45 protein-coding genes, 1 pseudogene and 1 riboswitch are annotated in these 41,942 nt (G+C 38.0%); of the genes and pseudogenes, 42 read left to right on the forward strand and 4 right to left on the reverse strand.

Annotation, left to right across the window (positions count from 1 at the left end; translation table 11 throughout):
- The first annotated feature begins 293 nt into the window (after nt 1–293).
- Complete coding sequence (locus ACR65M_RS15930; RefSeq protein WP_440273784.1) at nt 294–599, forward strand: hypothetical protein; 306 nt, start codon at nt 294–296, stop codon at nt 597–599.
- A 121-nt stretch (nt 600–720) separates the two neighbouring features.
- Here ACR65M_RS15930 and ACR65M_RS15935 read toward each other — a convergent pair whose 3' ends face one another.
- Complete coding sequence (locus tag ACR65M_RS15935) at nt 721–930, reverse strand: YjcZ family sporulation protein (RefSeq protein WP_440273785.1); 210 nt, start codon at nt 928–930, stop codon at nt 721–723.
- 205 nt (nt 931–1,135) lie between these two features.
- Here ACR65M_RS15935 and ACR65M_RS15940 point away from each other — a divergent pair, with 205 nt between their 5' ends.
- The 4 genes from ACR65M_RS15940 to yiaA all read left to right on the forward strand — a co-directional run bounded on the left by ACR65M_RS15940 (nt 1,136) and on the right by yiaA (nt 2,734).
- The gene (locus ACR65M_RS15940) at nt 1,136–1,399 is read left to right on the forward strand and encodes a hypothetical protein (RefSeq protein ID WP_440273786.1); all 264 of its coding nucleotides are present in this window, start codon (nt 1,136–1,138) and stop codon (nt 1,397–1,399) included.
- Between the two features lie 16 nt (nt 1,400–1,415).
- A complete protein-coding gene (locus ACR65M_RS15945; RefSeq protein ID WP_440273787.1) occupies nt 1,416–1,727 on the forward strand; it encodes a hypothetical protein in 312 nt (103 codons plus the stop codon).
- 99 nt (nt 1,728–1,826) lie between these two features.
- Nucleotides 1,827–2,135, forward strand: coding sequence for a hypothetical protein (locus ACR65M_RS15950; protein WP_440273788.1), 309 nt, complete (start codon nt 1,827–1,829; stop codon nt 2,133–2,135).
- 134 nt (nt 2,136–2,269) lie between these two features.
- On the forward strand, nt 2,270–2,734 hold the full coding sequence (gene yiaA, locus ACR65M_RS15955; protein ID WP_341330307.1) for an inner membrane protein YiaA: 465 nt from the start codon (nt 2,270–2,272) through the stop codon (nt 2,732–2,734).
- A 25-nt stretch (nt 2,735–2,759) separates the two neighbouring features.
- Here yiaA and ACR65M_RS15960 read toward each other — a convergent pair whose 3' ends face one another.
- Nucleotides 2,760–3,734 (reverse strand): hypothetical protein, encoded by a 975-nt coding sequence (locus tag ACR65M_RS15960; RefSeq protein ID WP_341330308.1) that lies wholly within the window; start codon nt 3,732–3,734, stop codon nt 2,760–2,762.
- A gap of 111 nt (nt 3,735–3,845) precedes the next feature.
- Nucleotides 3,846–5,171, reverse strand: coding sequence for an alkaline phosphatase (locus ACR65M_RS15965; RefSeq protein WP_440273789.1), 1,326 nt, complete (start codon nt 5,169–5,171; stop codon nt 3,846–3,848).
- 333 nt (nt 5,172–5,504) lie between these two features.
- Here ACR65M_RS15965 and ACR65M_RS15970 point away from each other — a divergent pair, with 333 nt between their 5' ends.
- The 8 genes from ACR65M_RS15970 (at nt 5,505) to ACR65M_RS16005 (ending at nt 11,556) form a co-directional block, all read left to right on the forward strand.
- Nucleotides 5,505–5,672: a hypothetical protein gene (locus ACR65M_RS15970; protein ID WP_341330310.1), complete on the forward strand. Its 168-nt coding sequence runs from the start codon at nt 5,505–5,507 to the stop codon at nt 5,670–5,672.
- A gap of 695 nt (nt 5,673–6,367) precedes the next feature.
- On the forward strand, nt 6,368–7,186 hold the full coding sequence (locus ACR65M_RS15975; protein ID WP_440273790.1) for an SDR family oxidoreductase: 819 nt from the start codon (nt 6,368–6,370) through the stop codon (nt 7,184–7,186).
- Between the two features lie 156 nt (nt 7,187–7,342).
- On the forward strand, nt 7,343–7,522 hold the full coding sequence (locus tag ACR65M_RS15980; RefSeq protein WP_133372279.1) for a hypothetical protein: 180 nt from the start codon (nt 7,343–7,345) through the stop codon (nt 7,520–7,522).
- A 97-nt stretch (nt 7,523–7,619) separates the two neighbouring features.
- Complete coding sequence (locus ACR65M_RS15985; protein WP_341330312.1) at nt 7,620–7,907, forward strand: hypothetical protein; 288 nt, start codon at nt 7,620–7,622, stop codon at nt 7,905–7,907.
- 21 nt (nt 7,908–7,928) lie between these two features.
- Nucleotides 7,929–8,603: a toxoflavin lyase-like VOC family protein gene (locus ACR65M_RS15990; RefSeq protein ID WP_440273791.1), complete on the forward strand. Its 675-nt coding sequence runs from the start codon at nt 7,929–7,931 to the stop codon at nt 8,601–8,603.
- Nucleotides 8,604–8,647: 44 nt separating this feature from the next.
- Nucleotides 8,648–9,169: a GNAT family N-acetyltransferase gene (locus tag ACR65M_RS15995; protein ID WP_341330314.1), complete on the forward strand. Its 522-nt coding sequence runs from the start codon at nt 8,648–8,650 to the stop codon at nt 9,167–9,169.
- Between the two features lie 215 nt (nt 9,170–9,384).
- Nucleotides 9,385–9,948: a TetR/AcrR family transcriptional regulator gene (locus ACR65M_RS16000; RefSeq protein ID WP_341330315.1), complete on the forward strand. Its 564-nt coding sequence runs from the start codon at nt 9,385–9,387 to the stop codon at nt 9,946–9,948.
- A gap of 144 nt (nt 9,949–10,092) precedes the next feature.
- A complete protein-coding gene (locus ACR65M_RS16005; protein ID WP_440273792.1) occupies nt 10,093–11,556 on the forward strand; it encodes a DHA2 family efflux MFS transporter permease subunit in 1,464 nt (487 codons plus the stop codon).
- Nucleotides 11,557–11,631: 75 nt separating this feature from the next.
- Here ACR65M_RS16005 and ACR65M_RS16010 read toward each other — a convergent pair whose 3' ends face one another.
- Nucleotides 11,632–12,465 (reverse strand): polysaccharide deacetylase family protein, encoded by an 834-nt coding sequence (locus ACR65M_RS16010; protein ID WP_440273793.1) that lies wholly within the window; start codon nt 12,463–12,465, stop codon nt 11,632–11,634.
- A 182-nt stretch (nt 12,466–12,647) separates the two neighbouring features.
- On the opposite strand from ACR65M_RS16010, the gene ACR65M_RS16015 reads away from it, so the two are divergent.
- From ACR65M_RS16015 to ACR65M_RS16155, 29 genes and pseudogenes are all read left to right on the forward strand, one after another.
- Nucleotides 12,648–13,745 (forward strand): FAD-dependent monooxygenase, encoded by a 1,098-nt coding sequence (locus ACR65M_RS16015; protein WP_440273794.1) that lies wholly within the window; start codon nt 12,648–12,650, stop codon nt 13,743–13,745.
- Nucleotides 13,746–14,030: 285 nt separating this feature from the next.
- Nucleotides 14,031–14,594: a GNAT family N-acetyltransferase gene (locus ACR65M_RS16020; RefSeq protein WP_341330319.1), complete on the forward strand. Its 564-nt coding sequence runs from the start codon at nt 14,031–14,033 to the stop codon at nt 14,592–14,594.
- A gap of 171 nt (nt 14,595–14,765) precedes the next feature.
- A pseudogene (locus ACR65M_RS16025) lies at nt 14,766–15,813 on the forward strand (flavin-containing monooxygenase).
- 17 nt (nt 15,814–15,830) lie between these two features.
- Nucleotides 15,831–16,139 carry an ArsR/SmtB family transcription factor gene (locus tag ACR65M_RS16030; RefSeq protein ID WP_341330320.1) on the forward strand — a complete coding sequence of 103 codons (309 nt, stop codon included), beginning with the start codon at nt 15,831–15,833 and terminating at the stop codon, nt 16,137–16,139.
- Between the two features lie 12 nt (nt 16,140–16,151).
- On the forward strand, nt 16,152–17,099 hold the full coding sequence (locus ACR65M_RS16035) for a cation diffusion facilitator family transporter (protein ID WP_440273795.1): 948 nt from the start codon (nt 16,152–16,154) through the stop codon (nt 17,097–17,099).
- 106 nt (nt 17,100–17,205) lie between these two features.
- Entirely contained in the window at nt 17,206–17,907 is a 702-nt protein-coding gene (locus ACR65M_RS16040; protein WP_440273796.1) for a winged helix-turn-helix domain-containing protein, read from the forward strand.
- Complete coding sequence (locus tag ACR65M_RS16045) at nt 17,904–19,307, forward strand: sensor histidine kinase (RefSeq protein WP_440273797.1); 1,404 nt, start codon at nt 17,904–17,906, stop codon at nt 19,305–19,307. The genes ACR65M_RS16040 and ACR65M_RS16045 overlap by 4 nt, the downstream gene beginning before the upstream one ends.
- A 120-nt stretch (nt 19,308–19,427) precedes the next feature.
- Nucleotides 19,428–20,849 (forward strand): S1C family serine protease, encoded by a 1,422-nt coding sequence (locus tag ACR65M_RS16050; RefSeq protein WP_440273798.1) that lies wholly within the window; start codon nt 19,428–19,430, stop codon nt 20,847–20,849.
- Between the two features lie 322 nt (nt 20,850–21,171).
- A complete protein-coding gene (locus ACR65M_RS16055) occupies nt 21,172–21,627 on the forward strand; it encodes a DinB family protein (protein WP_440273799.1) in 456 nt (151 codons plus the stop codon).
- Between the two features lie 185 nt (nt 21,628–21,812).
- On the forward strand, nt 21,813–22,382 hold the full coding sequence (locus ACR65M_RS16060; protein ID WP_440273800.1) for a DNA-binding protein: 570 nt from the start codon (nt 21,813–21,815) through the stop codon (nt 22,380–22,382).
- Between the two features lie 23 nt (nt 22,383–22,405).
- A riboswitch (cyclic di-GMP riboswitch) is annotated at nt 22,406–22,491 on the forward strand.
- A 611-nt stretch (nt 22,492–23,102) separates the two neighbouring features.
- A complete protein-coding gene (locus tag ACR65M_RS16065; RefSeq protein WP_341330327.1) occupies nt 23,103–24,686 on the forward strand; it encodes a peptide chain release factor 3 in 1,584 nt (527 codons plus the stop codon).
- A 63-nt stretch (nt 24,687–24,749) separates the two neighbouring features.
- Nucleotides 24,750–25,805, forward strand: coding sequence for a FecCD family ABC transporter permease (locus ACR65M_RS16070; protein ID WP_440273801.1), 1,056 nt, complete (start codon nt 24,750–24,752; stop codon nt 25,803–25,805).
- Nucleotides 25,781–26,599 carry an ABC transporter ATP-binding protein gene (locus tag ACR65M_RS16075; protein ID WP_341330329.1) on the forward strand — a complete coding sequence of 273 codons (819 nt, stop codon included), beginning with the start codon at nt 25,781–25,783 and terminating at the stop codon, nt 26,597–26,599. The genes ACR65M_RS16070 and ACR65M_RS16075 overlap by 25 nt, the downstream gene beginning before the upstream one ends.
- Nucleotides 26,600–27,550: an ABC transporter substrate-binding protein gene (locus tag ACR65M_RS16080; RefSeq protein ID WP_440273802.1), complete on the forward strand. Its 951-nt coding sequence runs from the start codon at nt 26,600–26,602 to the stop codon at nt 27,548–27,550.
- A gap of 73 nt (nt 27,551–27,623) precedes the next feature.
- Nucleotides 27,624–27,851: a DUF2198 family protein gene (locus ACR65M_RS16085; RefSeq protein WP_121446357.1), complete on the forward strand. Its 228-nt coding sequence runs from the start codon at nt 27,624–27,626 to the stop codon at nt 27,849–27,851.
- Between the two features lie 356 nt (nt 27,852–28,207).
- A complete protein-coding gene (uvrB, locus tag ACR65M_RS16090) occupies nt 28,208–30,187 on the forward strand; it encodes an excinuclease ABC subunit UvrB (protein WP_440273803.1) in 1,980 nt (659 codons plus the stop codon).
- Between the two features lie 7 nt (nt 30,188–30,194).
- Nucleotides 30,195–33,068 carry an excinuclease ABC subunit UvrA gene (gene uvrA, locus ACR65M_RS16095; protein WP_341330333.1) on the forward strand — a complete coding sequence of 958 codons (2,874 nt, stop codon included), beginning with the start codon at nt 30,195–30,197 and terminating at the stop codon, nt 33,066–33,068.
- A 121-nt stretch (nt 33,069–33,189) separates the two neighbouring features.
- Nucleotides 33,190–33,690, forward strand: a complete 501-nt coding sequence (locus ACR65M_RS16100; RefSeq protein WP_440273804.1) for a hypothetical protein — start codon at nt 33,190–33,192, stop codon at nt 33,688–33,690.
- 117 nt (nt 33,691–33,807) lie between these two features.
- Nucleotides 33,808–34,191 carry a hypothetical protein gene (locus tag ACR65M_RS16105; protein ID WP_440273805.1) on the forward strand — a complete coding sequence of 128 codons (384 nt, stop codon included), beginning with the start codon at nt 33,808–33,810 and terminating at the stop codon, nt 34,189–34,191.
- Nucleotides 34,192–34,365: 174 nt separating this feature from the next.
- A complete protein-coding gene (locus tag ACR65M_RS16110) occupies nt 34,366–34,680 on the forward strand; it encodes a magnetosome magnetite crystal formation protein family (RefSeq protein ID WP_121446353.1) in 315 nt (104 codons plus the stop codon).
- A gap of 14 nt (nt 34,681–34,694) precedes the next feature.
- Entirely contained in the window at nt 34,695–35,795 is a 1,101-nt protein-coding gene (locus ACR65M_RS16115) for a DUF4097 family beta strand repeat-containing protein (protein ID WP_341330336.1), read from the forward strand.
- 232 nt (nt 35,796–36,027) lie between these two features.
- On the forward strand, nt 36,028–36,228 hold the full coding sequence (locus ACR65M_RS16120) for a PspC domain-containing protein (protein WP_099352489.1): 201 nt from the start codon (nt 36,028–36,030) through the stop codon (nt 36,226–36,228).
- Entirely contained in the window at nt 36,228–36,593 is a 366-nt protein-coding gene (locus ACR65M_RS16125; protein ID WP_440273806.1) for a phage holin family protein, read from the forward strand. Before ACR65M_RS16120 ends, ACR65M_RS16125 begins: the two co-directional genes overlap by 1 nt.
- A gap of 82 nt (nt 36,594–36,675) precedes the next feature.
- Nucleotides 36,676–37,200 (forward strand): GNAT family N-acetyltransferase, encoded by a 525-nt coding sequence (locus tag ACR65M_RS16130; RefSeq protein ID WP_440273807.1) that lies wholly within the window; start codon nt 36,676–36,678, stop codon nt 37,198–37,200.
- 558 nt (nt 37,201–37,758) lie between these two features.
- Complete coding sequence (gene hprK, locus ACR65M_RS16135; protein ID WP_341330342.1) at nt 37,759–38,694, forward strand: HPr(Ser) kinase/phosphatase; 936 nt, start codon at nt 37,759–37,761, stop codon at nt 38,692–38,694.
- A gap of 29 nt (nt 38,695–38,723) precedes the next feature.
- Entirely contained in the window at nt 38,724–39,539 is an 816-nt protein-coding gene (gene lgt / locus ACR65M_RS16140) for a prolipoprotein diacylglyceryl transferase (RefSeq protein WP_341330343.1), read from the forward strand.
- Between the two features lie 25 nt (nt 39,540–39,564).
- Entirely contained in the window at nt 39,565–40,509 is a 945-nt protein-coding gene (locus ACR65M_RS16145; protein ID WP_121446346.1) for a nucleoside recognition domain-containing protein, read from the forward strand.
- Complete coding sequence (ppaX, locus tag ACR65M_RS16150) at nt 40,499–41,134, forward strand: pyrophosphatase PpaX (RefSeq protein WP_341330345.1); 636 nt, start codon at nt 40,499–40,501, stop codon at nt 41,132–41,134. The genes ACR65M_RS16145 and ppaX overlap by 11 nt, the downstream gene beginning before the upstream one ends.
- A 200-nt stretch (nt 41,135–41,334) precedes the next feature.
- Complete coding sequence (locus ACR65M_RS16155; protein WP_440273808.1) at nt 41,335–41,859, forward strand: acyltransferase; 525 nt, start codon at nt 41,335–41,337, stop codon at nt 41,857–41,859.
- Nucleotides 41,860–41,942: the final 83 nt, after the last annotated feature.

Genomic DNA, 41,942 nt, shown 5'->3' on the forward strand with positions numbered 1-41,942 from the left:
CGTACCAAACGAAGTGCGGTAGCGTTGAGTTATAAAAAGTCTCAAATTTTATTGTCCACTTTCTTGACAGAAGACCATTATCCTGCCATCTTTGTCCGATAAGTACAAAATTCTGTCCGATATCCAAGATTAGTAGAAAAAAACGAGTACATCATTCAAAATGGCTTGGCATTTTACAAGAGTTCTTGAAGGGAAATAAGATGTTATCCAGAATATAGGAAGGAGAATTTAAATCAGAGCTTAGCGTTAACCAGCTGATTGTGTTAACTACTTGCAAATAAGGAGAGCAGTTTATGGAAAGTTTATTAAGAAAATCAGGTTTTTATGGACTTATATTTGGCTTGGCGATATCTATACTATTTGTCAATTATAAAGATGTTTCACCGATAGATGGTGGTCATATAACAACATATAAACCAGTATTTGATTATATCATTACAATTTTACGGATTGGTATTATTGGCATGTTTTTAGGTCTATTTATTGGTTGGAAAAGCTATGAAAGTAAGCATAAAGCACAACTAAAGTCATATTACCTTACAGTCTTTTTTGCTGTTTTTGTTATCTCCATAATAATAATGATGGTATTTAATTGGTAAACATGTAGTTATCGCATTATTTTACAATTAGTTTATCAATTCTTCTTCTCCAAAAAACAAGAACATATCAGGCAGACATGTTCTTGTTTTTTGTGTGATGTTTTTAAAGGCTAGCTTTTATTTAGCACTTTGGAAAATAGCAAGCACCGATAATGATTAATAAGATAAACAACACAACGATCAATACGAAGGTATTATCGTTACAAGGTTCAGGACAAGCATATCCATAACTAGGGGTAAAATCATAGCTTGGGGCTGTATATGTCGGTTGTGGTGCTACGTAAGGGGTATGAAAAGATGCCGCATTTACGTTAGATAAATTTAGCTCCATGTTCTTACTTCCTTTCTCTTGTGTAGATTCCCTACAGTATACTCACCTAGTCTCAAAATGCCACGTTTCTCTAAGAAAATGGGTCATTGTCACGGGCTGATAAAAGTATTACGGAGAACCTTTTATGTAATATTTTGGTATTGTTGTGTGGTAAAATTGTTTACATAAGTAGCCAGTACATTTCGTGGTTTTGGGGGTTAGTTTGGTGAAGGAAGATAAAAAGTTTTCGTACATAAGTATGTTTTTTGGGGGAGTTGGGACTGTATTAATTTTATTAGCGGCAATTAAGCTACTTGATTCGGATAAATTATATGAGGGGTATCTTGTAATTTTCGGTTTTATATTCACAATCGGTTATATTAACAATTTAGAGTCTAAAGCGGGTGTAAGTAAAAAAGCAACCTGGGTTAGAGCAATCCTTTCCATGGTGGTCTTATTACTAGTTTCATATTTTGTATTTTTCTTATGAATGGAGGGATTGTTAAGTGAGAAAGGGTAAAAAAAGATTTAGTTTGGGTGGGTTACTCGTGATCTTTTTAATCCTATCCTTATTATTTAACCCAACAAAACAAGACTATATAGAATATACAAATTTTAATGAGATCCCAGCAGAATCTTTCAATGAACCAGTTGATATCGAAATAGAAAGGAAAAATTTCTTTATCTTTTCAACTTATGCCCCAAAATTGAGGGTCTTCGAAAGTTACGGCATTGTTCATTTAGGATTTATGAACAGTTTTTTTCAAATCTCTGATGGACAGTACGATTACCCATGGTGGTTAAAACTTTTCAACTAGGCTGTTCACGTAGATGAATATACAAATGATTTTATAAGACGGAATATTTTGAAACTAAACGAAGGGTAGATCCGTATAGACACAAAAGGGGGAGCTGATTTGGCCGAAGTTATTTTGTGTTTGATATTAATGATTCCTTTATATGCAGTGTTAATTTGGACCTACTTCAATCCAGAGGAAAGTATGTTATTCGGGCAAAGGTGGATGTATAAGGGAGAACCTGAGTTTTCGGAACATGCCATTCGTTATACGAAATTTATGGCACGCGTAGGTATTTTACTTATAACAATGGTATTCGTCCTCTTTATTATTGATCATATCATAATCCGACTTATCATCATTCTTGGATTCATTTCTTATGTGATCATCGGGGGCTATCGGTTACTCCAAAAATATTTGGAATCTTAAAATGTCGAAAATTTAGGATGTAAAAAAACGAAAAAATTATCATTTTTTGTAAGCGATTTTTGTATAATGGATTTAGGCACTACAGGGCATCTGCAGTGCTTCCTTTTTTATAAGAAAGATGGAGGGAACATTTGATGGAAAATGAGATTTTGGTAGATAAAGACAAACAAGAAAAACCAAAAGTGAAGGTAGAGCGGAAAGAAGGGGAACCAACTGCAGCCTTTAAAGGGGCTTCGTGGGCAGCGTTATTAGTTGGTGTTGCTGCTTATCTTATTGGTTTATTTAACGCCACAATGGAACTGAATGAGAAAGGGTATTACTTTGCAATCTTAATTTTTGGTCTGTATTCATCTGTTTCTTTGCAGAAAGCTGTAAGAGACAAAGAAGAGGGAATTCCAGTAACAAGTATCTATTATGGAATTAGTTGGGTTGCACTCATTGTATCCGTATCACTAATGGCTATTGGGCTTTACAACGCAGGAAGTATCGTTTTAAGCGAAAAAGGATTTTACGGAATGGCATTTGTTCTAAGTATTTTTGCAGCTATAACCGTTCAAAAGAACATTCGTGATACACAAAAGGCAAGAGAAAGAGATTAAGAGATGAAAAGAGGACCTTCCATCTTTAAAATGGATGGTCCTTTCCTTTTTGTTTTTTTCGTTTCCATAACAAAAACGGGGTCCAACTTAATAAGATAATGAGTAGGATGGATACAAGCGTAAGGGTTACAGTATCCGTCATCAAGATTGCTGTGTAATCTCTAAAATCCATCTTTTTAGCAAAGACCTGATAAGGGTTATCGACATTATAGACGATTGGCATTTCCTCGGTATATTTTTTATAACTATGCCATGTGACGCCCTTTACGATAAAAATACTTTCGTGATCCTTCGGTTTATACATCAAGGAGATGTAGTACTCATTTTCGTTGTAGATTGATGTTCCCCTATCAAAACCACGATCCGTAACAATAGCCATTGTTTCAACATGATTCTTTCCAAAATATTTCTCATACCCGTTTTCAAGTGCTAATTTTGTTTCTGTTGAAAGAAAGAGAAGGAGAGCTAGTATCAAACTACCAAATATAAGTAAAGAAATCACAAAACCTGCAATCTTATTAATATACAAGCGTCTTGAAATAGTTGAAAATAATTTCCTTATTATTTTAATTTTGCCTAACCAATATAAAATATAGCCGATGGGATACAGGCTAAAGACGGTTAACAAAATATAAAACCAGCGTATTTCCTCTTTTAACAGTGTCTCTGTATAAAATTTTCCGTCAACCTCATAACCGGAAATTGTATCCCCAACATCAATTTCTTCAAATAATTCCTTAGAGATTGTAATCATGGAATCATTATGTTTTGTAGGGATACTACTATCGGGCAAGACACCGATTTGGACGGAGAACCTAGGCCCTTCCAATAGTCCATTCACTACATACTTACGCCAAACCCTCTCCTCAACTTGATTTTGCTCCGCTTTTTCAAGGAACTTCCGATGCTCCTGAACGTTATCATAGATCGTATAAAGGATAACTATAAATGCAACCAATGCCAGCAACTTCAACCCATTTTTGTCCCATAAATCTTTCATGAATGACACCCTTAATTTTCCTTTTTGACTAGTATAACATCGTTTAGGGTGTTTTTATTTTCTTTGACAAAAAAAGAGCTGTATCTTAACAGCTCTTTTACATAGTATAGATTAGTTTCCAGGCTTGAATTTGATTTTCATTGCTTCGGCCATTAACACGGGTAGGTTTGTGTTTTCATGTAATCCGCTAAATAAATGAGACCCTGGTCCGAATGCATATAAAGGAACGTCAGTACCAGTGTGCCCTGAGCTTGACCAGCCAACAATTGCACGTTCAGAAACAACTTGATTGATTGCAATCGATGGAGAGTTAGCAGCCTTGATTCTTTCCACTTCGGCAGCAGTTAAATCCAAATTTGTATATTGCTTAACCACTTCCTTTACATTACTGCGGTCAGCGTTCAGTTTGCTTTCCATGAAATCACCAGTTGCTGTAACGTTACGTAAAACATCGAGATTTGCATCTCCTTTTCCATAACCACCGACTGACATCCCGCCAGTATCATGGTCACCAGCAACAATCACTAATGTGTTGCCATCCTTCTTAGCAAATTCTACCGCTTCCTTAACAGCAAGTTCAAATGCTTCACTGTCCTTCATTGCCCATGCAGCATCATTATCATGACCAGCCCAATCAATTTGGCTTCCTTCAACCATTAAGAAGAACCCATCCTTATCCTTTTTAAGAACGTCTATCGCAGTTTCTGTCATTTCTGCAAGGCTAGGCTCGTTGGTTTCATCACGATCTAATTCAGGTGCCATGCCGTCTTCAGCAAATAGCCCGATAAGTTTGTTTGATTTCTGGACTTTTTTAAGCTCATCGTGATTTGTAACATATTGATATCCATTTTTGACGGCCTCATTCAGTAAGGTTTCAGGGAAGTATTTTTTACCTCCGCCAAGAATAACATCGACATCATTTTCTAGCAATTGTGGTGCAATATCTGCTTCATTTGAACGTGAAGCTACATGAGAAGCAAATACAGCGGGTGTTGCATGTGTAATTGTTGAAGTTGCAACTAAGCCTGATGATTTTCCTTTCTCTTCAGCAACTTCAAGAATTGTTTTTAAATCTTTCCCATCTGGAGATGTACTAATCATCCCATTATTTGTTTTGATTCCAGTTGCCATAGCTGTACCTGCTGCGGCTGAGTCGGTCACCTCTGAGTTAGAGGAATAGGTGCGATGCATCCCAACAAGCATTGAATCAAGCACAGTTTCCTCACCTTTATACCATCTGTAGTTCGTTGCATATGAAGCAGAGTAGCCGTCTGGAACCATAAAAATAACATTTTTAGCTTTACCATTATTCGTATCTGGCTTACTTGATTTCGCATCAGCAGTAGGAACTGAAAAGTTTCCAACAAGGGCTCCAAGTGCGAGTGAAGACACAACAGCAAACGGGATCAGTTTCTTTTTAATAGATTTGTTTTTCATTACTATTCCTCCTAAAATGTTGTTAGGATTAGTATAGAATTCGAGTTTGAATATCGCTTTACTAGAAAGTAAATAAAAGGTTAATAGGAAAAAATGGTACAAACCTCATGCTTCATATATATCTATAAAAAGATAAATAGATATTTTAGCATAATCTTTTTAGCTATTACGGTTAGTTAATTGGTTCCTTTTGATGGGAAGTTTCAGTATAACTTTTGAGATGGGAAGTGAAGGTAATTCGAATGTACTAGACACGCCTACATCTTTTATTTACACTTCTGATACAATATTTACTTTTTTAGCTAAAACGTTTAAGGATTAGGGGGACTCATCATGAGATGTGGAGCAAAATGCTTTCTGGTTGAAATAGAGGTAGACGGAAAAGTAAAAGTTGAGTCAGTCAACGCAAGAACATCGGCGGAAGCGAGAAAACATATCCGAAAACAATTGGGGCAAGACACTGAAATTCTGACAGTTAAAGAAGAGAAGAAGAAAGTATAATGATAAAAGGGTATGTTTGGGATGGGGGAAACTAACGTAAAAAAGATGATTTAATGTGTATGAATTGTTTGAACGATTCCATGTGCGTTGTCTATGACAGCGCATTTTTTATTGTTTTTTTAGGTTATTTTCGTAAACTTTGTTGCTCTTTGATCCGATTATGCAAGGGGTATATTATTGTCCATTCAGTGATTTCAGTGGATGGTACGAGATCCTCGAAAATGCTTGCATTTTTTTCGTGCGGTGTAGCTTCAAGGAAGCAATTCAACGTCCTGCGGGAATAGCGAGCCAGGTGAGACACCGCAGTGAACATAGCGACTTGTCCAGTTCCAGCGGCTAGAAATTCGAGAAATTTCAACTCCTCCTTCAGAGGCAAAAAACTCCTCTTTGTCGGAGTCTCCGACGCACAGGACGTGCTAGTGCCGACTCCGCCACAGGACGTGGCGCTTTAGTCGGCCAATTTTCTCGTTTCTGTGCAAGCCGCCTCCACATTTCATTGAGGAGGCTTGCGGATCGCCCGCGGAAAGCGAGTACCAGGAGTGGAAATCACCCTACATATAAAAGCAAAAATCTTTTAGAAAAAAGCCTTTTTTAAAAAGAATAGCTAAAAAAACGGATGTAAATTCTGGAAGCACATGCTACTTTATAAGTAATGTAGAGTAATACAAATCTAAATAAAAGGGAGATCGCGATTGATGAGCCAATTCATTCGAGACCAATATCCACTTAAAGGGAAAAATGTACTAATTACTGGAGTTAGCCGTCGCCAAGGGATTGGGTATGCTATAGCCCGCCAAGTGGCTGCATGGGGAGCATCTGTTATGATTCATCATTTCCAGCCGCACGATCAAGATCAATCATGGGGTGCGGATGATTTGAGTGAAGTACTGAAAGGTATTAACGCAGAGCTAATAGAAGGTGCATTTCTATATGACATAAGCGGGAATTTTTTAGAGCCTGAAGAACCAAAAAGGGTGATGGATGAAATCCGTAATAAATGTGGACATATAGATGCTCTTGTTTGCAATCATGCAATGAGTGGTAGCGATGGTTTACTTGGTGAACTGACTGTAGAAATGTTAGATAAACACTGGGCTGTAAATGCACGCTCGTCCATTCTACTCGCACAATATTTTGCAGCTCAACATGATCCTAAATCAGGCAGAGGAAAAATTATTTTCATGACCTCGGGACAAAGATTAGGTCCCATGCCAGGAGAAGTTGCCTACGTTGCTTCGAAGGGAGCGCTTGCTGATGTAACGCTGACACTATCAGATCAATTGGCTGATCAAAACATTACTGTGAATACCGTGAACCCGGGACCAGTTGATACGGGGTATATGACCGAGGAATTATGGGAACATCTTAAACCCATGTTCCCATTTGGAAGGATTGGGCAGCCGGAAGATCCAGCGCGTCTTATTGCGTGGTTATTAACGGATGAAGCTTCGTGGATGACCGGACAAATTATTAATACAGAAGGAGGCTTTGGACGTTGGCGTCATCCTTCCTGATGGAGGAGTTTAAAGCTGTACGTACCAGTCTTAGAAACGATAAATGCTTTACCGGAATCACACTCAGATTAGGGAGTTTTAGGAATATTGTCATGAACTGAAGAATAAACGTTATAATACAAGCCTTCCTAATCTTTTCGTTAAGGTGCTGATTTTTTGAATAGGAATAAGAATATTAGTGTAGCAATTCTTTTGCTGATTTTGATACTCGTTATTCTGATTGTCCATGTGATCCTTCATGTAAATGTGTATGTTGTCTACAGCGCAAGTCTTGGTACGATTTTTATGATTGGCCTTATCATATTTCTCATTGTTTTACTCATATTAAAAACATAACCGTCTAAAGAGGTGTTAATCAAAGAAGGATTAACACCTCTTTTTGTTGAACTAAAGTAATATTACAGTTGTCATTTCTTACAAATTGGAGGTTCCTATGGCGTTTCTATTTTGGCCGTTTATGATTGTATCACTTATCCTTTCCGTTTTATCAATCTATAAAAGAAAACCTTTATTACTCGTAATATCAGCTGTGCTTATAGTACCACTGTCACTATATCTTGCAGCTACACCACGTTTTGAAATATGGGGACTTATATTTCCATTGTTTTATGTCGGGGCTGCCGTGTCCCTAGCCAGAAAAGTAAAATGGTTATCCATTTTGCTGGTATCTCCAAATTTTATTCTTATTGGGTGGATAGGATTTTCGGTAATGAATCAGTAATTTGTAGAGGAGTGTCTCAACATGGAAGTACAGGTAATAAAATTACAAACAGATAGTATGAATGCAATGAAGAAGTTCTATGCTGACCTTTTCGGATTTCCATTAATAAATGAAAATAAAAGTAGCTTTCGAATTAAAGTAGGTTCTAGCGAGTTAGAATTTACTACGGAAAATGTAAAAGGGAATCCGTTCTATCACTTTGCCTTTAATATTCCTTCTAACCAGTTTAGTAAAGCTAAGTCATGGGTCAAAGAGAGGGTGGAACTAAATGTGGAGGATGGGGATGATGAAGTCTATTTTTCTTTCTTTTCCGCACATGCTTTCTATTTTTACGATCCAGCTGGGAATATTGTAGAGTTCATTTCAAGGCAGGGCTCAAAAGAAGAAGCAAAGCCATTCTCGATAGACAATGTGATAAATATTAGTGAAATAGGACTTACAGTAAATGATGCAATTAGTGCTGGCACTCGGTTAATAGAAATTGGTATAAATGAGCGTGACAATAATCCACTTAGTCAAACATCACTAAATTTCATGGGAGATAAATCAAAAGGAGTATTCATCATATTAAATCAACCTGGGAGAAGATGGATCTTTTCCGATAAAATCTCTGCAATATTTCCAATTGAAATTTTAACAACAGATGGCAGAAAAATTATAGTTAATTCTGAAAATCTGATAGAAGTGTATGAATAATAACCACTATTTTGTTTTTTAATTATTTTGGAAGGTGAATGTATATGCAACAAGTAACATTAATTCGGCCATCACTAGACTATCAATTTGAATATCTATCTTTCTACAATGAATGGAAAGAAAGTAATGAAGATATGGTACCTTGGGTGATTAGTAAAGACCCATCAAATTTTCAAGATATGCTTCAATCTCTATTTGATGCTGAAAAAGGAGAAAATCTCCCGGAAAATTGGGTACCTGACTCGACCTTTTGGTTAGTTGGTGAAAATAAAAAAGTAATTGGTGCAGTAAATATCCGCCATCGATTAACTGAAACGTTATTCAACAGTGGTGGTCATATTGGATATGGAATCCGTCCCTCTGAGCGACGTAAGGGGTACGCATCGAAACTTTTAGCGTTATCTTTAGAAAAAGCGAAAGAACTTGGGATTCAAAAAGCCTTAGTTGTTTGTGATGAGGATAATATAGGTTCATTAAAAACAATAGTAAATAACGGTGGGGTACCTGATACGGACTTTATCGAAGAAGATGGAAATGTAATTAAAAGGTTTTGGATAGAAATTTAGATACTTTTGCTTAAGGTTAGAACTAGATAGTTTCCTTCGCACCAGCATTAATTCTCTCCGGATTAATGCTGTTTTTTTGCTATTTTTAAGATAATTTATTATACATAATTGATGGTTAACACTATATTCATAGCAAAAAACACTTGACTATAAGGAAAATTTTTTGGTAAAGTTACAAACAGACCGGTTGGTATGGTGGAGGTGTACTACGGAGAATGGATACAAAATCGCTGATAATCGAAATCGCGACAAAGCTCTTCCAGCAAAAGGGTTATATAGGTGTTGGACTAAATGAAATTTTAAAAGCATGCAATATTTCAAAAGGTTCGCTTTATCACCACTTTCCAAATGGAAAAGAGGAATTGCTTATTGCTTGCCTCCAAGAACTGAATGCAACCATTACTCAGGACATTGAGGCGATATTTGAACGGTGCCCGAACACAATAGATGCTACCAACGCTATGATTGATCAATTAATCGTTCATTTTGAAACTGAAGGAACGATTGCTGGATACACGTTTAGCAGTATTGTCAGCGAGATGGCTTCGCTAAGTGAGCCCGTCCGCAATGCTTGTTCTCTTTTATATAATAAAATGCAACAGATTTATTCGAACAAATTAGTAGCAGATGGATTTTCGAGAGAAGCGGCGGATTCTATCGCCCTCGCGATGGTGGCGATTGTTGAGGGTGGAATGATGCTTTGTTTAACACAAAAATCAAGCCATCCACTAGTAACCATTTCTCAAGTACTTCCAAATTTATTACATGGTAAGTGCTAAGTACCCAAAAAAAGAATAATATGGTTTTTGAAAAACGGCTAATTCCACTTTTTCATGAGCACAGCTCAGGTAGAAGAGGGATTGGCTTTTATTTTGCCAAAAACAGACCAAACTCAGGTCAAATCAAAGAATAAGGAGATTTTTATGAATACACTATTACAAGTCAAAAGCCCTAAGATGATGGCATTTATTTTAATGTTTGGTACCTTTATCGGATTGTTTGGTGAAACAGCATTAAACATGGCCTTAACAAATATTATGGGTGAATTTTTAGTTAAACCTGCAATTGCCCAATGGCTGACCACAGGATATTTATTAGTTTTAGCGATACTAGTACCAATTTCTGCCCTGTTGATGAAATGGTTCTCTACGAGACAATTAGTAATTGGGGGATTAGTTATTTCACTTTTAGGAGCGGTATTAGCTGCCCTATCTCCAAATTTTGCAATATTATTAGTTGGCCGTATCGTGCAAGCAATCGGAACGGGTGTTTTAATACCAGTGATGACGAGTGTTCTTTTAATTATTTTTCCTGTTCATAGACGTGGAGTGGTAATGGGGATTATGGGGCTTGTTATTACATTAGGACCTGCCTTAGGACCCACACTTTCAGGAGTCATTATTAGTACGTTAGGTTGGCCATATATTTTCTGGATTAGCACTCTTTTATATATGTTATTGACACTTTTTGCAGTAGTTAAGATTGAAAATGTATCAGAAATTACGAAACCTAAAATTGATTTTTCATCAGTTGCTTTATCATCAATCGGTTTTGGCGGATTAATTTACGCATTGGCATCGATGGCCGAAGCTCCTATCTCAGCTCCAATCGTTTGGGCACCTTTCCTTATTGGGATCATCGCGCTTCTATTATTTGGCGTTCGCCAAATGAAAATGGATCAACCTATGGTTAACTTACGTGTATTTAAGTACCCTATGTTTACTTTGGGAACAGCGACGATGTTCCTCGGTATCCTAATGATTTTATCAGCGGGTATTCTCTTACCAATGTACCTAAAGGATGCATTATTGTATAGTGCAGCAGTGGCTGGGTTATTATTACTTCCTGGTAATGCCGTCAATGTAGTGATGTCGCCGATTGTTGGAACTTTATTTGACAAATTCGGACCACGTGTGTTCGTTATTATGGGTTCAGTTGTGATTCTAATTGCAAATTTCATGTTTGCCTCTGTCATATCAGCATCAACTCCTGGTTGGCAAATAATCGTTGCATTTATGCTTTTCTTCTTTGGGATCACAATGGTAATGATGCCATCACAAACAAACGCACTTAACCAGTTGCCACGTGAATTATATGCGGATGGTTCAGCTGCAATGAACACATTGAATCAAGTAGCTGGAGCAGCAGGTACAGCGATAGCGATTACGTTATTTACAGCTGGTCAAGGAAGTTATGTAGCAGAAGTTCCTGCTGCATCAAATCCGGAAGTTTTAGCTGCAGGTGTAAAATATGCATTCTACTTTGTTACTGGAATTTCAGTTAGTACATTCATTTTATCTTTATTTGTAAAAAAGGGGTCCGCTGTTGGGGAAAAATCTTCGTCAACTGTAAAGGCGACAGAACCTGTGTCATTAAGAAATGTATGAACTTTTTGTGATTGGCGAAGCAAACCAAAAGAAAAAAAGCGCTAGTTTCCACTAAGCGCTTTTCTCTAGGTTTATTTATTTTTTCACCAAATCATTCATTTTCAGCTCAAACTCAGCATGGTCTCCAAGTGCATGTGGAACTTGAATACTTATGATAACAGCATCATCAAGGAAGTATGAAAAAACACCATAAGGGTTTTCTTCAGGATTTGGATGATCCGCTTTCGTAATGGCATCAATAAGCGTTTGTAAATTAATAGTATTTAAGTATTCAACAATAGCAGCCTGTTTTTCCTGATTTGGCTCTTTTGGATTTTCCCAATCAATGTAAGGTGCATTTCGCAATTTTTCAATAAAACTTGCATCAATTACATACTTATCCGATAGCCTTACTTTTTCTCCTTTTTTCCAGTCAATAGTGGTGGTGAAAAGGAGGCTTGTAGGATACATCCCACCATGATAATCACCAGTATATTGAATACTAAAAGTATCAGCATTTGGTAATAGGATTTCGTAATTCATTACAAGGGAAGAGTCACTACCATGATATTGCTCTATAAAAAGCGTTGCGTCTTCTTTAATAAGAGTATTGATTTCCTGCTCAATATTCTTATCCTGCATTTCATTTAGTTGAGGATAATGAATTGTAAGTTCCCCATCCTCATAAGTCGCTGTATCTATTTCAAAAGGTTCAGTATTTGTTTCTTCTTCTACATGCTTTGATGGCGTATCTTCTTCATCTACTTCTGTTTCTTCTGCTGGTGCATCATCGTTCTCATCGGTTTCTCCTTGTTTTGGTGATGTATTATCTTCTTCATTCACCTGTTGCGATAGTCCTGTCTGCTCGCCACTGCAGCCTGCTAAAAATAGGGCACAAGCAATCACAATCAGTAAAAGGATTTTATTCATTCAACTCTCCCCTTGAAAAATATTCCAAATCATTACTCTCTATTTTATTACAATCATTTATGGAAATGAATATCAGTTGACCAAATAAAACCTGATTGTTATCATTTAATTATCGTTTAGTGAACTTTGTTTCTTATTAGGAAACCTTTTTGCATCATACGATTATAATAGAAGGTGATAACATGAATTTGCAGACAGATGTTTGTATTGTGGGCGGGGGTCCTGCGGGTGCTCTACTTGGCTATTTAATGGCGAAGAAGGGTATATCAACAATCGTAGTTGAGCGTACTTCTGGAAATGAACGTGAATTTAGAGGTGAGCACATCAACGCAGAAACCGAAGCAATATTAAAAGAACATCAACTTTTCGATAAAATAGAAGCACTTGGATTATTAAAGATGAAAAAGGTTCAATATATTAATGGCAGTCATATTGTAAAAACAATCACACCAACCACTGAGGATCACGTTGGTATTCATATACCGCAGCCCCATTTTTTAACGGCTGTTTCTAACGAAGCAGCACAGTTTCCAAACTTTCAGTTGCTTGTAAACACAACTGTCACGGGGTTAGTTCAGGATGAGCAAGGAAACTATACAGGTGTAAAAGCGAAACAAAATGGAGAAGAAATCAACATTGCGAGTAAAATCGTAGTGGGAACGGATGGCCGTTACTCAACTGTTCGAAAACTTGCGGGTATTGCGGCTTCTGAGGAATCACATGGATATGATGTGCTTTGGGCTAAAATTCCAGCACCTGCTGATTGGGAGCCTTCAACAAAAATGGTTCTTGCCAATGGACATCAACTAGCTTTGTTTACTCAAACAGGTGGGATGATTCAAATTGGTTGGAACATTCCAGAAGGTACATTCAATTCTTTACGAAAGCAGCCGCTAGAGCCATTTTTGGAGCCACTTTTAACAAGCTTTCCAGAATTAGAGTCAACTGTAAGAGAGCAGATTCAATCGTGGAAGAACTTCGTCTGCCTAAAAGTTTTTAGTTCAAATGCAGACACTTGGGTAAAAAATGGCCTCATCATCCTTGGAGATGCAGCACATACCATGACACCAACAGCAGCGATTGGCATTAACTGTGCAATTAAAGATGCACATGTATTGGCACCAATTCTCGAACAAGCATTAAATGCAGGCGATTTTAGTGAAACAAGATTAAAAGAATTTGAGCTTGTAAGACGCGTGGAAATCGAACAACAACAAGAAATGCAGTTTGAAAAAGAAGAGGCATTCATAGAGAATTTCCTAGAAGTCGTTGGAAATTAAGCATGCAGTAGTAAAACGCTGCATGCTTTTTAATGCCGAAAAAGAGCTAAAAGCAGTAAATTCAGGGGCTTGCGTACCCCTTTTTCTGATTTCGTTTGGAGATCAGGCACGATTCAGGCGCTTGCGTACCCTTACCGCCCATTTCGTTTAGCAATCAGGTACGAGTATTTTTTCACAGTCACGGTTTAAATAAAAGAAAGGATTTTCTCTGTTGATACCGAATAAAACATATATATAGGTAATATATTGGAAATTAACGTTTAGAAAGATAGCAGGGGGATCAAGATGAATCTAGTTAAAGTAAAAGGAGAAAAAGTCACCTTACGTCAAGTTGAAAAAGAAGATTTACCTGTACTTTGGGAACTGCGCTACGGTAACCCAAATCCTGAATGGAAAAAGTGGGATGCGCCTTATTTCACACATAAGTACATAGATAAAGAAACGTATTTAAAAAAGGCTGAACATCAACTAGCCATGCAACACCACCCATTAGATCACATGATTATTGAAGCCGATGGTCAAATCATCGGATCCGTTATTTTCTATTGGGAAAGTGAAGCCACAAGATGGCTTGAGATGGGTATTGTTATCTATCTTCCGGAATATTGGGGGGATGGATACGGAACCGAGGCGATGAAGCATTGGATAAACTATTTATTTGAAACGATCCCATACATCGAAAGAGTCGGATACACGACATGGTCAGGTAATCATCGTATGGTCAAGGTTGGCCAAAAGCTTGGCATGACACTCGAGGCGCGTATGAGAAAATGTCGCTACTATAATGGCTTCTACTACGACTCAATCCGGATGGGGTTGCTAAGAGAAGAATGGGAACAAGAAAAATAAGAACTCGAACCTGCATTCCTAAAGAAATGCAGGTTTTTTTAATGGGACACAGGGACAGGTTCATTGTCCCACAAAATTTTTCCAATTTTAATTGACACCTTTCAAACAATTACATAATATTATATATGAGCATATGCTCATATACTTTAAATGAAGTAGGGATGGATATTCATGTATGATGCTGTGGTAATCGGAGCCGGTCAAGCGGGTTTAGCCATAGGTTTTTATTTAAAACAAGCCAAACAGTCATTTCTACTTATAGATAAAGCGAAGGAAATCGGGGAATCATGGATAAATCAATATGATTCATTGACCCTTTTTACACCAAGAGCCAATAGTGAGCTTCCTGATTTCAAAATGAAAGGTCCAAGGCAAGAGTATCCATCAAAGGATGAGGTTGCCGATTATTTGGCTAAATTCGCATCATACCATTCGCTTCCGACCCAATTAAATACCAACAGTCACAAAAGTTACAAAGGTAGAACATGGTTTCAAAATTGAAACGTCGAAAGAAGTAATCCTTGCTAAAAATATAGTGATTGCAACTGGCCCGTTTCAAGAACCATCGATCCCATACTTTGCAAGGAACTTATCCAATCAAGTATTTCAAATCCATTCAGCACAATACAAAAATCCAACACAACTCAAAGACGGACCTGTATTGGTTGTGGGGGGAGCAAACTCCGGTGCACAAATTGCTGTTGAGTTAGCAAAAGAGCGAACTGTTTATCTTTCGGCTAGTCAAAAATTCAACTTTATCCCGCAGGACCTTGGTGGTAAGAGTATTTTTTGGTGGTTTGATAAATTTGGTATACTCGAAGCTAGTACAACATCCAAATTAGGTAATTTTATAAAAAAACGTCCTGATCCGATTTTTGGATATGAATTAAAGACAGCCATCAAATCTGGTAAAGTGACGATAAAATCAAGAACTATTAGTATAAAAGATGAAACATTCATTTTTGAAGATAAAAGTGAGCTTAACGTTCCTAATGTCGTTTGGGCAACTGGATTTAAATCTAATTATCAGTGGTTACAAATTCCGAACGCATTACAAGAAAACGGTCAGCCAGAGCATATAAAAGGAATCACCAAGATAAAGGGTCTTTATTTTTTAGGATTACCCTGGCAAACAAGAAGAGGCTCAGCCTTACTCCAAGGAGTCGCCGATGATGCAAAGTACATAGCACAGCATATACAGGTAACCAAGCAAAAGTAAGAAAGAAGGGTTAAATAGTGGAACAAAAAGATCATTCCTTTTTATCTCAAACCACCATTGGCGAAGCATCACGTATTTTTAAAGCACTTGCGGATCCAACGCGGATTAAAATTCTTTATTTATTATCACAAGAGGAATGTTCGGTTACCCATATTGCGGAAGTCCTCGAAATGTCACAATCAGCAGTATCCCATCAACTTAGCTTACTGAGAAATCTTCGCTTAGTGACGTACCGACGCGAGGGGAATACATTTCTTTATACATATGATGATGAACATGTCATTACTTTGCTCCACCAAGTCATTCATCATATTGAACATGAATAGGAGGGGAAATTGATGGGACATCACCACCATCACCATCATCACGGACACGACCATCATGGTCACCATCATCATCATCATTTTGATGAAGTTAGAGAGGGCAACAAAAAGGGCTTACTCATCGCTTTGGTCATTACGACGGGAATCATGCTGCTGGAATTTTTCGGTGGTCTTATTACAAACAGTCTAGCTTTACTATCGGATTCAGGTCATATGCTAAGTGATGCAAGTTCATTAGCGTTAAGCTTAGTCGCATTTTGGTTTGCTACCCGACCTGCATCTCCGAAGAAAACCTATGGGTTTTACCGATTTGAGATTTTAGCCGCTCTATTTAATGCAGTTACATTGTTTGTCATTGCAGGCTTTATCATTTATGAGGCGGTTCAACGATTTTTCGAACCTCCGACTGTGGCCAGTGGGACGATGATGATCATTGCTGGTATTGGTCTTTTCGCGAATATACTAAGTGCTTGGTCATTGATTAGTAAAGGCGATGTAAAAAATAACGTGAATCTGAGGAGCGCATACCTTCATGTTCTTGGAGATGCACTTGGATCAGTGGGTGCCATAATCGCCGGACTCTTGATGCTGTTGTTTGAATGGTATATAGCGGACCCTATTATTTCTGTAATTGTGGCAATCTTAATTTTAAAAAGTGCCTGGGGTGTGTTAACACACTCAATTCATATTTTAATGGAAGGTACGCCGATTACGATTGATCAAAAAGAAGTGAAAGCCACCCTAGAAGAAATTGAAGGAGTGATAGATGTTCATGATCTTCACATCTGGACGATCACATCAGGCATCGACTCTCTCACTTGTCATATATTAATCAAAGACGACCATGACAGCCAGGAAATCTTACAGCAATCCATTGATAAAATACGTGATAAATTCAAAATCGAACATACCACTATTCAAATTGAAAAATCATCAATTGAGCATGGGGAAATGAGAGTATAGAAATCTTAAGGGGGGCGCATCCAACAATGGAGGCCCCTTCTTTTAATAAAAGGCATTTATATTGTAAAATAAAAGTATCTACGGTTTTTTATTAGGAGTTGGAGATATGAGAGTTCTTGTTATAGAAGATAATGAGAGTGTTTGCTCGATGATAGAAATGTTTTTTTCAAAGGAAGGTATTCAAGGTGAGTTTGTCCATGATGGACAAGAGGGCTATAACCGATTTAAAGAGGAGAATTGGGATTTAATCATTGTTGACTGGATGCTTCCTAGTATGGATGGGGTTACCATTTGCCGGAAAATTCGTGAAGAAAAAAGCACAGTTCCAATTATTATGCTCACCGCAAAGGATAGTGAATCTGATCAGGTACTAGGCCTAGAGATGGGGGCAGACGACTATGTCACAAAGCCATTTAGCCCACTTGCGTTAATGGCACGAATAAAGGCGGTAACAAGACGCTACAATAGTAAGCCTTCAGAGAACGTAGAGATGGGGACCCTTCAAACAGAACATTTTAAAATAAATAAAATTACAAGGGAAGTTATTCTGAATGGGAAATCAATCACGAATTTAACGCCTAAGGAATTTGATTTATTGTATTATTTTGCGCAGCATCCGAAACAGGTATTTTCTAGAGAACAATTATTAGATCGCGTATGGGGTTACCAATTTTACGGAGATGAGCGCACGGTCGACGTACATATAAAGAGGCTCCGCAAAAAATTAGGTACTACAAATCAGCCATTTTTCCATACCGTATGGGGTGTTGGCTATAAATTTGATGAGACTGTTGAGGAAGACAAATGAAATTTCGCTACATGTTTCAACAGCTTGTTAGTCACATAAGTGTGATTGTGGTTGCTTTTGTAATCTTAAGTATTGTGTTCGCACATTACGTTGGGAACCTCGTCTTCGAAGAAAAGGTCGAAGAACTGACCACTTATGGTGAAAACATCATTTCTGATATTAGTCGTACATCTAATGTCGATTCATTAATTCGTCAATACTCAAACATGCTTGGTGAGAGAAATATTTTATTTACTGTATTTGATGAAAATGGAGTAAGTCTAAGTACAGCCAGTGGATTTGTACCGCAAGTGGAGTTGAAAAAGAAGGAATGGGACAAGGTCCGAAGTGGGCATATCGTGTCAGTCAAACAGGATTACAAGCGATTTGAGCAAGAAGTGACATTTATTGTCATGCCATATATGGTTGGTCAAACTTTTGTCGGCGGTGTTCTGCTTGCGTCACCAATCAGTGGGACACAGGAAATGATTCATGATATTAACCAGTATTTATTTTATACGATGTTTTTAGCATTGGCTGTTGCTCTATTAATGAGTTGGATTTTGTCGACGGTTCATGTAAAGCGTATCAGACGTTTAAGGAAAGCGACCTCAATGATTTCTGCTGGAGATTATTCCATTAAATTGCCTTCATCTGATTTTGATGAGATTGGTGAGTTGTCGAAAGATTTTAATGAAATGGCGCAGCGCTTGCAACAATCAATGGAGGAAATTGAAAGCCTTGAAAGCAGAAGGAGGAAATTTATGGCCGATGTTTCCCATGAATTGCGGACTCCGCTCACAACCATTAGCGGGGTGATTGAGGGGTTAAGTAATGACTTGATACCAGATGAGGAAAAGGCAAAAGGCGTTCAATTGGTAAGTCAGGAAACAAAGCGTCTTATTCGTCTTGTGAATGAAAATCTGGATTATGAAAAAATTCGCTCCAACCAGGTTACGCTTCAAAAGGAAACAATCGAATTAATTGAAGTGTTTGAGATTGTTAAAGATACACTTGAACCACAAGCAGAAGAAAAAAATGATCAAATCATGATTGATGTTCCTAACGATTTAATGATTACAGCAGATTACGATCGTTTAATACAAATACTAATTAATATCACAAAAAACAGTATCCAGTTTACTGATAATGGAGTTATTTGGATTCGTGGAAAAGTAGGAGAACATGAAACAATTATCGAAATTGAAGATACGGGTGTCGGGATTGACCCATCGGAAATAGAAAATATATGGCATCGTTTTTACAAAGCGGATGTCTCACGAACGGGTACATTGTTTGGTCAATTCGGCCTAGGACTTTCTATCGTAAAACAGTTGGTCCAGCTTCATAATGGTAAGATTAAGGTCACGAGTGATAAAGGAAAAGGAACCAAGTTTGAAATTCGATTTCCATTAACGTAATCCATCATAATAATGGTGGATTTTCGCTTATATTTCCACTTCTTTTCAAGGTTTGTTAATATTTTGTTCATAATTTTTGACTATGATATAAATAAGGAGTAAGTCAAGGAGGAATTCATAATGGAAAACGAAAAACGTTTTGATGAATTTAAACATACAGATGATCAATCTAACAACCTAGATAATAAGGAAAGTTATTCTACAGAGATTCAGTCCGAACAGGAAAAAGAGGATATCAAACCAGAGGTAGAACACAATGACTTAGAAGCAACACAAATTGAACACGCTCAAACTGAAACTGTACAGCAATCAGCGGTCAGCGAAGAATCGACACTTCGTGCATCAAGACCAAAAGAGAAAAAGTCAAACTCAAAAATGAAAAGCTTTTTATCAATGGTGTCTGCAGGTGTCCTTGGTTCAGCATTAACGCTTGGAGTTGCACCACATATTGACGGTCTCCAGGGATATTTCAATTCAGAGTCACCTGCAACAGAGCAGAACTCTGAGGTTATTGAAGCGTCTGGACCAGTTAAAATCCAACCAACCGCGGTATCTGACTCGGCTTCTTCTATCGCTGATATGGTGGAAGAAGCATCAAAAGGAATCGTGGGAATTACAAGTATGCAATCCCAACAAAATCCTTTTAACCGAAGCAACTCACAAAATATTCCTAGCGGTACTGGCTCTGGAGTTATTTTTCAAAAAGATGGAGATAAAGCTTATATTGTAACGAATAACCATGTTATCGAAAATGCAAATGAGGTAGAAATCTCTCTTCATAATGGTGAAAAAACAATGGCTAAGTTGATTGGTACAGATCCATTAACCGATTTAGCCGTTTTAGAAATAGATTCAAAACATATCGAAGCGGTTCTTCCATTTGGTGATTCTGGGACACTAAGACCTGGTGACCAGGTATTTGCGATTGGGAACCCACTTGGACTTGATTTATCAAGAACAGTTACCTCAGGAATTGTAAGTGCGAAAGACCGAAGTATTTCTGTTGATACCTCTGCAGGTAGTTGGGAATTAAACGTTATTCAGACTGATGCAGCCATTAACCCTGGTAACAGTGGTGGTGCTCTTTTAAATACACAAGGACAAGTGATTGGAATTAATAGCTTAAAGATTGCGAACAGCGGGGTAGAAGGATTAGGCTTTGCGATACCAAGTAATGATGTTGTTCCGATTATTAACAGTCTGATTGATAATGGTAAAATTGATCGTCCATTTATCGGCATTGGTTTAGCTGACCTTGCTGAAGTTCCAAGAATGTATTACGCTGACCTTCCGAATGATGTTAAGGAAGGCGTCATAGTTACAAGTGTTGCTCAAAATTCTGCAGCAGAAAAAGCTGGTTTGAAAATGACCGACGTCATTGTGAAAATCAATGATACCGAAGTTAAAAGTTCGATGGACCTTCGCAAATATTTATATTCAAAAGTAAAAATAGGTGATCAAATTGAATTAACCTTCTACCGAGGTGGAAAGCTCGAAACAGCATCATTAACTTTAACAAGCAATACGACTGGAATTGAATAATTGACATAAAGGGCCCAAATCGAATCAGATTTGGGTCTATTTGCTGAGGGAAACTCTCCGACATTTTTTTCTATTGCCGACACCATTTCCCGGGAAACGACAGCGTGTATTGGTTGTTGACAGAAAATTTAAATATATATGCAAACGCTCTAGACCATAGGAATTATGCATGTTACTAACTATTACCTAAGCATCACGCATTTTTTAAAATGCTTTCAAAAGAAAAATGAATACAGATGACTTAATAAGGCAATAATCTGGTCTCAAATAACATCAAATGCCATATAGATTACTACCACTTAAAAACTAGGAGGGGTTTACAATGAGTCACTATTTATTGAAGCAATTTGAAGTATTAAAAGGTCGTTTCCTTGGCGAACTAGAGGATATAACAGACGACATAATTAATATTCAACCGGAGGGTTTTAATAATACAATTCTTTGGCATGTAGGTCATCTCGTTACGGTCAATGAGCAGTTCATGTTTGGTTATCCGAAGAAATCTACTTCTCTACCGGAAAATTACATAAACCTATTTGCTAAAGGAACTAGTCCTGCAGATTGGAATGAAGATATTCCCTCAAAAACAGATCTTGTAAATCAATTTACCAAACAGGTAACTAGAATACAGCAAATTCCTGTTGAACGTTTGGAAGAAAGGCTGAAACAACCCTTTCTTGGGCTGGAAACCTTTGGTGAAATAACGAACTTAGCACTCTTCCATATTGCCTACCATTTAGGCCAAATTCATGCGATGAAGCTTATGCTTCAAAAATAAGTAGCTACTATCCGGAAGATGCACATTCAACTTGTATACTATAAAAGTATAAAAAGCACTTGACAATTCTAGTGAAAATAAAAATGTCAGTGTGTTTTTAGTTCAATAGTATGATATGATAAGAGTATGTCATCAAAAGGCCTTTCATTCTTAGTGCTATTAAGAATGAAAAGGGGATTTTTGATTTGAAGAAGAGAACATGGACATATGAAGAAATAGAGTTTTTGAAGGATAATGTAGGCCGTATGAAAATCTCTACCATTGCCAATCACCTTCGTAGGACGGAAACGGCAGTTGAGTTAAAGATTAAAAGATTAGGGCTTTCGAACACGAAATCCTTTACTGGTCAATTGACTATGCACGAATTGGCAACTCTATTAAAAATTGATCCAAAGTCTGTAAAGCTATGGATTGATAACCATGGACTAAGGTACACAAAAAAAGCAACACGAAATACTCGAAAATTTTACTTTATTAAACCCGAGGATTTTTGGGATTGGGCAAAGAGGAACAAAAGCCGAATTGACTTTTCAAAAATTGAAAAAAATGCAATCGTTCCTGAACCATGTTGGGTGGAAGGAGAGCGTTCAAAGCAAAAGAGGGTCAATTACCGGGCGTGGACTACAGTAGAAATTAACTCTATGATTGAGCTTGTGGCAACAGGTACTCCGTTTTCCGATATTGGGAAAAGACTAAACCGTAGCCCAATTAGCATCCAACGTAAATACCAGCGTATGAATAAAGCAGTGAAATAAATACATCATTGATAAAAACCAAACTATACAAAAGGCAAAATTGTTGAAAGACAATGACGCAAAGCCACGGGCCTAAGGAGGATAACTCTATGGTGGCCGGGTTGCTATAGAATGGAAGGGTTCCTTTATTTGATGACGAAAAAATGGGAGATACTAGTTGAACTAGTTCTCCCATTTTCTTTTTCTACATTATTGATCCAGTGAATTGTTATCTATTTCTTTTACACCTTTCATAATTTGCATTGCAAAACCGACACAAACTAGAATAAGACTAAAAACAAGAAAATATGCTACAAACATGTAACTCTCACCTCATTATAGTTTTTTCTATTTCTATCTTTAGTATAGTGCGAACCTAAATAGGATTCTGTGATTTAAATCACAGAATCGCTTTATTTTCGAACCTTTGCTATGCGGAATTGGAATCAATTCTCGTTGTAGTTCCTTTTTAATTGTGATATATTTTTTTAGATACAATTACGTGTTCAAAAAGAGGATGAAAAGGACCACGAATTTCGAGGCGGCGCAGTTTTGAGGAGCGGAGCGTTTGTGGTTATACGTAAGCATAAGTAATTGCTTCAGTGAATCTCTTCGCATTCCGGAAAGGTGTTTTTCCTTTCCAAGGAGCGTAAAAACAAGCCAACAAAGAAATTCGCAGTGTCATTTTCACCGGACTTTTTGAACTTTCGAACAATCTGCGATAACGGAAGGATAATTTACATGAGCTATATAGATGAAGTTCAAAAACGAAGAACGTTTGCCATCATCTCCCACCCGGATGCCGGTAAAACGACGATGACTGAGAAATTATTATATTTTGGTAATGTAATTCGTGAAACAGGTACGGTAAAAGGAAAAAAGTCAGGAAAATTTGCTGCGTCAGACTGGATGGAGATTGAAAAGCAACGTGGGATTTCAGTTACATCAAGTGTGATGAGTTTTCCATACCAAAACTTTTATGTCAATATTCTTGATACACCAGGACACGAGGACTTCAGTGAGGACACCTATCGTACGTTAACAGCTGTGGACAGTGTTGTGATGATCATCGACTCCACGAAAGGTGTCGAGCCACAAACGATTAAGCTATTTAAAGTTTGTCGTATGAGAGGCATTCCAATTTTTACATTCATCAATAAGCTTGACCGTGAAGGAAAAGATCCACTTGAACTCTTAGCCGAAATTGAAGAGGTCCTTGGTATTGAGTCTTATCCGATGAATTGGCCAGTTGGAATGGGGAAACGATTCTTAGGGATTGTAGACCGTTACAACAATCAATTTGTACATTTTACTGGAAATGAAGATGAAAAAATTATTTCATTACAGGAGCTTGAGGACGGTAAGCATCCTGAAATTACAGATAATCCGATTTATGAAAGTACACAAGATGAGTTACTTTTATTAGATGAAGCAGGAAATGATTTTGATGTGGAACGTGTAGCCAAAGGTGAACTTACGCCCGTATTCTTTGGTAGTGCGCTCGCAAACTTTGGGGTAGAAACGTTTTTTAATACATTTTTACAATTTGCTTCAGAACCGAAGCCACGTAAAACAAATCTTGGCTTAATTCCACCAGAGGACGAAACGTTCTCAGGTTATATTTTCAAAATCCAAGCAAACATGAACACGAAGCACCGCGACCGAATTGCATTCCTTCGCGTCTGCTCAGGGAAGTTTGAACGTGGAATGAGTGTCAATATTACTCGTACAGGAAAATCGATCAAGCTCAATCAAACTCAGCAGTTTATGGCAGCAAGTCGGGAAACAGTAGATGAGGCTTATCCTGGCGATATTATAGGGATTTATGATCCAAATGTCTACCAAATCGGTGATACACTTACAGCAGGTAAAGAAGATATGCATTATCAGGAACTACCTGTGTTCCCACCTGAAATGTATCGTAAGGTTCGTGTGAAGAACGTAATGAAGGCAAAGCAATTTAGAAAAGGTATTGAACAGCTCGTTCAAGAAGGGGCAATTCAATTATTCAGACAGGAATCAAGTGATGAGTTCATTCTTGGTGCGGTTGGTCAACTTCAATATGATGTGTTTGAATATCGATTAGAGGGAGAATATAATGTCTCTGTTGAGTTCACTTCACTTGGAAACAGAATCCCAAGATGGATTGGAAATAAAGATGTAGATACTCGTTTATTTGATTCAAGAAGTCTACTTGTCCGGGACCGTAACGACCGATATGTCGTGTTATTTGAAAACGACTTTACGTATCGGTATTTCCAAGATAAAAACAAGGACGTTGAACTCATCGACCTCTATGAAAGCAATGACTATAAAGGTGTGTAAAAACATGACTCAAAACGCTCAGGAAACTTCTGGGCGTTCATGTTTATTTAGAAAGGAATTGGTATGAAAAGGAATTATATTCAAAAGATCATCAATCAAGATGAACCGAATATGAAGATTATTACAATACTACTGTTGATAATAAGCACTCTTTCTATCCTCTTCTCAATCGGTATAGGGCCAGTCTCTGTTCATCCGCTCACGGTCATCGAAATACTTTTCTCCAAACTTCCCTTTCTTACTATTGAAAATAACTGGACACAGGTTGAGTTTAATATTGTTTGGGGCTTGCGCTTACCAAGAGTGTTATTAGGAATGATTGTAGGTGCTTCATTAGCGATAACAGGTGTAGTTATGCAGGCATTGGTACGTAACCATCTTGCAGACCCATTCATTCTCGGTGTTTCATCAGGTGCATCTGCAACAGCAACTTTAGGTATGTTATTTGGTGCCTTTTCGATTTTTGGTACTTATTCACTTTCCATCAGTGCGTTTATTGGCGCTGCTGTGACGATCATTTTAGTCTATACCCTTTCAAGGGTGAACGGAAGAATCAATGTTACTCATCTCTTGCTTTCAGGTGTCGCCATCGCACTGATGATGGATGCATTGACAAGAACGATTACGCTAAGTGCTCCGAATGCATTAGGCTTACATAATGCCACCTTTTGGATGTCAGGAAGCTTGGCAGGAGCAAAATGGGGTTATTTAACGCTACCTCTTATAGTGGCAGTGATTTGTATGATTGTTTTAATGAGCCAATATCGTGCTCTCAATGCCTTGCTTTTCGGTGACGAAACAGCGGGAACATTAGGCTTTAATGTGGGGAGATTACATAAACTGTTGATCCTTGTTGCCTCGCTTTTAGCTGGTGTCACGATAGCGGTGAGTGGCTCAATCGGATTTATCGGTTTAATGGTTCCGCATATCACAAGACTTCTTGTTGGTTCAGATCATAAACGTGTTCTTCCTGTAAGTGCCTTACTAGGTGGAATTTTTGTCGTGTGGACAGATGTCGCCGCTAGAATGGTGATCGCACCTGAAGAATTGCCAATTGGGATATTAACCGCATTAATAGGAGGGCCATTCTTTATTTGGTTATTAAAAACAAAGAAGTAGGTGAAAAATTGAAACTACTGGTTGAGAATTTGAATTTTTCATTGAATGAAAAACAGATTATTGAAGATATGAATTTGTATGTTTCTAAAGGTGAATTTGTCGGAATCATCGGACCAAACGGAAGTGGGAAATCGACTCTCTTAAAAAACCTGTATCGTGGACTTAAGCCTGATTCCGGTGTGGTTTTTTTAGATGGAGAGAATGTATATAAAATGAACCCTAAAGCAGTTGCCAAAAAAATCGGTGTTGTTGGACAAGAAAATGTGATCCCATTTGACTTTAAAGTTGAAGAAATCGTCGCAATGGGACGAAGCCCATACAAAGGATTTTTTGATGGTGACAGTAAAAAAGATAAAGAAATTGTTGCAAATGCGATTGAGCAAATTGGTATGTCTGTTATGGAGAAACGTAACTATATCAATCTATCAGGCGGAGAAAAGCAGCGTGTCTTACTAGGTAGAGTGCTTGCGCAGCAAACGGATCTATTATTATTAGATGAACCAACAAACCACTTGGATATCCAACACCAGCTACAAATTTTTGATTTGATTAAAGGGCTAGGTGTAACAGTATTATCCGCCATCCATGATTTAAACCTTGCTGCTCTATATTGCGACCGACTTTATGTTGTTAAGGATGGGCGTATTTTGATGGCAGGGACGCCTGAAGAAGTATTAACGTCTCAATCGATATACGAAATCTACGGGGTCAGGTCTGATGTAGCGATTCATCCAACTACGAAAAAAGTGACGATTACCTATTTACCTGTCAGTTTGTTAGAAGGAGATAATTAAATGAAAAAAGTAGTTTTGCTATTGGCTGGGATTCTTGTTTTGGTATTAACAGGATGTGGCTCTAATACAGAGAACGGCTCCGTTACCAAATCTAAAGAAGCTCTAGTCATTAATAACTATGGGAGAGAAATAGAATTTACTGAGAAACCTTCGAAAGTATTAACCCTAGGACCGAATGCAACCGAATTATTTATTGCATTAGGACTCTCTGATTATATAATTGGAAACAGCTTGGACAATCATAGCCGCGGTGCTTTGCCTGAATACAAGGACGATTATGAGAAGATTCCAGAGCTTACGTACGGATCTGCAACAAGGGAAGCTGTGATAACGAGTGGGGCAGATTTTATTTACGGCATTGATTGGGAATTTGGTAGTGAAGGTCTAGACATGGATGAGCTTGAAAGCTATGGAATCAACGTATATATGAATAAAGCCACAACAATGGACGAGATTTATCAGGAAATACGTGATATCGGTAAGATCTTTGACATCGAAAATCGAGCGGAGTCATTTCTTGAAGAACAAAAGGCACGAATTACTAGTGTAAAGGAGAAACTGGCCGATCATGAGCCGATTGATGTACTAGTATATGATAGTGGGGGGAATGGCATTTTCACCGCGGGTGGAACAAACTTTGAAACGTTATTAATAGAGCTAGCAGGCGGTAGAAATGTTTTTAAAGATATCACAGACAAACAATGGACCACAGTTAGCTACGAAGAAGTACTTGCAAGGCAGCCAGATGTCATTCTGATTCACGATTATGACGCTCCTTCGATTGAGCAAAAAATAAAGGATATCAAAAATGACCCAGCACTTTCACAACTTGAAAGTGTTAAAAATGAAAAGTTTGTCGTTATTTCATTAGAGAGTGTATTACCAGGAAACCGTATGGCGTATGCAGTTGAAACATTGGCTAAAGGATTCTATCCGGAATTGTTTAAATAGCAGGAGTAATCACGTGAATTCCTTAATTTGATTTGCTATATTGAAGATATGAAATTGAAAGGATACGAATTTAATGCTATTAAAACTATTGCTGGCGCTCATCCTTCCTGGTGTACTCGTCGTTTTCTTTACAAGAGTGACCTATAACCATTATGTGGGGTTTTTACTAGCGGTTGCCCTTATCGTTGCGTCTATTTATAAAGGATATGCCGATTCTGCGATTATCATCGCTGCGGATATTCTTTCGTTGGGAGCAGGATTCATGTATGCGAGAAATATGGGAAAGAGAGCGGGAAAATAAAGTCCTTCATCGAGATGATGAAGGACTTTCGTCTTTGAAACTCCTTCGATTTTTATCAAACTTCTCTACACTGAAAAATGCTTTTATTTAATCTCGACACTTCTATTTGCCCCTCAATGAATAAAAAAAATTAAATAAAGGATCACCTTTTATCATATAAATCTCCTTCAAAGTAAACCTATTTACCAAATTATAGTATGTTATATTTTCTTAGAAACTATATTTCAATAAATAAAAAATCGAATATCAGTTCGTATTTTTGTTTGTTTTAGGTCAGTTTGTGGTACAATATTTCTATCGAGAAAAAGTCAGTGGAAAATTACATAAAAACAAAAGAATGGATGGGAGGAACGTAAATGAAGGATCAATTTGAGTTAGTTTCAAAGTATTCACCACAGGGTGACCAACCACGAGCAATCCAACAGCTTGTTGATGGAATCAAAGCTGGCAAAAAAATTCAAACATTATTAGGTGCTACGGGTACAGGAAAAACGTTTACGATTTCGAATGTGATCAAGGAAGTAAATCGACCGACACTTATCATTGCCCACAATAAAACATTGGCAGGTCAGCTTTATAGTGAGTTTAAAGAGTTCTTTCCAAATAACGCTGTTGAATATTTTGTTAGTTATTATGACTACTTCCAACCAGAGGCATATGTTCCATCATCTGATACATATATCGAAAAGGACTCAAGTGTGAATGATGAAATTGATAAATTACGACACTCTGCAACATCTTCACTTTTTGAACGACGCGATGTCATCATTATTGCCAGTGTATCTTGTATTTATGGCTTGGGTTCTCCTGAGGAATATAGGGAACTTGTTGTTTCATTAAGAACGGGAATGGAAATCGAGAGAAATGAGCTTTTACGCAAATTAGTCGATGTTCAATATGAACGAAATGATATTGACTTTCGTCGCGGAACCTTCCGTGTAAGAGGGGATGTTGTTGAAATTTTCCCCGCCTCACGTGATGAGCACTGTATTCGCGTGGAGTTTTTTGGTGATGAAATTGATCGGATTCGTGAGGTTGATGCCTTAACTGGTGAAATACTGGGTGAACGTGAGCATGTTGCGATATTCCCGGCATCCCACTTCGTAACCCGTGAAGAAAAAATGCAAATTGCGATCAAAAATATTGAGGCAGAGCTAGAAGAACGTTTAGCTGAACTTCGTGAAGATGGTCAATTATTACAAGCACAACGTCTTGAACAACGGACAAATTATGATCTTGAAATGATGCGTGAAATGGGCTTTTGTTCAGGTATTGAGAACTATTCACGTCATCTAACCTTACGCCCGCCAGGTTCAACACCTTATACTTTAATGGATTATTTTCCAGAGGATTTGTTAATTGTCGTTGATGAATCGCACGTTACATTGCCTCAGATTCGAGGCATGTTTAATGGTGACCAGGCAAGGAAACAAGTACTGGTTGATCACGGCTTCCGTCTTCCATCAGCATTGGATAACCGCCCTTTGCGTTTTGAGGAGTTCGAAAAGCATATCAATCAAATCATTAACGTCTCTGCTACACCTGGACCTTACGAAATCGAGCATACAGACGAAATGGTTGAACAAATTATTCGTCCAACTGGATTACTTGATCCAATTATTGAAGTTCGACCAATTCAAGGTCAAATTGATGATTTATTAGGTGAAATCCAAGACCGTGTAAACAAAAATGAACGAGTTTTGATTACTACCTTAACGAAAAAAATGTCTGAGGATTTAACAGATTACTTGAAGGACGTTGGGATTAAGGTAACCTATTTGCATTCAGAAATAAAAACACTAGAGCGGATTGAAATTATTCGTGATCTACGTATGGGTAAACATGATGTACTAGTAGGGATTAACCTGCTTCGTGAAGGACTGGATATTCCTGAAGTCTCACTTGTTGCCATTCTGGATGCTGATAAGGAAGGGTTCCTGCGTTCGGAACGCTCACTCATTCAAACTATTGGTCGTGCCGCTCGAAATGCGAATGGTAGAGTAATCATGTATGCAGATAAGATAACGAACTCAATGGAAATTGCGATTAATGAAACAAAACGTCGTCGTGAAATGCAAGAGGAATATAACAAAAAGCATGGTATTACGCCACAGACTATTAAAAAAGATATTCGCGATGTCATTCGTGCTACAACTGCAGCTGAAGATACAGAAACCTATGAAACAGTACCTAAGTTAACTGGATTATCGAAGAAGGAACGCGATCAAGTAATTGCTGAAATGGAAAATGAAATGAAGGAAGCTGCAAAAGCACTTAATTTTGAACGAGCAGCTGAATTACGTGATTTAATTTTGGAGTTAAAAGCGGAAGGATGACACAAACATGGCATTGGATAAAATAGTCGTCAAAGGAGCAAGGGCCCATAACTTAAAAAATATAGATGTTACGATTCCGAGAGATCAACTAGTTGTCGTGACTGGTCTATCTGGTTCAGGAAAATCTTCCCTTGCATTTGACACCATTTATGCAGAAGGACAACGGCGCTATGTCGAGTCACTTTCTGCATACGCACGTCAATTTTTAGGCCAAATGGATAAACCCGATGTGGATTCAATTGAGGGTCTTTCACCTGCGATTTCGATTGACCAAAAAACAACAAGTCGGAATCCAAGGTCAACTGTTGGAACGGTAACAGAGATTTACGATTATTTGCGTTTATTATATGCTCGAGTAGGAAAACCGGTTTGTCCTAACCATGGAATCGAAATTACATCACAAACCGTTGAGCAGATGGTGGATCGTATTTTAGAATACCCAGAACGGACAAAACTGCAGGTACTCGCGCCTGTTGTATCAGGTCGTAAGGGTGCCCATGTGAAAGTTTTAGAGGATATAAAAAAACAAGGTTATGTCAGAATTCGTGTCGACGGTGAAATGCTTGAGCTATCAGATGACATCGAGCTGGAAAAGAATAAAAAACATTCAATTGAGGTTGTCATTGACCGAATTGTAGTTAAAGAAGGTGTAATGGCAAGACTATCTGATTCCCTTGAGGCTGCCCTTCGATTAGGCGGAGGTAAAGTAATTATTGATGTGATTGGGGAAGAGGAACTCTTGTTTAGTGAGCTTCATTCATGTCCAATTTGTGGTTTTTCGATTGGGGAACTTGAACCAAGAATGTTTTCTTTTAATAGCCCTTTCGGTGCATGTCCCGATTGTGATGGTTTAGGCAATAAGCTTGAAGTCGATCCAGATCTCGTGATTCCGAACTGGGATTTATCACTTCGAAAGCATGCAATTGCACCATGGGAGCCAACAAGTTCTCAATATTACCCACAATTACTTGAATCAGTTTGTAATCATTACGGGATTGATATGGATATTCCTGTTAAGGATATCCCGAAGCATTTGATGGATAAAATCCTTTATGGAAGTGATGGGGAGGAAATCTACTTCTATTATGAGAATGACTTTGGTCAGAAACGTGAAAATAATATCGTTTTTGAGGGTGTCCTTCGAAATGTAGAAAGACGTTACAATGAAACAAGCTCCGATTATATCCGGGAACAAATGGAAAAGTATATGGCTGAGCGGGCTTGCCCTACATGTAAAGGATATCGATTGAAAAAGGAAAGTCTGGCTGTTTTAATCTCAGGAAAACATATTTCTCATGTTACAGACTTTTCTATTAATGAGGCTTTTGATTTCTTCACTACTATTGAGCTATCTGAAAAAGATATGAAAATCGCGAACCTTATTTTTCGTGAAATCAAAGAACGACTCGGTTTTCTCGTCAATGTTGGATTGGATTATCTAACTCTAAGTCGTGCCGCAGGTACCTTATCAGGTGGTGAGGCTCAACGGATTCGACTAGCTACTCAAATCGGTTCGCGTTTAACCGGTGTTCTCTATATTTTGGACGAGCCGTCAATAGGATTACATCAACGAGATAATGACCGACTGATTGATACATTAAGGACAATGAGAGATATTGGGAATACATTAATAGTTGTTGAGCACGATGAAGATACGATGTTAGCTGCTGATTATCTAATCGACATCGGACCGGGTGCTGGAATTCATGGGGGAGAGGTTATCGCTGCGGGAACTCCTAAAGAAGTAATGGAAGACCCGGATTCCTTAACGGGACAATACCTCTCGGGTAAAAAGTTCATCCCACTTCCAAGCGAAAGAAGACAGCCAGATGGACGATATGTAGAGGTTATCGGTGCAAAGGAAAATAACCTAAAAAATGTATCAGCTAAGTTTCCACTTGGTCTGTTCATTGCTGTTACAGGTGTATCAGGATCAGGTAAGAGTACTTTGGTGAATGAAATTCTCCACAAATCATTGGCACAAAAACTGAATCGAGCCAAAACAAAACCTGGTGAACACAAGGAAGTTAAAGGGATTGAACAATTAGAAAAAGTAATCGACATTGATCAGTCGCCAATTGGACGAACACCTCGCTCAAATCCAGCTACATACACAGGCGTCTTTGATGATATTCGTGATCTGTTCGCTAATACAAATGAAGCAAAGGTAAGAGGTTATAAGAAGGGCCGTTTTAGTTTCAATGTTAAAGGCGGACGCTGTGAAGCCTGCCGTGGTGATGGAATTATTAAGATCGAAATGCACTTCCTGCCAGATGTTTATGTACCTTGTGAGGTATGTCATGGGAAACGCTATAATCGTGAAACATTAGAAGTTAAATACAAGGACAAAAACATTTCAGATATATTAAATATGACTGTTGAGGATGCACTATCCTTTTTCGAAAACATACCACGTATCAAGCGGAAAATTGAAACCTTATATGATGTTGGTCTAGGCTATGTTAAACTAGGACAGCCCGCAACAACTCTATCTGGTGGAGAAGCACAACGCGTGAAGCTTGCATCTGAATTACATCGTCGCTCAACTGGCAAGTCGTTTTATATATTAGACGAGCCAACAACTGGCCTACATGTAGATGACATTTCAAGATTGCTTAAGGTCTTACAGCGATTAGTTGAAAATGGGGACACAGTCCTCGTCATTGAACATAACCTCGATGTAATTAAAGCCGCGGACTACATTATTGACCTCGGCCCTGAAGGTGGAGACAAAGGCGGTACTATCAATGGAACAGGTACACCAGAAGAAATTACAAAAATCAAAGCATCCCACACTGGACGCTATCTAAAACCAGTCCTTGAACGCGATCGTCAGCGTATGAAAGAACTAATCAAAGAAAAAGAGACAGTTTCTAAATAAATGTAGAATCCCGTTTTGCGAATAGAAGCAGAACGGGATTTTTTAAATGAAAACATACTCTAGGAGGAAAATTATGGTACTCTACTAATAGATTCTTAATTAATAGGTGGAGTTGATACACATGAAAGCAAGAGCTCAGAAAAAACTATTTAGCCTTTGGACAGGAGAATTATCAGCTGCCATTCTATTTGCGGTCCTCTGGTTACTATATATTCCAACTTTTGAATGGTCTGCTAATTATTTAATCACTATTCCACATCTATTTGCATTCTGTATGTTGGAATACATTTTATTTCAAGGTAGTTATTATTGGTACTTGAAGTGGAAACGGGTCAAACAAGGCAAAAGTTCTTCTCTACCTGAAAGTTATCTAACCCGTTTTCGTTTTTTTAAGAAAAGTAATCTGGTATTACTTGTAGTGGGTTTACCTTTCCTAGTCTACCAAGCTACTTTTTCTAAAGGACTATATTGGTACCTTTTCTTATACGGATTTGCTATGGTTGAATACATTAATTATTATCATATCCGCCTTTCCTACATGAGCACAGAAGAAATGAAAGAATTCATTCGCCAAAAGGGGTTTCGCCAATCGATTCTTGCAAGGGAGTTAGACAAAAAGTAAATCGAAGTTCACCCTTCTTAGTTCTAACAGAAGTGTAATACCGTAAATATTACTGTAAGGGTCTTTAAGGTAATCATTTGAAATTGGCTATTTAATAACTATACAAAGGGGATTATGATGAAAATCACCATTCGCTTTATTGAAATTCTGTTGGGGACCATATTTTTAGGAGCAGGGTTAAATGGGTATGCTGTATTATTTGGATTTGAGCCATTTGCACCAACAAGCCCTGCTGCGATGGAATTTTTGGGAGATGGCTATTTTCTAGCATTGGAAAAAGGTGTTGAAATCATCACTGGTGTTTTACTGATTATTCATAGGTATGTTCCGTTAGCTTTGGTTGTTTTAGCAGGTTTGATAGTCAATATTTTAACATTTCATATCTTTGTAGATTCAGAGTTGCTTCCATTGGCTATTATTATCACAGTATTTGAAGGAATATTAGCATGGCATTACCGCGAAAACTTTAAGGGACTTTTAGAAAGTAAGCCTAAGCATTAAATCCAGTGGGGTGACCCCTGGATTTTTTTGAGTCAGGAGAATTTCACCCGATTCTTTCATCGATATATCAAGGTGGCTCCCTTTGTTATCTAAGACTCCAGGCTTATTTTTATAAAATCTTGAAACCAATTATATCTCGTTATCGTATATAGAGGTATAAAGGGGAGATGAAGAGTGAATACCGACAAATTAATTGCAGCGTTGTGTTACTTCAGTGTTTTCTTTGCGGGGTTTATTTTACCACTCGTTGTTTATATCATAGTTCAAAATCCAGTAGTAAAAAGGCATGCCTTGCATGCGTTAATCTCACATATTATTCCAGTAGCAACAATCGTTTTTATCATTATTCCGTTTTTCTTTATATGGTCTGTGGAAGCATTTGTAGCTACTATGGTGCTAGTGTTCATCCTATTAGCGATCATTAACGTCGGAATTGTGATTTGGAACATTGTAAAAGGAATTCAAGTATTAGCTCAAGAAGAACTTTAAGGGAGGAAGGAACCATGAAAGAAGAACAAAAACGTATTTTAAAACTAGTTGAAGAGGGAAAACTGACAGCTGAGGAAGCAATCGTTCTAATTGAAAAACTCCATTCTGGCGAGGAGAGCCAGTCCCAAGATCCAGCACAGGAAATCAAGACAGAGCTTTCGACTCAAGTCCAGTATGAGCAATCCCAGCAGCAACACCAACATTCATATCAAAGCAAGGGCTCTGCGAAACACAAATTTATGGACTTTATCGACACTGCTCTGAAAAAAATTAAAGACCTCGATCTCGATTTTAATTTTGGTAATGCAGTAGAAGTGAAACATATTTTTCAGCATAAGGACGTATATATTACCAAGCTTGACCTAGACGTTTCGAATGGAAGTATCACAATTATTCCGTGGGAAGAGAAGGATGTCCGCGTTGAATGTGAAGCAAAAGTATATAATATTGATAACCAGGAACGTGCACGCAAAGCATTTTTAGAGGATGTTCTTTTCTCCATCGAAAACGGTGCACTTCGCCTATCAATCCAGAAAAAGCAAATGAAGGTTCATGCAAAAATATATGTTCCTCAGGAAAATTATGAAAGTATTAAGACACGCATGTTTAACGGACCGATAACTGGGGAAAATTTACGAGTAAAGGATTTCCGTGCAAAAACAGCAAATGGTGCAATCACCATTTCGAATTTTGATACAGAATCGGTCGAAATAGAAACAGCAAATGGTCACATTAAAGCAAATCAAATCACAAGTAAAGACTTTGAAGCGGAAACATTAAATGGGACTGTCACAGCAACTGGACGTTTTGAGAAAGTTGACCTCCAAAGCTTTAACGGAAACATCACTTGCGACATTCAAGGAGATAACTGCCACACTGCGTATGTAAAAACAACCACTGGGAGCATTGATGTGTTTGTCGCAAATGACTATCAAGTTGACGGTGAATTAAAATCAAATCTCGGCAGCTTCAAGTCAGAGCTTCCAATGATGTCAATCATTGAAGAGAAAAATGAAGTTGTTCAGAAGTCTCTACGGTTTAAAGCAAATGAAGAGAAAGTGCCAAAGCTACATCTCTTTGCTGAGACGAAAACAGGCTCTATTACGATAAAGTGAAACTTCATTCAGTAAGGGGGTCTTCATCCCCTACTGAATGTTAGTTGAGGCCACACGAAGTGGGTCACAAAGACGTTGACACAGGATGTGTCGCTCTTAGTCTTTGTACATTGATTCGGGCTTTTACTGGCAGTTTGCCCCCAAAAAAATACTTGTTGGTTATCCCTATAAACTTGTAGTGGGGGTCTTACTACCAGTTAATGCGGGATAAAACTACTTTGAGGTGTTGACAATGAAAAAGAAATTATACCGCTCCACTAGAAATAGAATGCTAGGAGGAGTGCTTGGAGGCCTCGCGGATTATACAGGAATCGATGCGTCATTATTACGTATACTTGCTGTAGTCGGATTCATTTTAGGCGTCGGTTCATTAGGGATTATTTATCTCGTTTGGTTGTTTATTGTACCAAATGAAGGAGATGTCTATAGATAATGAGATGGATTGCTAGCATAATTGTTAATAGCATCGTACTAATGGTTGTAGCAGGATATGTCGATACGTTTCATCTTGAAGGCGTAGGCGCCGCTGTCACAGCAAGCGTAATCCTATCGATTTTAAATGTAATCGTAAAACCCATTCTCATCGTTTTAACTTTACCTGTTACAGTACTCTCATTAGGTTTATTTTTATTTGTGATCAATGCACTTACTTTAATGCTGACACAGTCCTTAATGGGTGACTCCTTTATAATCGAGGGATTCGGCACAGCATTACTAGCAGCAGTTATTATCTCGATTCTAAATTTACTCATACAAAAAGTAATCGTCGAACCGCTTCAGGAGAAAAAGAAGAAATAATACTTTACTAGCAGCGTAGTCCAAGGAGGATTACGCTGCTTTTTATTGAACATATAGTCAAAGGAGAGAAGGGAGTACAAGCATGTTTCCAATACTAGAAACCGAACGACTTAGATTAAGAGAGATCGTACTTAGCGATGCCGAAGCAATATTCACCTGTTTTTCAAACAATGATGTCACGCGTTATTACGGACAAGATCCACTAACCAAATTAGAACAAGCAGAGCAGTTTGTTGAATTCTTTGCAAAAAACTATAGAGAAAAACGTGGAGTAAGATGGGGAATTGAATTAAAAGAAACCAATGAACTCATTGGAACCATAGGATTTAACGCCTGGTCTCCCAAGCATATGCGAGCAGAAATTGGCTATGAGCTACAGCCCCAATACTGGCGAAAAGGATACGCAACGGAGGCTGTTAAAAAAGTAATCTCTTACGGTTTTGACAATCTAGGCTTAACTCGCATTGGTGCCATAGTGTTTCTTGAAAACGCAGCATCAAATGAATTGTTAAAAAAACTTGGATTCGAAAAAGAAGGTATCTTAAGGAACTATATGTACCAAAACGGTGTTGCGCATGATACAAATGTTTATTCACTGGTAAAATGAAAATAGTCAAAGACAAATATAAGAGTTCTCCATGCAATCTGTCGTTGAGACTGCCTCTCGCGGACAAAACCAAAGAGTTAGTTTGGTAATCTGTCTCTGAGGCCGTCCCTCGAAGACAAATTAACTGAGTTCACCGTTCAAACTGTCTTTGAGGCCGTCTTTCAAAGACAAATTAAATGAGTTCACCGTTCAATCTGTCTCTGAGGCCGTCTCTCGAAGACAAATTAACTGAGTTCACCGTTCAAACGTCTCTGAGGCCGTCTCTCGAAGACAAATTAGATGAGTTCACCGTTTAATCTGTCTCTGAGACCTTCTCACCCACAAGAAAACAGAAGCTAATTCTCCCAATCCACCTCTTAAAACACAACTCCCCTACATTCTTCTGCAATTTAAATCAGAAAAGTTTTGGCCTTACACAGAAAAATGCTAAAATAGGAGAATGAGTTTGAAAAATTTAATTTTAAAAAATACAGTCTTTTTAAGCAAAAAATGAGAGGGCTTTAAAAATACGCAGTAACAACTAAAAACTACATGAATCACAATCAAGGAGGAACAGATGTGCCAAAAGTTAGCACAAAAGATTTAATCGAAAAGTTCAAATTAGAATTGGTGAGTGGGGAAGAAGGAGTGAATCGCCCGATAACAACAAGTGATATATCTAGACCAGGTATTGAACTAGCAGGATTTTTTGATTACTATCCTTCAGAGCGAGTCCAGCTATTAGGAAAAACTGAGCTGACGTTCTTTGATAAATTGTCTACTGAAGAAAAAAGATACCGTATGGAAAAGCTTTGTACTGATATCACTCCTGCAATTATTATTTCGCGTGATTTAGAAGTTCCACCAGAACTGATTGAAGCCTCCGAGCGTGAATCTGTTCCGGTGATCAAAGCACAAATGAAGACAACAAGACTATCAAGTAGAATTACAAACTTTTTAGAAAGTAAGCTTGCTCCAACAACAGCTGTCCATGGTGTTCTAGTGGATATATACGGAGTAGGGGTGCTAATCATTGGTAAGAGTGGTGTGGGTAAAAGTGAAACAGCGCTTGAACTTGTCAAACGCGGACACCGACTTGTTGCAGATGATTGTGTAGAAATTCGTCAAGAAGATGATGATACACTTATTGGAAGCGCACCTGAGCTTATTGAGCATCTCCTTGAAATTCGTGGTCTTGGAATCATCAACGTCATGACCTTATTCGGAGCAGGTGCAATTCGAAATTATAAACGGATTACGCTTGTGGTCAATCTAGAACTTTGGGATCAGACAAAACAATATGACCGACTTGGACTTGAAGAAGAAAAAATGAAAATCATCGATACTGAATTAACAAAATACACAATTCCAGTTCGTCCTGGGCGAAACTTAGCTGTCATCATTGAAGTGGCAGCGATGAATTACCGTCTTAAACGTATGGGTTTGAATGCTGCAGAGGATTTCTCAAATCGTCTTTCACATACAATTGAATTTAGGGAGCACGATGACATATAAAAAAATCAATAAATTAGGGAGATGAGATAGTGGACCGAAACATTCAACCATTAGACCCAACATTTTTAGAATTTGGCGCGTTACGCATTCAATGGTATGGATTAATCATCGGGCTAGGGACCATGCTAGCCCTTTACCTTGCCATTAAAGAATCAGAACGCAGAGGTATGCACAAAGATACTTTCATGGACCTTATGCTGTTCGCGGTACCAATTGCTATCATCTGTGCAAGAATATATTACGTTATTTTTAAATGGGATTATTACTCACAAAATCCTTCCAAAATCATTGCAATTTGGGAAGGTGGAATTGCCATTCATGGTGCGTTAATCGGTTCAGTTGTGACTGCAATTGTATTTGCAAGAGTAAAAGGCTTGTCATTTTGGAAGATTGCAGACATCGCGGCACCAAGTATTATCTTAGGTCAAGCTATTGGCCGTTGGGGAAACTTTATGAACCAAGAAGCACATGGGGGACCCATTGCTGAGGAACAGATACAAACCTTCTATAATGTGCTACCTGACTTTATCATGGACCAAATGTATATCCAAGGAACGTACTACCATCCAACCTTTTTGTATGAATCAATTTGGAGCCTTGTAGGTTTTGTTTTATTACTAATGCTTCGAAGGGTTAACCTAAGACGTGGAGAAATGTTTCTTACATACGTCATCTGGTATTCTATTGGCCGCTTATTCGTAGAAGGCTTACGGACAGATAGCTTAATGCTTGGGGATATTCGAGTGGCACAGCTGATTTCAGTGTTATCGATTGTGGGAGCAATTATCGTACTTATTTATCGAAGAATAAAAGGTCATTCGAACGAGCGTTATTTAGAGAACTAAATTTAGTAAAAGGGAGAGGGGAAACTTGCTAGATACGATCAAGAGAGGCTTTATAGTAGGATTAAAAACTACTTGGACATTAGGGAAGGTAATTTTCCCTGTTACCCTACTTGTCACGATGTTGCAATATACACCGGTGCTAGATTGGGTGATTAAGTGGATTGCCCCAATCATGGGCTGGTTTGGTCTGTCAGGTGATGCCGCAATACCACTTGTATTAGGTAACTTTTTAAACCTTTATGCAGGGATTGGAGCGATCTTAACACTAGATTTGACCGTAAAAGAAGTGTTTATTTTAGCTGTCATGCTATCATTCTCGCATAATATGATTATCGAATCGACTGTTGCTGCAAAAGTAGGTATGAAGATTTGGGTGATTGTAACAGTTAGACTGGGACTCGCATTCATTTCTGCCTTTGTCATTAATCTAGTTTGGAAAGGTGGAAGTGAGCTAGCAAAATATGGACTAGTTTCTACGACTGATGAACAAATTTCAGGCTGGGGTGCTATTGTTTTAAATGGTATTGAAAAAGCTACATTTGGGATTCTGCAATTGGCTCTTATTGTCATTCCATTGATGGTTGTTATTCAAATATTAAAGGATTTAAAATGGTTGGATGTATTTTCAAAGTGGATGACGCCTGTCACAAAGGCACTCGGAATGAAGGAAAATACATCAACAACCTTGGCTGCAGGTATTTTGTTCGGTCTAGCGTTAGGAGCAGGTGTAATGATTCAGGCGGTAAAAGAGGATAATGTAAGTAAGAAAGATGTAACCTTAGCATTAATTTTCTTAGTATCCTGTCACGCTGTTGTGGAGGATACGCTTATCTTTATCCCCTTAGGCATTCCGGTTTTACCGCTATTGTTAATCCGACTCATTACTGCAATTATACTAACAATGGTTATCGCTTTTATCTGGAAACGCGTCGAGCAAAATAATAGAAAGGAAGTTATTTATGGCAATTAATACACTACTATTTGATTTAGATGGAACGTTAATCGATACGAATGAACTGATCTTGCAATCCTTTTTACACACCTTTGGAAAATACTTTCCAGATCGCAACTATAGCAGAGAGGATATTTTGCCGTTCAATGGTCCTACTTTACATGAATCTTTTTCATCTGTAGACCCGGATCGTGCAGAAGAAATGATTGCTGAATATCGAAAATTTAATCATGAAAAACATGATGAACTAGTTACCGAATTCCCAGGGGTATTTGACACCATTAAGACTCTTAAAGATAAAGGTTATAAAATTGGAGTTGTTACAACAAAAGTTCGAAAAACGGTTAACATGGGATTACAACTAACACAGCTAGACCAATTCTTTGATGTCGTGGTGACATTGGATGATGTGACTAATCCAAAACCAGATCCTGAACCAGTGCTGTTAGCATTGAAAATGTTAAATTCAACACCGGAAGAAGCCATTATGGTTGGCGACAATTATCAGGATATTGTAGCTGGTAGAAATGCGGGCACAAAGACTGCTGGAGTTGCCTGGTCTCATAAAGGAAAAGACTTCTTATTGGAATACAACCCTGATTATATGCTTGAAAACATGAGTGACTTACTGGATTTAGTTTAACTATATTCAGGAGTAACCTACTTCTTTAGTGGGATAAATATAAAGGAGTTTACAATTCAGTTGAGGGTACAAACCATCACTGAATAAAGTTAAAGCCTCCGGCATGCCACGATTTTCAGAGGTGATTTTTCGAGCAAGCTCGAAAAAAATCGGGCGCAAATACGCCAAGGCGCATTTGATTGTTAAAGGATGAAAAAATTGTGAAACGACGAACCACACGATATTTTGTTTCAGGACCCAATTCACTTTGGCAAATTTATAAGACCGTATCCTTTTGGAAGGTTGTTAAAAACTTTATCGTCATACAGATCGCGCGCTATACGCCATTTCTTGGCGTGAAAAATTGGCTATATCGCACTTTTTTAAGAATGAAGGTAGGGGAAAAAACAGCATTTGCACTGATGGTAGTACCGGATACAATGTTTCCTGAGAAAATCAGTGTTGGAAGCAACACCGTCATTGGCTTTAATACCACAATACTAGCCCATGAATACTTGATTAAAGAATACAGATTGGGTGACGTTAAAATTGGCAACGAGGTAATGATTGGGGCTAATTCAACGATTTTGCCAGGTGTGGAAATCGGTGATGGAGCAATCGTATCAGCGGGTACATTGGTCCACAGAGATGTTCCAGCAGGCAGCTTTGTTGGTGGCAACCCGATGAGAGTGATTTACACGAAAGAACAAAGAGAGCAACGAGAGAAAGAGGAATCAAGCCATTGAGTTGGGTTTGGACTAACCTAAAATAGTGAGACAATATAAAACACCTCCAAAATGGCAATACTTGAGATAAGTATTGTGACATT

Source organism: Ferdinandcohnia sp. SAFN-114 (assembly GCF_059415045.1).

What these genes read in the sequence shown, in the direction of transcription:
- ACR65M_RS15930 (WP_440273784.1), top strand. Translation starts at nt 294, where the DNA reads ATGGAAAGTTTATTAAGAAAATCAGGTTTTTATGGACTTATATTTGGC.
- ACR65M_RS15935 (WP_440273785.1), bottom strand. Translation starts at nt 930, where the DNA reads ATGGAGCTAAATTTATCTAACGTAAATGCGGCATCTTTTCATACCCCT.
- yiaA (WP_341330307.1), top strand. Translation starts at nt 2,270, where the DNA reads ATGGAAAATGAGATTTTGGTAGATAAAGACAAACAAGAAAAACCAAAA.
- ACR65M_RS15960 (WP_341330308.1), bottom strand. Translation starts at nt 3,734, where the DNA reads ATGAAAGATTTATGGGACAAAAATGGGTTGAAGTTGCTGGCATTGGTT.
- ACR65M_RS15965 (WP_440273789.1), bottom strand. Translation starts at nt 5,171, where the DNA reads ATGAAAAACAAATCTATTAAAAAGAAACTGATCCCGTTTGCTGTTGTG.
- ACR65M_RS15970 (WP_341330310.1), top strand. Translation starts at nt 5,505, where the DNA reads ATGAGATGTGGAGCAAAATGCTTTCTGGTTGAAATAGAGGTAGACGGA.
- ACR65M_RS15975 (WP_440273790.1), top strand. Translation starts at nt 6,368, where the DNA reads ATGAGCCAATTCATTCGAGACCAATATCCACTTAAAGGGAAAAATGTA.
- ACR65M_RS15985 (WP_341330312.1), top strand. Translation starts at nt 7,620, where the DNA reads ATGGCGTTTCTATTTTGGCCGTTTATGATTGTATCACTTATCCTTTCC.
- ACR65M_RS15990 (WP_440273791.1), top strand. Translation starts at nt 7,929, where the DNA reads ATGGAAGTACAGGTAATAAAATTACAAACAGATAGTATGAATGCAATG.
- ACR65M_RS15995 (WP_341330314.1), top strand. Translation starts at nt 8,648, where the DNA reads ATGCAACAAGTAACATTAATTCGGCCATCACTAGACTATCAATTTGAA.
- ACR65M_RS16000 (WP_341330315.1), top strand. Translation starts at nt 9,385, where the DNA reads ATGGATACAAAATCGCTGATAATCGAAATCGCGACAAAGCTCTTCCAG.
- ACR65M_RS16005 (WP_440273792.1), top strand. Translation starts at nt 10,093, where the DNA reads ATGAATACACTATTACAAGTCAAAAGCCCTAAGATGATGGCATTTATT.
- ACR65M_RS16010 (WP_440273793.1), bottom strand. Translation starts at nt 12,465, where the DNA reads ATGAATAAAATCCTTTTACTGATTGTGATTGCTTGTGCCCTATTTTTA.
- ACR65M_RS16015 (WP_440273794.1), top strand. Translation starts at nt 12,648, where the DNA reads ATGAATTTGCAGACAGATGTTTGTATTGTGGGCGGGGGTCCTGCGGGT.
- ACR65M_RS16020 (WP_341330319.1), top strand. Translation starts at nt 14,031, where the DNA reads ATGAATCTAGTTAAAGTAAAAGGAGAAAAAGTCACCTTACGTCAAGTT.
- ACR65M_RS16035 (WP_440273795.1), top strand. Translation starts at nt 16,152, where the DNA reads ATGGGACATCACCACCATCACCATCATCACGGACACGACCATCATGGT.
- ACR65M_RS16040 (WP_440273796.1), top strand. Translation starts at nt 17,206, where the DNA reads ATGAGAGTTCTTGTTATAGAAGATAATGAGAGTGTTTGCTCGATGATA.
- ACR65M_RS16045 (WP_440273797.1), top strand. Translation starts at nt 17,904, where the DNA reads ATGAAATTTCGCTACATGTTTCAACAGCTTGTTAGTCACATAAGTGTG.
- ACR65M_RS16050 (WP_440273798.1), top strand. Translation starts at nt 19,428, where the DNA reads ATGGAAAACGAAAAACGTTTTGATGAATTTAAACATACAGATGATCAA.
- ACR65M_RS16055 (WP_440273799.1), top strand. Translation starts at nt 21,172, where the DNA reads ATGAGTCACTATTTATTGAAGCAATTTGAAGTATTAAAAGGTCGTTTC.
- ACR65M_RS16065 (WP_341330327.1), top strand. Translation starts at nt 23,103, where the DNA reads ATGAGCTATATAGATGAAGTTCAAAAACGAAGAACGTTTGCCATCATC.
- ACR65M_RS16070 (WP_440273801.1), top strand. Translation starts at nt 24,750, where the DNA reads ATGAAAAGGAATTATATTCAAAAGATCATCAATCAAGATGAACCGAAT.
- ACR65M_RS16080 (WP_440273802.1), top strand. Translation starts at nt 26,600, where the DNA reads ATGAAAAAAGTAGTTTTGCTATTGGCTGGGATTCTTGTTTTGGTATTA.
- ACR65M_RS16085 (WP_121446357.1), top strand. Translation starts at nt 27,624, where the DNA reads ATGCTATTAAAACTATTGCTGGCGCTCATCCTTCCTGGTGTACTCGTC.
- uvrB (WP_440273803.1), top strand. Translation starts at nt 28,208, where the DNA reads ATGAAGGATCAATTTGAGTTAGTTTCAAAGTATTCACCACAGGGTGAC.
- uvrA (WP_341330333.1), top strand. Translation starts at nt 30,195, where the DNA reads ATGGCATTGGATAAAATAGTCGTCAAAGGAGCAAGGGCCCATAACTTA.
- ACR65M_RS16100 (WP_440273804.1), top strand. Translation starts at nt 33,190, where the DNA reads ATGAAAGCAAGAGCTCAGAAAAAACTATTTAGCCTTTGGACAGGAGAA.
- ACR65M_RS16105 (WP_440273805.1), top strand. Translation starts at nt 33,808, where the DNA reads ATGAAAATCACCATTCGCTTTATTGAAATTCTGTTGGGGACCATATTT.
- ACR65M_RS16115 (WP_341330336.1), top strand. Translation starts at nt 34,695, where the DNA reads ATGAAAGAAGAACAAAAACGTATTTTAAAACTAGTTGAAGAGGGAAAA.
- ACR65M_RS16120 (WP_099352489.1), top strand. Translation starts at nt 36,028, where the DNA reads ATGAAAAAGAAATTATACCGCTCCACTAGAAATAGAATGCTAGGAGGA.
- ACR65M_RS16125 (WP_440273806.1), top strand. Translation starts at nt 36,228, where the DNA reads ATGAGATGGATTGCTAGCATAATTGTTAATAGCATCGTACTAATGGTT.
- ACR65M_RS16130 (WP_440273807.1), top strand. Translation starts at nt 36,676, where the DNA reads ATGTTTCCAATACTAGAAACCGAACGACTTAGATTAAGAGAGATCGTA.
- ppaX (WP_341330345.1), top strand. Translation starts at nt 40,499, where the DNA reads ATGGCAATTAATACACTACTATTTGATTTAGATGGAACGTTAATCGAT.